This is a genomic window from Paenibacillus farraposensis (assembly GCF_020736845.1).
Lineage (GTDB): Bacteria > Bacillota > Bacilli > Paenibacillales > Paenibacillaceae > Paenibacillus > Paenibacillus farraposensis.
Genome location: NZ_JAFFQR010000112.1, coordinates 567,601 through 625,271 on the forward strand (window position 1 = coordinate 567,601; position 57,671 = coordinate 625,271).

The window sequence follows — 57,671 nt, forward strand, 5'->3', positions numbered from 1 at the left end:
AGCATCATACGAATATGCATCCTGATTTTCGCTAGAAGTAACAATCCGATTCAACTTGTCGTAAGTAAAGGAATCCTCTACACCATTTTGATCGGGAGTTTATTTCGAGATAAAAAGAAACCACATGCAAGAGCTTATGCATGTGGTTAAAATAGGATTTATATTTTCAATACATTGTTTATTCAAATCCAAATATGATCAGTCATCTTCATAGAAATCAATTAGATTGATTGTTTATATAAACTCTTCCCATGTATGATAAATATCAAATAATGCATTAGGGTTACGTTGTCCCTTTAAAATTGCATGCATTTTATTCGATACAATCCTGATCACATCCATATCTTTTTTCCTGAATCCAATAATAACAGGGCGATTAACGCTAACATACGACTTAGGTTTAAAAACAACCCCCCAATCCAACCCACTGTGATTACTTTTTACAACCTCTCCTAGATAAATGGCAATATCCAGTGTAAAAGCTTGGGATTCAGTGTCGAGTTTTTTTTCATATATATAGCCCTTCAACCATTCTTCGGTTTCTGAATGCTCTTCTTCTAATTCCGAAACACTTTTACTTTGAATCTGTACATTCCTTAGATACCATTCCCAAATATCTATTAGCGAACGATCACTATAATCCAGATGTATCTGTGAAAATGCACCAAGTTGCTCTAAACGCGAAGGTATTTGTTGTTTAAACCAATTAAAATGTTCTTTAGCTTCCTTATTACTCATTTCTGAATACTCTTTCATCTCAAAAGGTGGTTGCATTAATTTATAATCCATTTTGTTTGACCTCCTATTTATATACTTTCTCAATTATATATTTAATACCGTTTGCATCGAGCATATCTAACAAAGGTTTAGTTGCTCCTACCTTTCCAGTAATGCCACTTTTGTAAAAATGCCAAACCGCTCCTTCAATGTCTCCCGTCCGAATTAGCTCAGCATCTTTTTGAATCTGTTTCTTTACAAATGAAGTTAAAGATGTGTATCCTACCTTACTTTCATGAGCTATCCCATCCTTCATGACATCGATATATCGTCTTCCAAGTGATGTATTAAAAAATACTTGCGTTTGCTTAGAGCCAAGTGATTTCGCTAAGAATTGTTCACCAGCCTTTCCTCCTTCAAATCCCAATTCAATCGCTGTTTGCTTTGTAAATAAACGTGAGACCCTTGATACAAGCGATTTACCTATAGATGTTCCACCTTTAATAATGAAACCATCTACACCTGCACTAATTATGGTATCCATAATAAACTCAGAAGTATAATCTTCTCTTGCATTTGCATCAGCACGGATTAATTCATTATACGACACTATATCTTTGGAGTTATTCGGATCCACATAATATCTTTCTTCATCTAATCGAGCATTCGCCCATTGAGAGTTACCTTTTGATCCGTGTTCCATAACATGCATAAGATAATTGTAATAATTTTGACTAAATACATGGTCTTGTCCACTTGGATCAGTAAATATTAGTGGGTTATTTGTTACATACGTATACAAATTTAAACTTAATGGTTTTTCTGTTTCTCCTTCATATAGATCCTCATTAATAAATCTTCCACTATCAGGATCATACCATCTGGCGCGCAGGTATTGCAGCTCTGTTGTATCATCCCACAGTTCGCCAGAGTAACGGAATGGATTGTGGACTTTTTCTTCCTTGACCTCTTCATTGCCCCAAATATCATATTGATATTGATTTAATAAAGCTCCAGAGGAATCCCTGATCTCAATGATGTCTCCGTGACCATTATAGACCGGATAGGCTTCTGTTTGATCTGCATATGCTATGGCCTCTAATTTCAGACCGCGAATATAATTGGCTTTTAAAACAGGTTTTTCATTTTCAATCGTAGCTTCTGCTATGATTTGCGCACTGTTTCCATCATAGTAGTATCGGGTATGAATGCCATCCTGTATACGGTCTGTCAGTAATCCATCCCCGTTGTATCGGTACTCTACGAGCTTTCCGCCGATCTTGACCTGCGTCAATCGGTTCTGATCGTCAAAGCTGTTCTCCCTCGGCTTTGTATGCGGAGCTCTCTCCGTTTCCATTGTAAGACGATTCCCTCTGGCATCATACGAATATGCATCCTGATTTTCGCTAGAAGTAACAATCCGATTCAACTTGTCGTACGTAAAGGAATCCTCTACACCATTTTGAGTGCGTTTCGTGATATTCTTGCCAGGATCGTAGCTATATTGAAAGCTATTGATTTCCGCATTGGATCGTGTATGCTTCAATTCAACTAACTGAATCCCGTTATATTGATTTTGCTGGCGATAACCATTGGCAGATATCGTTGAGTCCAGCAATCCATTTTTGGTATAGGTATATTCCGAAACAGGCTTATCTTTTGTGTTGCCTACGGTCTTCAATCTGTTCAAAAGATCATACGTATAATCTACTTGCTCGCCAAATGGTCCTGTCATTTCGGTTCGATTTCCATTCGAATCATACTGATTGGAGAGCTTTAGACCATCCGGGTAAGACAAGGTGTTCAGTTGCTCCGTATACGGATCATACGCATAGGATGTTGTACCCGTTTGATCTGTCATGCTTAGGCGTTTGCCTGCAGCATCGTATACATAGCTGACAGTCTCATCTTTACCTACACGCGACTTTAATCGATTACGGCTATCGTATTCAAAAGAAGTGACGTTCCCGTTGCGATCTATTTTTTTGGATAAGTTGCCATTAGCATCAAAATAGCGCTTTTCGATCTGGTCCTTCGCGTCTTTGGTTTGAATCACTCTACCCAGTTCATCATACGACTTCACCTTGGCCTGACCATCCGGATATGTGATCCGAGTGAGATTACCCAGCATATCGTAAGTGTACTTCGTCGTTTCACTGTTGGGCTCTGTCACAGATGTTTGATCACCCAAGGCATTATACGAAAACTGAGTCTCATTTCCATTCGCATCGGTCTGTTTCAAAATCTGATCGCTTACAGCATCGTACTCTATCTTGGAAGTTATTTTCTCGTTACCGTCCATTGCTGATTTTTCTTTGTTTTGCACCAGACGATTCCATTTATCATAGATTTGAATTTGTTCATTAAGCTCACCGTCTCGTTGAGTTACTTGACGTAGAGCATCATCATACTTAACTACTGCTTCTGAACCGTCCGCATAGGCCGTCGAGGTTGTACGGTTCCAAGCGTCATAGCCATAGCGTGTCAGATGCCCAAGTGCATCTTCACTGGACACTAATCTTCCGTTAGCGTCATAAGCTGATTTGGACTTGATCACATAATCGTTACCTTCATACAGCCCTGACTCGACATTCCAGCCCAAAGCATTGTAACGTGTTTTGGTTCGTATCCCCAGCTCATTCGTAACCGTGACGGTGTTCTCAAGATCATCGTAGGCTAAACGGATACTTTTACCGTCCGGGTAGGTTACAGCCTTTACGCGATCAAGAGCATCATATTGATACCCGGTTTTCTGACCCTTCCCATCCAGCGAGGAAGTGATTAAACCAGTTGACTTATCATAATCTGACTGAATGGTTACTGTAGATTTTTCTCCATCAATATTTGTAACCTCTACACTTTGTTTCGTTGGAAAAGCATGGTCGTAACTGCTGCTATATTCCGTTGTTGTAGTCACAGATTTGTTGCCATTCGCAATCGTCTGAACCGTTGTATTTCCGTAAGCATCGATACCCGAATAATTTACTTTTTGTAGTAATTCTCCCCCGGAATGATCCTTGGAGACGATGACCTGCGTTACTTTCCCTTGTGGGTTACGCGTGTACTCTGTTACTCCAGTGCTTTGGGAATCAATCGGTTCCGTAACGGTTTTAATCCTGTGCTTGTCGTCATACGTATACGCAGTTTGCGAACCTTTTTCATCCACTGAGCTTGTAATATTACCGTAATCATCATATTCAGCAGCCGTTGTCAAAACGTCTCCATTTTGATTATTGCTGGACGAAGTACGGGTTGGAACAGGTACGGTATAGGCTTTGCCTGTCACCTGCTTGCCGTATTGATAAGCTGTGCTCTTTTCAGAATCTCCTGCTTTAACCACAGATTGATCCAGATAATACTGTGGTGGTGTGTCTGCACTAATAAACTTTTTATTATAATTGAATGTTGAACGAACTAATCCATTATCTGTTACGGTAGAGAACGAAGTATCTTTTACATAGCTCTCACCCATATCGGAATTATAATGAATCGTTTCCCGATTATAGTTTTCAGTTTGATTGTTTTCATATGTGATTTGATCTACACGTGAGACCGCTCTATATGCCTCGTTTATCGAATTGGAGCCAATATAGCGTTTTACTGGCTGGTCTTCGTAAGTATACAAAGTAGAGGCACCCGTAGGATGAAATACTTTGGTTAACAAAGCGTATGGATTAGAGATTTGTCTTTCAGGATGAGACGCGCTCAAATTAAACTTGGCAGGTGCCAATGTATAGGAGTATGTGGTTTTTCTGCCTTCGGCATCTGTCACTGAATCCAGTAATTCAACACCTTGCTCTGTATGTTTATGATAAACAACAGTCCGGTTTCCTTTAGACAGAGTAACATCTGTAGCCGTATATTGAATATCAATCGAGTTGCCGATTGCATCTTCTACCTTACTAAGCAGTTTGCGTTTATAAGTAGCATTGAGTTCATAATTGAACTTTATCGTATTATGATATGCATCTTCAATTTGTAGCAACTGACCGTCTTTGGAGAAATATTGTTTTTTCGCTCCATCGACAGAAGTTAATACATAAGCTGAGTTCTCCCCATTAACTGTTACTGAAGTGTCGGGGGTGAAAGTCAGTCCCTTCCAGTCGTAATCTTTAAGTTGATCACCCTCAATTTCATAACTTCCCCCATCTCCCAAGTGCATGTACTGCTTGCCCTCTTTGGTTTCTACATAAGGTAAGTTCCAGGACCACCCCTTACCCAGAGGGTTCAATTGATCTTCTAAGGCAGGATAGGTACGGTTTTGAAAAATAAATGAAGGTTGATAGGCTACAATCTCAGCAAAGACGGTAGCATCCGCATCTGCTGCAATATAATATTTATTCCCATCGTCACTCGGAATTTCAGCCCGAGGGTTGCTGTTAATTAAATCTCTATATTTTTCAGCCTCAGCAATAGTTGTGAACAGCGCTGTCTGTCGGCGAACAGCCGTTTCCAGCCCCTCAGAAACAATCGTTTCAATTTGTGGTGAGCCTTCCATGGTGAAGGCTGTTCTTGTCCTTCCGCCTTTTCCGTTACTTATCCACTCGCTATAACCAATGTCACTTGTAAACCCGGGTTTAGTAACGGTTCCGCTATAATCTTGTCTCCATTCCCGGGTATCATATCCTGGTTTTGAAATAGCTCCGCTATAATATTTAGTTCCTGATACATAACATATAGAATTCGCTCTAGAAATATCATAATTCGGACAAGTTGAAGAATACCAAGTATTGTAAGCATAAAGTGTTCCACTAAATCCATTTGCTGAAGAGTGATACATTGAATTACCACAAGTTGTAATGCTATTACCTGAATAGTATCCTTGAGAGTTGTAAGATCCCATACTAAAAAAACTGCACGAATCAACTGCGCCTATAGACTCAGGCTGAGATTCACTTCCAGAAATAACATAAGGTGAACCACTTCGAGATAGAGTCCCTTTAAATCCATGATGATCATACTTTATGGAACTGACAAAATCATTTCTAGATGTACTTCTTCTATAATCTGTTTCTGTTCTGGATTCCGAGGGTGTAGTATAGGTTATTTTTTGTCCCGCCGCTTGACTGGCAGCTTCATAAGTTGTGTATGTGCCTATAACTTTTGTTTCTGGCTGAAGATTATAGGTGTTAACATCAACATTCCCATCACCATTTGTGTCCTCTTGCACCCATCTTTTTTGCTGATAGGTCACCTTGTACGACTTGGTAACAGGTTTCATCATTGCCTTAAAGTAGACATAATAGTTTTGCACAGCAGCACTGTTGTCAACAATTTCAGCGCCTTTGTCAAAAAATTGAGCCCGATTCGTATCATATTGACGCGTCAAAGAAAAACCAAGTCCATTTCTTCCAGGCAGAGTTAAATCTGTATTTTGCAGTGATAAGCTGCCTGATAAAGTGGATATAGATTCTTTATCATCGCCAACAGAATAAGGAGCTTCATTAAAAGATGATTTATTGTATACTGGCGCTTCTTCTCTAATAGGTGGAAGCTTCGGCACATTCGCCATAAGACTTTGCTTCAGGAAATCCGTCTTATATACATCTTCAGTAACTTTATTCACCGAATCAGGTTCATCTTTTTGATAAACATCATCTGTAACGTTATGGGAAATCAGGTTACCTAATGGAGCATCCGATAGCTTATTGTATACATCGCTTGTTACGGCTTGCGATTTGTTCTCTTCTGAAGGGAATAACGAAGCTACAGCTTGTTCATAGCTTATATGATCCTGTTCAGCCAAATATAGTGCCGTATAAATTTGATTTAATGAGTACCCTTTTCTTAATTGTTCTGACAAAAAAGATGATGTGACTCCAAAGCGGGCAGCCATTTGATCCACCGAGTATTGCGAATTGTCATTCCCCGCACCGAACACATTTGGAGGAACAAAGCCGCTAATTATACCGAAAATAAATGTGATTATCATGATCATTGCTATATGACGTCTAGTTGTTCTAAATCGCAAGTTCTTCTCTCCATTCCCGACTTTAAATTAAGTTACTTACCATTTATTTGGAACTGCTAACTTTTATAATCTGTATCAGGTTACCATTAGAGTCATATTGATATTTGAAAACAACCTGACCATCCTGTTCAATATGCTCAAGCCTTCCATTAGCGTCATATATATATTTATACTTTCGGGATAGGCCACTTTTAATGCTATTGCTAAACTCCGAATAGTTACCAGCCGCATCCTTGGCTTTTACTGCGAACTTATATATTTTCTGAGGTTCTAATTGGTCTACTTGAAAGGTTAATTCCTTGGTATTGCCTATCATTTGACCATCACGATAAACATCGTAGCCAACGACTCCAACATCATCTGTAGATGCTTCCCAGGTTAGAGTAATGCTGTTAGGCGAAGGTCTGGAACCTACTAACTTCTTAGGTTTGGAAGGACTTGTTATATCCTTGGGCAAATCATCGATAGCAGGTATACGATCCAATCGATCATTAAGCTGTTGTTTGTCTGTATCATTGAGATGCACTAGTAAAGTACGTGCCATATTAATCTCAGTTTGTAATTTTGAGTTTTCTGCTTGTTCAACTGCCTGTGTTGCCGCCGCCAATTGCTTCGCATATGCAGCTTTTGCATCAATGATTTTCTGTATGGCTACTACCCTTTCAACAAGCTTGCCTCTGTCTGGATCACGCAGCTTGTTTATCAGTTCTACAGCTGCACTTACATCATTTTGTGATTGGGTTGTCTCTGCTTGTGCTATCGCTGCTGTAGTTTTGGCCAGTTGTTCTAAATACTTGGTATCCAAAACTTTTACAGCAAGTTTCTGCGATACAGACTTACCTAACGGGTCTGTAGCTGTTATCGTTATCGTCGATTCCCCCGCGCTCTGTGGTTGCAAATTCAGTATGGAGGTATTCCCTTTTGAGTCCTTAATCAACTGATATGTGACAACCGATGAATTTGAATTTGTAACGGAATACCGAAGCTGCTGCTGATCAGGATCTGTAAAGTATTCCGATAAATTCTTAACTGAAGCTCCCTCATCCATTTCAATCTTGGTGGCCGGAATGCCCTTAATCGCCACTGGTGTTCTATTAATAAAATTCAGCACCGATTCTGTGACTTGCGAAACATTTCCAGCACGATCTGTTGCCCGTGCCTGTATCCGCGTCCCATACTCATTGACATCAATAGGTGAATTGTACGCCTGCCATCCGTTTTGATTGACACGGTATTCCCTTGACACTGCATCAGAAGGATAGTTAATTGTCACTCTGATATTATTTGCTATTTCATTCGCAGGGCTATGATTGAATACTGGCGGCGCAGGCGGTGTTTTATCAATGTTGTTGATCACCAATGAATTTACAGCGCTTATATTCCCGTAATTATCTGTACAACGAGCAAAAATGGTAGTGTTTTGGGACACTTGAAATGGGCTATTATACGGAGTCCACGTACCGTTCGCACCGATTTTATACTCTTTTTTATAATGGTTAGGCACACCATCCAATTGGATAAGAATATTTTGATTTGTCATCCCTGTAATATTAGGACTAATGTGCGGGCTGGCTGGAGTGGTCAAAACAATTCCCGAATATGTAAAAGTTCCCGAACGTTTAGCTCCATCCCTCTCATCTTTATAAAAGTAACCAACCGTTATAGTATCAGAAGATACTGATGCATAGTAAAATTTAACTGATAATGCAAATCCAAGATTTTTGGTATAGATGACTACATTGTTGCGAATGAAATTAACATTAGAATTATCCACCTGCACATGTACAACCGAGCCATCTGACATGGTTACTGTTTCATGTGTAGATGATGGTTCTGTTCTTGGTGTTTGGCTATCCTCTGGTATCCCGATTGATCCACCCCTGTTTGGCGGTGGATAAAATTTTTTGGGGATTCCACCTGAAAATGCTGCTGACGCTATACCTTGAGTTAACCAAGCTATACTCCATGGAGATAACAAAACAAATAAGCTAAGCATTGTTAAAACGAATGGCTTAACTATTTTTCTTCCCTCCTGTTTTCTTACTTCGTTCAAAAGAAATTTCATTTTTGGAATCATCCCCTTGTAGTAGTGATAATACGAAGTTAAATGTACATCAAATTTAATATATATCCCAAGTTCAGCTTACATTTTCCCGTCTACAAAAGGATATATTGTATTTGTGTTTACATATGATAACAATGTCGTATTAAATTTGTACATAGCGAAAATTGTCGAAATAAGAAAAGTAGAGAATTTTTTTTGAAATTCCATAAAATATGTCTAAAACAATAATTTTCTTTTTAAGCATTATATAAATTTATATTACTGAAATCATTATCCACCCACCTCACCCATTGATTTAAAATAAACAAAATGTTATATTGTCTATAAAATAATCATTAATTGAACCGAGGTGTTTACCAAAATGGATCATTCCGAGTTATTCTGGAATGCAGGAGTCGAAGATTTGAAGCGCGGATATATCCGTCAGGGTGAGCAGGTGGTTTGCTTGCTCGACGGACAACGATACGAGCAAGGCATCATCTATCAGGATCAAGGGGTATTTTATGATGCGGAGCGATACATGCGTCTTCATATTGAGCGGACGTACGGTTCAGTATTTGAATATTTGATCTCCCTGGACAAAAAACTGACCGGGCTGACGGATCATCAGAATCGGCTGCTTCAGCTATTTTATCAAGGCATGGGCGATGCGGAGATCCAAAAGGAAACCGGAATTGGCAGCGCATCAACCATACGCAATCACCGCTTTGGACTCAAGGAAAAAGAACGGCAGGCCAAGGTGTTTCTTACATTAATGGAGCTGCTCAAAGAGAAGGACCGCCACGCTCCCGTTATCGTCGAAGTACCTGTACAGGCACGGATGGTAGATGAACGCTACAACATTACAGAAGACGAAAGGCAAAAGGTGCTCAAAAAGTATTTTCCAAACGGTACAGACGGGCGTCTGAAAACCTTTAAAATACAGGAAAAGCACAAGCTAATTGTGCTGCGTGAAATTGCGGGACGTTTCGTAAAGGGACAAACGTATCATGAGAAGGAGATCAATGCCATTTTACAGGAAGTATATGACGATTATGTCACGGTGCGAAGATATATGATTGAATACGGTCTATTGGATCGCAAGCCGGATGGAAGTGAATATTGGTTAAAAGATTATTAATGAGCAGCGTTAATAAATGAGGAGGATTTTACAATGAACCGAAGAAAAGAACTGGTACAGCAATATATGGAGATAAAAACAGAGGCTGGAATCTATTGCATTCGCAATACGGATAATGGAAAAATGTTTGTCGCTGCCACAGCAAATTTGAAGTCACTTAACGGGCGCCGTTTTGAATTGCAAATGGGTGCATCCAAAAATAGACAGCTGCAACAGGAATGGAATGAGTATGGCGAAGATGCGTTTGAATTTGAAGTGCTGGACATTTTGAAGAAAAAGGATTCCGAGTTCTTCGATGTCAAAGATGCATTGGCAAAGCTGGAGCAGACCTGGCTTGATCGACTCCAGCCTTATGGGGATAAAGGATATTTGTAAAATTGCTTTTGCGCGGCAGCCGTTTGAAGCCTTTGTTATCCGGATTAATGAAGGCTTCTATACGGTGAACCTAGTTCAGCAGCCACCAGCCAATCCCAACTATCACTCCATTCATTACAAATAGGGCAATACATGCTCTCCGCTTGTGGACTTCATTGGTTTGGAAAAATCTGGTCACTGTACTATGGCACATAAACAAAGTAAATAAAAAATTCCAAATAATACGCATACCATACTTTATGTAATATAGAGCAGGGCTTAACTGTACACTGCCCAATATGGGAGAAATATCCGGAATGAACAAAATGGTACACACATAATACATCGTCTCATATGTAAAATAAAACACAGCCAGCCACCAAGCCCACTTCTTGCCAAACAACATCCCGACACCGGCAGTCGTCCCGGCAAAGCCAAGCAAAGCGATGAATCCTTGAAACATCCCCCTGCAAATTCCTACTAACGTAGAAGCTTCATTCAAGGCATTGAGTGTCAGTAACTGTGTCACCAGTAGAAGAGCCCCATTAAAAATCAGTAATATGGCTGCAATACTTACACCTAAAGGCCGTTCAAGAGTCACGTTTGTTACATATTCCTCTACTTCTTTTTTGGTATACAAATCCGACACTTTTTCTACTCTCCTAATACAATGATATTCATCCATTCTCGGGTGCTGAAATAAGAGTATATACTCGCCTCATCTTCATATATCGGCTTGCTGGAAAATATGTTTTAGATGAATAGAGTTTCAATAGAGTAATAGCTTTCCTTATACTACCATTCCAAATCTGGGTCTGACAAATGAACGGACTAAAGCCCTAAATTCCTGTCGTCTCACGATAACTCGTGTGCAATTCCCTGCCTTCGATCAAAATCATCGCTACCTGCCAGTTCCGGCTCGACTCCGTCTCGGCTGATTCGATCCAGTGCTTTACGGATTGCGATGCTACCATGGCGGAATGGACATCGTGCTTTATTGCGAATCCTCCGCCCGTGCATAAGAGGATAAAGGAATATTCAGCTCGCGAATTCCCTGAGCTACCAATCGGGCTATTTGCTCCGCGCCGTACTCCTGAAAATGCGTATCATCCCTCACTCCAACCGGAAATGCAGGATACACGCCTGGCTCCAAATGTAAAAATAACGGGAGCGTTCCCTCCAGGCCAAGTGTATTATAGTATGCTACACTCAACCGGCTAAGATCGACCAGGGCAACGCCTGTCTCAGCTGCCGTTTCCTTCATGGCCTGCACGTATTCCGGGAAGCTAATCCGAAAGGAAGCCTTTGCCGCATCATAATCCCGGCGGGCCACAGGTGTAATCAGCACAGGCGTCGCCCCTCGTTGTATAGCCCCTTGGATGTAGGTTTTCAAGTAAACCTTGTAATCCGCTGGTGAAACATAACGCTCTTGATTGTTGATCGCCGCATCATTGTGACCAAATTGGATAAGCAGATAATCCCCGGGCCGGATATTCCGCAAAATATCATCTAGCCGTCCCTGGACAAGGAAGGTCTTCGTGCTTCGTCCCCCGATCGAACGATTCATAAAAGTGATCTCATCTGTAAAAAACAGTGCGATCATTTGCCCCCAGCCCGCCTGAGGCTTCATTGAGGATCTATAGGTTTGGACCGTAGAATCTCCAGCAAGGTATACCGAAGGGTACTCTCCAGCCGTTCGCTGTTCTTTAGGTGTAATAACCAACGCGTTAATCTTCGGGTCATTTCCCGAGAAGTACAATTCCAGCTGACCGTCGATGAGCGCGAGTTCAAATCCTGTCTCGACAAATTGGCCTGCCGTTTTGACCGTAGGCTGTACCTTAACGATGGACTCGGCTTTTACAGTTATATCTGTGTTTCCGGCTGTGTCTCCGGCAATCAGGGAAAGGGTGTAGTCTGCTGGCGGTAAATTGACGACAAAGGATGAGCCTTGAACACGAACAAAATCCGAGCGAATAGCGTCATTTCCGCCCCGATCCTCTTCGCTTACCTTGGACAAATCCAAAAATCCATAGCCTCGCTCAGGCATATAAGCATCCTGTGCTGTGGCCTGGGTGTACCCGTCAGCTACGCTACCCGGACCAAAGTCAAAACGAAGAGGAGCCGCAAGCTGTTGTTCGGCCAGCGCCTGCTCTGGAACAAGTGTGGCCGCAAACATTAAGCTGAGCCCCGCACACAATCCAATCATCTTACCGAGCAACCTGTGCCGCTTTCCCTTTTGTTTCAAGTGCAACCCTCGCTTTTCTTTTATTTGAGTGATTTGTGGGATTTAAGTGATTTGTCGTCGCCTATTCGTGTAGCGATCCCCACCAGATTTTGACAGCCTTGATCCAGCGACCAGGATACCGCAATACCAACCGTATACCTGATCAGATCAACGGTCAGGAATCCTTTGCCAAGCACCAGTCCGCCCAGCGTCGTCGCGCGAATATGGTTAATCCAGGGAGACTGATACAACTGGCTGAACTCAACGGCGAAGCAAAACAACAAGCCGCCCCACAGAGCTACTGACAACTGACGATCCGGCCACAACAGTCTTAGCCCAAAATAAATCATGCATGCCCACAAGGCATCCCCAAAATGACTGGTAACAAAGTCAGGCAGACGGGAAGAGAACACCCGGCTTCCCAAGCCCAATAGGATAGCGACCAGTACAGCACTCAGATACACCGCGCGGATTCTCCAGCGAAATTTCACCTGTTTTGACCGATATACCTGCCTGTCGATGCTCTTACGAACGCTCATGCTCAATCACCTGCCCTAATGCTGGAAAATTCCCGTTAAACTGCTGGAAGTGCATCAAACATCCCTTCAGGATAGCGCTTGCAAGAATGCTGAACCTTATGCTGATGTCATATTGTATGCGCACCAGCTTGCCTGTATTTTTTTTCATCAAATAATCAATCATCACGAGCCTCCACTTTATCATAGTCTACTGCACACTCATATGCCCCCTCCTCCGTATTCGTTGAAGAGCTAAAACGATCCAGGCAACTGATAATTTCGCGCAGACTCTCAATTCGATAGTCTGGTAAGACGCCCGTTTCCTCCCACGGCATAAAGCCTTCTAGCCAGATTGTATGTAAGCCGGCACTTTGCGCACCCCGAATATCATTGGTCGGATGATCCCCTACATACCAAGCATGACCAGGGTCGGCAATCTCTAGTTCCTTCAGAGCCAGCTCGAATATTCGGGGATGTGGCTTCTTAGTGTGCACGCCGTCTGAGATGATAATGGAATCCACATCATCTCTCAGCAGCACCCGGTCGATTTTCGCTCGCTGCATACGGAGTGATCCATTGGTGATAATGCCCAGCTTCAAACCACGTGATCGCAGTTCGGACAGCACTTCCTTGGACCCATCGATCAATACCGTAAACTTATGGAACTCTCCATACCAAAAGCCTAACATCTCTTGTACGGTCGTATCGGGATTTTTCAGTTCAAATTCTGCATGCAGCTCGCGGTACAGCTCCCTCTTGTCCCGATACCCGTCCTGATCCGCCAGACGCATCCGCTCGATTATAGCTTCCCTCTTCTCCGGGGCTTCTGCCGCAATAAAACGTTCCACAAAGCGCTCTGCATATGCCGCAAACGCCTGTTTGCGATGAATTAGCGTATTGTCCAGGTCGAAAATGATCGCTTCGATAGACATAACTAACCCCCTTTCATCATCCGCACCTTTATAGCATACTCCCCCTTTCTTGGTTTTGGGCTTATTCATTCTCCTGTCCATTTAACTACACCTTTTTTACGGCATCAAAATGGATCTGTTCACTAAGACTTCTCCCCAAATTCAAACATAAAGTCATCCTTATGCATTTCGTTCTAGTGTAATCCAACAGGAAAGGAAATCCAAGGCCTACCCGCAATGGCCGCTGGATAAGGCTTGGATCATATGAAGAAGCTCGTTATCAGATGATATGACTTCTAAACATCATGAAAAACACTGCTCCATATGAAATACGCCATAAGAAGGCTCTTAACAGCTTGCCGATGTCGTCCAATACAACAGCAGAGCAGTGGCTAAAGCTGCTTCGTCAGCAGGAAGGGACCGATGAAAGCAGCCGATATGCTGCCGCTAATGGCCGAGGTATATGTATGGTCGGAACGCGAAAGGCAGATGGTTCAGCTCATGGTTCAAGGCTTTTCGACCAAAGAGCTGGCAAGCGCACTTCATATTTCAGCCTACACCGTACAGGATCATCTGAAGGCCATTTTCTTCAAAACAGGGATAAATAGCCGCCGCGAGCTGGTATGGAAGGTATATTCCAGGTTTAATTAATTACAGCAAAACCTGCACATGCCAAAAAAGGCAGATGACCCCGTCAAGGATCATCTGTCTTGGCCTGTTTCCTTTCGGGACGCACCATCCTTATTGCTTCGATGAAGATTGGGTATCATCGTGTGATACGGGTGAAGGTTTGGCAATCCATTCGTCAGCCTCAGGCTCGATATCCACGCCGTTGTCCAGCTTCGTTTTTTCCATCAAGGAATCTCCGTCCTCGTTTTTCTGGTTGCGGATTTTCGCTTCGTCTTGAACATGGTCGCTCATGTTGATTCCTCCTTTTTAAATTCATCTGATGGTTGTACCTTACTCATAATTACCCATTGCCATCCTGTACAAACCTCTACACGACCAGATGCCCTTTTTTCTCCGCCGGGCTAATGGTCGCCTCAATGCCGGCATTAAACTCCAGAAAATCGCTTTCCACACCGTCACTGAAAATAACTCCATTTACCGGCATCTGTGAAGCAATCCGCAGTGGTTTATCGGCTGCTACCTGACCAAACACGAGATTCGCGGCGGTCGTCCGGCTGGGAAACGGTTCTCTTACCGTAAAATAAAGCGATGATGAACTCCAGGCTGCGTGATGATCCCGGCTCATTCGGTCTGTCGCTGCTTTATGATGGCAGGCAACCTCTGGCCCCCCCCAGTGAATAGAGGGACTTCCCGCTATATAGGCCTGAAAAGAGTCTGGTCTTGTAAATAGGGTATGTAATACAAATAACCCTCCTAACGAATGACCGAATATCGCCTGCCTGCTTCGGTCAATCTGGAAATCGCGCCCATCTCAGGCTTTAGCTCATCTTCAATAAACGTCAAAAAATGCTCGGCTCCCCCGCTTTTAGCAGGTGCTTCACCCTTCGGTTTGACAGGAAGCTCCACAACCGTCCCCGGTAATGTAAGATCGTAATAGCGGGAAGCATGGAAAGGGGCGTCTGTCGGATAGCCAATACCAACAATTACAGCCGGGGCAACGCCCGTTTTGTCAGTGGCCGTCTGCCCTGAACACGCACCGCTTCCACCATCGTTCCGAACACAGAATTAGCATCCAGCACATATCAACCTGGATAACCTGATGCCGGAGGTTAGGGATTCAGAGGGGGTTATTCTCATCATATAACCAGTCTGCACAAGGATTATCGTTCCAGTGATACTCATGCATCTGTGTACATCCAGCGCAGTCAGCATCGGGTGATGTATTCATACGCCGAGAAGCGTGAATATCATATTTTTATAGCTATTCCTTCCGAGGAACCCAAAAATCGAATCAAGCTGTTTTTTTCATGACCGCTATAATCAGCCCAACGGGAATTTCAGCAGGCGTAACCACCGTTTTGGCAATAAAATCAGACAGCAGCACCATTCCCACCATAACGCAAACTGGAATGACATGACGATGATGAAGTCCAACAAGCCTTCTGGCAATATGGGGAGACAATCTTATAGATATTGATTATCAATGATAACTATTATAAATTTTCCCAGTTATGAGCTTTCGCACCTATTGTGATCGTTTCATCTAGGCAGTACTATCATCGCCCTTCCTCTTGATATCATCCACATTCCACTCCTTGTAAAATTGCTCCAGATACATCTCCATCCATTGATGCCTGATCACCGCCATTTCTTTGGCATAAGCCGTATTCATTAAATCCTTGAGCTTCAGCAGCTTTTCATAAAAGTGATATATGGCGCTTTTACCTGCGGCACGGTATTCGTACTGTGAAAAGTCTTTATCCGGATGATGCATGATACTGCCTTTTGAGCCTGCATACATAAAGGTTCTTGCAATACCAATCGCCCCAAGGGCATCCAGCCGATCTGCATCCTGCACCACTTGGCCCTCCAGCGTCTCCATGGGCGGATTTTTGCCGCCATTGTAGGACATTGTAGCAATAATGGCCTTCACATGTGTAACCACATGCGGGTCACTTACATGCAGACACAGCCACTGCTCCACTTTATCCAGCCCCGCTTGTTTGGAATCATTTAACTTTTCGTCCGCCACATCATGCAGCAGGGCAGCCAGCTCACATATAAACAAATCTGCTCCCTCTCGGGCAGCAATTTCAAGAGCCAGCTTTCTCACCCGGTCAATATGAAACCAATCGTGACCACTGTGATCATGCTCCAACTGCTGCTGTACAAAGGACTCTGCCTTTTCAATCATATTTGCCAACATCGCTTGCTGTTGTTCCGTTTGCTTTTCCATAAGTCACCTTTCGATCCCGCTCCTACCTTTCAGGCGGGCTGGTTTCATTTTTTTGATGATTTCCATTTTATTATATTGTGGATGGCATCCAATGTTTGTGATGAGAAAGTGGACGCCATATAGAATAGAACCTCCAGGACCACATCTAATGGCTCTGGAAGCTCCTTTATGTTCTGCTGGTTTTTATTCAGCCTGTATTCGCAGTCTTCTCCAACACCCAGCTCACGGTTCTTTTCCTTGAAACGGCTGTTGTGGGAGGATACATAAGCCGCCTTGTCGGCTGAGGGATCGATGTACAGCTTGGCGCTGTTCAATGCGAGAGTAGCATCCGTGAACGTGCCTGCAATCAGATACAGCTTGCTTCATACTCGACAAGTCACCGGCAGCGAATATTCCCGGTATATTCGTTTCCAGCTATTTACTTACCCGGACATGCTACTCTCCCATATCCAGCCCCAATCGCGAAGCGGGCCAAAGTCGGATTTCAGACCATGATTTACGATCACCGCGTCGACATTCAACACCTGTATTTCATCCGTCTCTACATGACTGATCGTCACCTGCTCTATCGTCTCACCGTTATTGCTATATTGGTGTATTACTTCCGTGGTCAGTCCGATCATACCTTTCTTCTTTCTATCCCCTTAACTCTAACTCGTTATATTAGGTTACACAATAATACAAACCATAGCCTGAACCGGACCCCAACCAGCACAATAGCGGATAAGAGCAGCAGGACGATTGCAGCAGTACGCTGTATTAACAAAAAGGAAGGGAACCTGACATAGCTCAGCTTCCCTCATCCACTAGATAGAGCAGTTGATGGTATCCTTTATCATTGGGCCAAAGCGACGGACTTGACTTGTGCAGACGTATTTCCGTAAATATCCTTGGCCAGCACAAGAATATGCAGCGTATCGGCCTGGAAGGCGCCTGCCAGCTTGTATTTAATGGTCGGAAGCATTGCCGACCAATTGGCTTTATCTTCTTTTACAAGGACACGAATGCCATTGACATAAACCTTGAGCTGCGCAATACCGCTCTGGTCAGTGACTGAACCGCTCAAAGCGAGAGCATCGTCCTTCACCGAAGCATTCAACGTAAGCAACGGGACATCAGTTTCCTTGCGTTTAGAGGGTGGAAGCGTAGTTTTGGGGTTATAGGAGAAGATTTCATCCTCAAGTGCTGGCGTACGCACTGCAATAGGACGATTTCTGGTCGCCTGCTCATAGGAATAAGCGTAACGCAGCAGATCATTATCGCTGTATGCGGCTCCCGCCATCGTCAGATTAACGGGCATGCCGGTGTCCTTCATAGCGCCCATACTTACAGACACACTAGGGATCCCGTACTCGCGTAGAATAAGATTCGTATTGGAGAAATAGTTGCCATTCTCCCAAGCCTCCTCATAGGATGCTTCATTTACATCAGAATCGGCCTTGCCTATATTGCAGTTGGCTGGGAATACAATAAAATCAAGGTTGCTTTGCTTCATCCAATCTTCAAAATCAATCTTTCGTACATTCTCAAGCCCTCGAAGTGCTTCATGAAGCTGTGGGATTTGTTCGTATGGGGTAACGCCTTTCCTTATGGTTTCAATGAATACGTCGTAGTGCCCAAGGTCTCTGCCACGTTTGGCATCTATTGAACCGGGCGGATTCGGGAAGACAGTGGCAGGGTCGATATTAGCCCATGACGGGAAATTCGGATCGCCTACACTTTTGAGGAATTCCTCGGCCGCATAAGGATTAAGCAGGCCGAATTCCTTTTCAGCCCACTTTGCTGGCATCAAACCGCGTTCTTCAGGTGTTTTCGCTGTTTCACGGTCCTTCTCACTGTTTGCCTGCAGGGGAAAGTCTACTTCCACAACCTCAGCTCCGAGAGCAGTCAAATCTTTTACAGCTTTTTCCCATAATGCCTGTATCGAAGGTCTGAATTTGATCGGGGTTCTGGTTTCATGGTCCTTGCCAATATAGATTTTTGGAACGCCAATGCGTTTGCCTTTCAAAGCTTGGGTGTCCCGCAGCTCTAAATAGGATTTTGGACGGACACTGTTAACAGAAGGCAGCTGAACGGCTTTTTGTTCCCGCCAGAAATCGCCCTTGGTAATCTTATCCTCTACAACGATCACATCAAGCAAGCGGAGCATATCCTCGACAGTTCTCGTATGCGGGACAACGACATCCCGTATAGGAAAGAGCGGCCAATTCCCCCGAATAGAGATTAGACCCCGCGATGGTGTATAGGCAATTAAACCATTATTGGAAGCCGGTGACCTTCCAGAGGATACCGTTTCTTCTCCCATACCGAATGCAGCAAGGTTGGCGGCTGTTGAGACACCGGATCCGTTAGAGGAGCCAGAGTACCAGGCTGCGGCCAAATAATCCGGATTATATGGACTTTCTGCACGCCCATAAACACCCCTTTGCATTCCCCCTGCTGCCATTGGCGGCATGTTGGTTTTACCAATCAGCACTCCGCCGGATTTGCGTATCCTCTCTACGGTAAAGGCATCGTCCTTTGCCATCAGGTCTTTAAAAGCCGGAGAACCAGCAGCGACAGTAAGTCCCTTGACCCTGTAGCTGTCTTTAACCGTGTAAGGTATGCCTAGCAGCGGTCCGGCAGTAATACCCTGCGCTCTAAGTTGGTCTGCCTGAGCGGCTTCTTTTAATACGTCAGGATTCAGAACAGGGATGGAATTCAGCCTAATGCCGCTGGAATCATAAGCGTATACCCTGTTAAGGTACATGGCGGTTAGCTCGACACTCGACAGCGCCCCTGAACTCATCGCATCCTGCATCTGTCCAATCGTAGCCTCCTGCAATTGAAATGTGACCAGGGAGGAGGAGGTTCCACTATTGGCTTTAGGCAAAGGCGCGGCGGATGCGAGCGTGCATCCCGTGAGAGTCAGCATTATACCAGCCGCAATCCATTTGCAATAGCTGCTGCCCACATTTCTTATATTCGTTTTTATCGGTTGTGCGCACATGACATCTTCACTCCTTTGATATAGATAGGATTCATGAATTTAATGAGACAGGAATCGAAAAAAATTCCTGTATAACACAAATTTTCGCTATGTGTTATTTTGTATCAGTTAAAAAGACTGAGAAGCAAAATATGCATTCTCAAATCTTAAAAACTCTTACTAAAACAGGATTTTTATGCTATATATTGTATATATTTATGCGAAAATAGTCATCTACTTTATTTTTGAAAGTATATACTGGGACAGCTCTTGGGGGGTACGTAAAATACTTGAACAAAACAAAAAAAGCAGCTACGGGTTTTGCCGAGGAAAGATCCAGACCGGATAGCAAGCTGGTAACCGAAGCCAGCAGGTTATTCGCACTAGGGGTGAGCTCATCTGTGTCAGACTCTCAGTGTACATATGTTTTGGCAGCCCACCTGCCCTCCATCGGCAGCTAAGCTGAATGCAGTGTGAGCGTACGCTGCATGACAACTGGATGATCACCCCCTCCCCAAGCCCTGACTATGGCCAAGGTAAATCCCCGCCGTAGGGCGGGGATATGAACCCTACTCCGGACAGGAGTATGTAAAGGGATAATTTGTTACTCTTAGCAAAGAATAAACGAACATATTTAGAAATTTGAATAAAGGGGAATGGTTCATGATCCGTATTCATCATTTGGTTCACGAGAGGTTTTTGTTCTTGTTTAAATTTTTGCGTTCGCCTGCCTATGTGGGGAGTGTTACACCAAGCTCCAGATTTCTGGCTAAAAGCATGATGGAGTCCATTCTCTGGAGTGAAGTTCATGCCGTGGCCGAGCTGGGGGCTGGGACGGGAGCAATCACTCAATACATCCCGTCTGCCGCAAGTGCTCAGACAAAAGTGCTGCTGTTTGAGAAGGATCAGACCATGCGGCAGGAATTAATAAGAAAATTTCCGAACTATCAGTCCTATTCAGACTCACGTGAGCTTCAGCTTGCCATAAAAAATGCCGGAATTGAACAGCTTGACTGCATCATAAGCGGGCTGCCATTTTTTAATTTTCCACAAGCGATGCGAAATCAGATTATCGAGCAAATTCATCTCTCGCTCAGGGATGGAGGAATGTTCGTGGCCTTTCAATATTCCACACAAATGAAGCAGCAGTTAGGTGAATGGTTTGAAATGGAAGAGATCAAGTTCGTGCCCCTGAATATTCCCCCCGCATTCGTTTATGTATGCCGGAAGAAAGCATGAGCAGGGGGACACAGGTATGGACGTTGATTTTTTAATTTCCATTATCCAGCAGTACGGCTATGCAGCACTATTTTTTTCACTATGGCTCGTCATCATAGGACTGCCCATTCCAGACGAGTCGTTGTGATGACTGGTGGGGCAGTAACAAGCATGAAAATCCTTCATCCCCTTCCTGCCTTTTTACTTGTATATCTTGGAGTTATATCGGGTTTGTCCTCAGGTAATGTATTGGGGAGAATGATAGGTGTACCCGTATTGGACCGCTTACGTCGAAAGGAAAAAAATGGACAAGTACATTGCGTTCTCGGAACATTTAGTACATAAGTATGGAAATTTCACGATTTGTATCGGTTATTTGCTGCCCATAGTCCGTCACATTATCCCTTATATGATCGAAATTAATAAAATCAGTTTCAAACGCTATGCACTGTTCTCTTATTGAACGGGTTTGATCTGGACACTTATCTTCTTTCTGCTCGGACGTTTCTTCGGCAAGCATATTCAAACTGCGGTGGAATTTATACAACGTTATGGCTTTCAGATCACATTGCTTCTCATCGTGCTCACCGTTATATTTTTCATAATGAAATATGTATGGGGGAAGAAAACCGCAGAGGAGTGAAGTTAGATTAAAAGTTACCTTAGTGCCACTACGCAGACGGATGGTGCTTCCCATCGCCACCGCCCCGCTTGTACAGCACCATTCCGTCTACTTCGTTTTCTATGTACATTTTTTCAGTTCAACTTATATAGACTTTATTCCTCACATGATAGAGCTATAGAGTCAGATCATAATGGTCACTTACCTAATTGTAGTTTGTATTGAACTCGTTATTCTTTCTTAACTCTGTTACTAACCTCTAAATTATACTCATTAAAATCTCTGGAGTCTTTAAAATAAGCCTTAAAATCCTAGGCTATGGTTTGATTCTTACTGAGTAATAAAGTTAAGGTCGAATCCCAGCCCCCAAATAAATTGAATCTCAAGTCTATGTACAAGGCGTGTGAATTGCTCCCCGGTCATCCATAACTTCGTATTTCTATCTCCGCATTCTTCAGAAACCAAATTCTGTTCAACGTATTTCAAAAGATCGTTCGGTATCCAATTCAGTTCTAACCTGGTAAGTAACCAATTATATTCCGTTTGGATAATTATTTATGGATTCGAAAACCAGCTTTAGATCCGTATAAAAGGGAATTTGGCGTGAATTAGTATAGCTTTCATGCCTGTTCCCCCCTTACACATCTTTTATCCTTATCCACAAAACTAATTAACCCTAAGTTATTCTTGGGAAATAGAGTCAACTTTCTTATCTCCTGCTTCTTTTTCTTCAAACTCCTCAATATGCTGTTCAAGTACATATTATAATCTGTTTAGCAATTGATCGTTTGTTCTTATCAGCTATATATTTGATCTTCTCAAAGTTTTCTGGTTTTAATCGTAAAGTGAATGCTTTTTTATTCGTTATCATTGTCTAAATCTCCTCACAATAGTGATGTCATTATTATAGCATTTTCGCATGGAACATGTAGCCGGGTCGATGCTGGCTAGTTCTCCAGAATACAAAGACTTAATGAAAGACTGTAATCAACTCTTTTCTAATTTACATGACACAAAAACGGAGTAGGCGGAATGGTGCTATACAAGCGAAGCGGGTAAATTTTAATATTCACGTATGATAAAATAATCATATATTTGTTTTGTAAAGCATCATATCAGCAATAGATTATGCGAATGTAAAAAATCGTATTTATAGAGCAGAAGAAAAACGCCTATCAGCGTACGCTGGAAATTTATCATTCTATAATCATAAAAAAGGCACCGACTCTTGTGTTTCAAGGTCGATGCCTATCCCCTCTTAAATCGCGGCCATTTCCTTGCCAATCGGCATGGTATAGTACAGCGGCTTTTGCTGTTCGTTTTGCTGATAGACTACTAGCAGCAGCGTTCGCCCTTCAGCAGTCAATGGGCTGCCGCCACTCAGGATATGTTCCAGATTGAACGGCAAAATATCCAGCACAGCGTGCTTTTGCAGCTCCTTTTCGCCCAGCTTCAAGGAAGCGAAAGCCGGGGCAATCTCGCGATAGGGCTGCGGCTGCTGGTTGCTCGCAGCGGATTGGACATCCGCAGCAGGAGAAGGCGAAGCCTGTACAGCATGCTGTACCGAATCCTCGATTACCGCCTTTGCCACAACGTCTGCATCCACAGGCGACAACAGCGCATCCGGGTGCTGGAGCACCATTTTCATATAGCTGGACCAGTCGTCCTTGTCCAAGGTATGCTCCCACCAGATTTTACGCGGCTTGTATTTATGGTTCAGGAAGTAATCAAGCTTCATCAGCCCGAGCACGATCTCCATTCGCTTCGTTCCACGCGATTCCAGAAAGGACTGGAGACGCGTGAACAAGTCTTCGAGCTGGTGTCCGATTTTTTGCCAGCCTTGCCCTTCCCAGTAGTCTCCAAACGCTTGAAAGAAATCAAACGCAGATAAGAATTCACGTGTGATTAAATAGCTCATCGTATGATCCATGCGATGGGAATTCCAGTATTTTTCCAGCACATCCTCCAGGCGTTTGAGCCGAACGATATCGGCAAAGGAAAGAACATCATTGCTCAGCATTTCATAAGGCGCAACATCCATATACGTATAGTTGTATTTGTCAGCATCCATGCGCAGTCCTGTACCCCGCAGCATTTTGAGGAACCCGAGTTGCAGCTCCTCCGGACCGAGCGCAAAAACGTCATTAAACGTTTTACGGAATGTATTGTAATCTTCCAAAGGAAGCCCGGCGATCAAATCCAGATGCTGGTCTATTTTGCCGCTTTGTTTGATCTTCGTAACAGTGCGGGACAGCTTGGCAAAGTTCTGACGCCGCTTAACCAGTTCATTGGTCGGATCGTTCGTCGACTGGACGCCAATTTCAAACCGAAATATGCCCGGCGGCGCATGCTCCGCCAAATAATCCAGTACCTCGGGACGCATAATATCCGCCGTAATCTCAAACTGGAAGACACAGCCGCGATGGTTTTCAATTAGAAACTTAAACATTTCCAGCGCGTAGTCCCGTTTAATATTAAATGTACGGTCCACAAACTTGATCAGCTTGGCCCCATTGTCGATCAGATAGAGAATATCCGACTTCGTACGTTCAATATCGTAATAACGTACCCCGACCTCGATGCTGGACAAACAAAACTGACAGCTGAACGGACAGCCCCGGCTTGTTTCAAAATAGACCACCCGTTTCCCTAACTCCGGTATATCCTCCGCAAAACGGTGCGGAGACGGCAGTTCGTTCAAATCCGACTTTGGACGGCCCGGCATCAGGATAACCTCTTCTTCCTTGCGGTAAGCCAGTCCATATACAAAATGGAACTTGCGCTCCCCCTCCAGCTGTTGCAGCAGCTGATGGAACGTTTCCTCACCCTCGCCAACAACGATGAAGTCCACATTCGTCAAGCGCTTCATCCAGTGTTCCGTATCGTAAGATACCTCCGGACCACCAAGAACGATTTTGACCTCAGGCATAATCTTTTTCAGCACATCAATGACTTTGATCGTCTCTTCAATGTTCCAGATATAGCAGGAGAAACCGATGACATCGGCCCCCCGCTGAAACAAATCAGAAACGATGTTCATCACCGGGTCCTTGATCGTGTACTCCGCCAGTTCGATATCAAAGTCTTTTTCGCTGTAGGCTTTGAGACAGCGGATGGCCAGCGAGGTATGAATATATTTGGCATTTAACGTTGATAAAATGACTTTCATAGGTCACAACCTTCTATAGTTTGGGATGGGCGCTTCTATCCCCAGTAGCTATTCAATAGTACAGCTATTCAAAATCCTCATACACATCGTCTGGATAAATCTCATCCTCGTTCACCGTTCCTCCGATGCTCTCCTGGTTTTGAAAAAAGTCAAGAAACAGCTTGCCGTACTTGCGGAACTTCACTTCACCAACACCCTTGATCCGCAGCATATCCGCCTCGGATTGCGGGTTCGCCACGCTCATCTCACGCAGCGTCGCATCATTGAAAATGATATAAGACGGCACATGCTCCTTAGCGGCCAGATCACGACGGATCAGGCGCAGCTGCTCAAACACAGTCTCGTTGACTGCCGCTGGATACGCATCGCGCCCCTGCCGTCCACGTGAGCCTGCCCCACCTGCAAAAGCGGTTGCATGCCGCACCACACGCTGTATAACTTCGTGCTGGCCTTTCAGCACTTCAGCCGCAAGCTGCTGCAGACGTACAACCGGATATTGACCCTCAGACAGTATGAGATAGCCTTCCGATACGAGAACATTGATGATTTCAGCAATTTCTTTTTCCGTCCGGTTGCCCATCACCCCATAGGTTGGAAGGCTGTCAAAGCCATACTGCAGCACCTTTTTGTTGCGCGAGCCTTTTAGCACCGAGGCTACCATTGAAACCCCAAAACGCTCCCGCATGCGATGAATACAGGAAAAAATCTTTTGCGCATCAATGGTCATATCGACCAGTTCCCGCTCATCCGTGCATGAACTGCATATGCCGCACGCTTCATGCTCATCCGCCTCGCCAAAATACTCTAGCTGTGCTGTACGCAAGCAGCGGGTTGTGTAGCAGTAGTCAACCATTTGCTGGAGCTTGCGATAGTCATTGCGCTTGCGGTCTTCATCCTGCGGATTTTGCTCAATCAGGAACTTCTGGGTGACAATATCTTGCGGCCCAAACAGCAAAATGCATTGACTTGGATCGCCATCACGTCCTGCGCGTCCCGCCTCCTGGACATAGGCTTCCATATTTTTAGGCATGTTGTAGTGAATGACGTAGCGCACGTTCGACTTATCAATCCCCATACCGAAGGCGTTGGTCGCCACAATGACACGGATATCGTCGTACAGGAAGCCTTCCTGGCTATCTGCGCGTTCCTGGTCTGTCATCCCGGCATGATAGCGTCCAGCTGCCATGCCCGCATCTCGCAGCCGTTGGTACAGATCGTCCACGTCTTTACGAGTCGCCGCGTAAATAATGCCTGATTGACCCTCGTGCTCACGGGTATAATTCAGCAAAAAACTGCGCTTGTCTTCCCCGCGCAGCACGCTGAACGCCAGATTCGGCCGTCCAAGGCCTGTGACGAATGTTTGCGGTGAGCGCAGACGAAGCAGCCGCACGATGTCATCCATGACCTGCGGTGTTGCTGTAGCCGTGAACGCAGCTACAATCGGGCGTTCATACAGCCCGTCTACGAACGGAGCCACCGCCAGGTAGCTGGTGCGAAAATCATGGCCCCACTGGGATACACAGTGAGCCTCATCCACCGCAACGCAGGAAATCGGCAGTTGGGTCATCTCATCCCGGAACCAGTCCAGCTCCAGCCGCTCCGGTGCGACATACAGCAGCTTCAAATCACCATTCCGTGCGGCGCGAATACGCTCATTCACCTCACGTCCGCTCAGCGTACTGTTAATATACGCAGCCGCTATGCCCATTGTCGTCAGCGCATCCACCTGATCCTTCATTAGCGAGATGAGCGGTGATACAACAATCGTTAAACCCTCATGCAATAACGCGGGAATTTGGTAGCATATGGATTTTCCGCCGCCAGTCGGCATAATCCCTAACGTATCGTTGCCTTCCAGCATACTGGCGACGATTTTCTTTTGCCCCTCCCGGAAATCGGGATAGCCATAAAACTTTTGCAGTAAATCCTGCGCCCGTTCCAACGTTGGTGCTTGTACACTCATAAATTTAAACCCCTCATAATTTCCAGCGCCTCGGGCGCATATCAGCTTTTCTATCGTTATCTTTAGTTTACCGGGGTTCAGGGTAATGTTCAACCGCCGGAAGACCTTCATGCAGATTTCCTCTTCCCGTGGCATTCGCTGTTTTCTCATGATATAGTGAACACGGTACCGCAGTTTTACATCATGAGATACGGTATCAAGAAGGAGAAAGAAAGCCCATGAACAATCGCAAACCCCAACGAAGAAATCAGACAAAATCAACGTTGAACACAGGCGGCTCCAAGCGCAACCACAAATCTGCCGGAAAACCCGGCCCAAATCGAACGGAAGCACGAAGCAAAAGAAACGCTTTGGATAAAGCTCCTGCCAAAACATACATCGTACAAAAGCCTGCCGAGCTGCTGAGCTTTCTGATAGAGCATATTAGTGGCATGGGCCGTAATTCCATTAAATCAGCACTCGCCCGAGGACAGGTATCTGTGGATGGTATCGCACGCACAGTGCACAACTTCCCGCTGGAACAAAATCAGATCGTCACACTTTCCAAGGAAAAAATCGCTCCCGAGGCACCACTGACCGGCCTGCGTATTTTACATGAGGATGATGCCATTATTGTCATCCATAAAGATGCCGGGCTTCTGTCCGTCGCCTCTGCCCAGGAGAAAGAACTGACAGCCTACCGTCAGCTTACGGCCCATGTGAGGCGAGAACATCCGTACAATCGTATTTTTGTGCTGCATCGTTTGGATCGGGATACGTCAGGAGTCATGATGTTTGCCAAAAGCGAAGCTATACAGCAGCAGATGCAGCAAGCGTGGAAAGAGGTTGTGTATGAACGGACATACATTGCGCTCGTAGAAGGACAGATTAAAAAGCCGGAGGGCACCATTTCTTCATGGCTGAAAGAGAGCAAGACGCTGAAAATGTATTCCAGCCCGTATCCGAATGACGGGCAACATGCGGTTACGCATTACAAGCTGCTCCAGTCGAATCGCCATTTTTCCCTGCTGGAAGTACGCTTGGAAACCGGACGCAAGAACCAGATTCGTGTGCATATGGAGGATATCGGTCACCCGATTGCAGGAGATAAAAAATACGGCTCCAAATCGAAATCGATCGGTCGCCTTGGTCTGCACGCACGGGTATTGTCATTTATTCATCCCGTCACCGGAGTATTACTGCGTTTTGAATCAGACATTCCCGCAGCCTTTTTGAATCCGTTTCGGATATAACCTGTACCAGAAGCATAGAGATTATATGGAAATATAAAAGGAAAACTTGGGGCTGCATGGAACAGCCTCAAGTTTTTGTCGTTTAAGCGGTATGTTTCCGAACAGCGTCAGCCATTTTCATCAGCTCATCCCATATCTTAACGGGTGTATTGCATACTGAACAACGAAGCCAACCGTTCAAATAGGGCAAATGGGCCAAAAGCCTGTCCTCTTCGATCTTCCGGGCATATTCATGCAGCCATTGTAAATTGGAATCACTTTGTTCCAATGAACCCGGGTAAACCGGATGAGGAATCAGATGGTTTGAAGTTACAGGATCTTTATCATAAACGATCAGGGCATCACTCTGTTCATCAGGCCAGATATAAAGCGGGGTACCACAATGCGGACAATCCAGCGTATATTCCTCGCCTGTATCAAAAGTTTGGAGCATATAAGCTATGCAGCGATAGCCTTTAAAGGCAGCAGCAGCAGCCAGAATATAGCGCTTGCCTATGTTGCCCTCGTGCTTTTTTGCATAAAGCACCATTTCTTCAGTCAATTCGGAAAGCCGGTCAATGGCATGCCTGTACTGCTCATAAATGTATTCAGCCAAACCAGAATCCACTTTTACCTGGTCCCTTGCAAATTCCAATGGAATTTTGGTGTGCAAGGGATTGGTATTTTTCGCTTCAAATATTCCGCAAATGTTATATATATCCGCACGAATACCTATATCAGAACTGTTGAACGCAATGTCGACAAGGTAAGGCACGGCCGCAAACGTACAAGTATACAGCGTGTTTTGGTGATACAGCTCCTCCCAATACAAGGTGTCAGCTATTTCGCCATCATATCCGGCTTGGAGCTGCTTCAACATTTCTGGAACGTATCGAGAAGAACCGTAGGGACCTTGGAGCAAAGTCCAGGCCGGATCGGACAAAGCCAGCATCTTGATACTCCTTTCCACCATTTTTCTTACAGTAACATAGGAGAGGGGTGTGTACTCCCATTTGTAATTAAAATTCATTTTAACTTCATAATTCTTAGATTATTACGTTTATTTTATTATACGCACATGATTTACTGAAGTTGCTTTTATTGTTTTATGCAATATACAAAATCACTATTCTGAGGCCTATCATCATATTCGGTTGCGTATTCAGTATTATGAAGATGATAATCCCAATCATCTGTTTTAATACGAGTCCATTTTCAGTTCTGTTTCAAACCTCAAAGCCTTTTTTATTCATATGCATAGCCACATTATAGATCCTGTTACTTTAAAACAGCTAAACGAGAATTAAAGTATATATAACATTTAATTTCCATACATGTTAGAACAAGCTCGGCAAAACATACGGCTGCCAAATTGTGGGCTGCATCAGTATATGTTAAGGTACGTTGGGAATATTATGTATGAATACTGCGACCATAAGGGGAAATTGCCTATGACCATTACACCGGAACAGCGGATTACCCTGCACGGATTTAACAACCTGACCAAATCATTAAGCTTCAATATGTACGATATCTGCTACACCAAAACCAGAAAAGAACGCGAGGCGTATATTGAATATATTGATGAACAATACAATTCGGATCGGCTGACAGCTATTTTAAACCATGTATCCGACATTATCGGCGCTCATGTGCTCAACGTGGCTCAACAGGACTATGTTCCTCAAGGAGCGAGTGTGACAGTGCTTATATCGGAAGGTCCTATTGTCGAGGTACCCACTGAATCCTACGCTGAATCGCCAGGTCCCCTGCCTGACTCGGTCGTGATACAGCTGGATAAAAGCCATATCACTGCCCACACTTACCCGGAATATCATCCAGACGAGGGGATCAGTACGTTCCGGGCAGATATTGATGTATCTACCTGCGGGGAAATCTCCCCGCTAAAGGCACTCCATTATTTGCTCCATTCCTTCGACACGGATATTATGACGATTGATTATCGGGTGCGCGGCTTTACGCGTGATTCAAATGGTCACAAGCTGTTTATTGACCATGATATCTCCTCCATTCAAAACTATATTCCTGATGAAGTACGCAGTCAGTATGACATGATAGACGTGAATGTATATCAGGAAAATATTTTTCATACCAAATGCAAGCTTAAGCAATTCGATCTGGACAACTACCTGTTCGGCTATACAAAGGAAGGTCTAAGCGTGAACGAGCAGCAGAATATATCAGCACGCCTCAAAACCGAAATGGATGAAATTTATTATGGTAAAAATATAACGTAATCAGCAGTATTGTAAAAAAAAGGAATGATTGCCCAAGCTAGAATACAGTGGCTTTCGTCCTTTTTTTACTGCGAAATTATAGATATCGCACAGTTTTATCTGTACAAGTGGGGAAATGTTCACTATGATAGGGGAAGAAACTACTAATTTGAAATATCATTCTTTTAAGTGCGGTTAATTGTAAGCGCAATCAATTGATTTTTTGTTATTCAAAAAAAGGAGGAATTTGCATGCAAGGCGGTATTGGCGGTAAAAATTTTATTTTACGACTGGAAATTTCCACCGAGCACATCCAATTTGGTCAATTGATTACGCTGGTAAACGAACATGGCGGAGATGTAATTGCAATTGACGTCATTCGTACCTCTGAGAACGTCACGGTGAGGGATATTACGGTTACCATTGCCGATCCCGCAGAAATTGACCGAATGATTACCCGGATCAAAAAAACGCAAGGCGTCAAAGTATTATCTATCTCTGATCGTACCTTTCTGCTGCACCTTGGAGGTAAAATTGAAATGCAGCCCAAGGTCCCGATTCAGAATCGCGATGATCTGTCGCGGGTATATACCCCTGATGTGGCCCGTGTGTGCATGGCCATTCATGAGGAACCGGACAAAGCCTTCCGCTTGACGATCAAGCGCAACACGGTTGCCGTCGTCTCTGACGGAAGCGCCGTTCTCGGTCTGGGTAATATCGGCCCCTATGCAGCCATGCCGGTTATGGAAGGCAAAGCCATGCTATTCAAGCAGCTTGGTTCCGTTGATGCCTTTCCGATTTGCCTGGATACGCAGGACACCGAGGAAATCATCAAGGCCGTTAAACAAATGGCCCCGGCTTTTGGCGGCATCAATCTGGAAGATATTTCGTCACCGCGCTGCTTTGAGATTGAACAGCGGCTGCGTAATGAGCTGGACATTCCTGTTTTTCATGATGATCAGCACGGCACAGCTGTCGTTCTGTACGCAGGCCTGATCAATGCACTTAAGGTCGTCGGCAAATCACTGCCCGATATCAAAATTGTCGTGTGCGGTATCGGTGCGGCCGGGGTGGCCTGCACCAAGATTTTGCTATCTGCTGGAGCTGTCAACATCATTGGTGTAGACCGTCACGGAGCGATTACAGCTGATGAGACCTACGAGCATTCGATGTGGAATTGGTATGCGCAGCATACCAACCCTGAACGGCTGTCTGGCACGCTGTTCGAGGTTCTGAAGGACGCTGACGTGTTCATCGGGCTGTCGGCAGGTGGAGTGCTGCAGCGAGAAGACGTGAAGCGGATGAACAAGACTCCTATACTCTTTACCATGGCTAACCCGGTTCCCGAGATTGCGCCGGAGGAGGTCGAGGATATTGCAGGTGTCATCGCCACAGGACGCTCGGATTACCCGAATCAGATTAACAATGTACTTTGTTTCCCTGGTATTTTTCGGGCAGCACTCGACTGCCGTGCCCGTGAGATTAATGAGGAGATGAAGCTGGCGGCCGCAGAAGCGATCGCAAGCACCATCCGTCCCGAGGAATTAAACAAACTGTATATCATCCCGGGCGTATTTAACGAAACTGCGGTTCAGCGGGTACGGGAAATGGTCATTAAAGCCGCCATTGCGAGCGGTGTTGCCAGAAGAGTGCCCCGAGATTTCAGATAAAAGCAAAGGATTGCTCCCCTTAATACGGGTGCAATCCTTTTTTTTAGTTTAAGGTTATTTGGAATATCACGACAGGCGTTATGATCTCCATTTAGAGAACAATTGGCTAGCTCGCTGTGCAAATTCCTCCAGGCTGAAGCTGGAGTTATCCAGCTAACGATGTATTGATCCCTCGCATGCACATTTCGCAGCTATGAACCATACATTGAAAAGATCTCTTTTTTAGCCGTTTGCTTTACTGCTGTACTAAATTAACATTAGGTACCTTGTTCTGTCTGGCCCTAAAATGCTTTACTCCATAGATTACAGGTAGAAGGTCACATTTTTCAAAAATATTCGTTATTACCGGTTTACATTTCGTGTAAAATCACGTACCTTTTTAAGGATGAAAGCTTTACGGATGTACTTGGAAAAAGGAGGCATACAAAGATGATTCCCGGTTCTAGCTTAGCCTACGGATCAGCTACACCTTTAATTGAGGCACTTATCGAATTTGAACAGGAGCTTGAAGCGAACCGGCATTCTTTGGGTTATGATTTGGGATTGATGATGGAGCATGGCCGCGCGCCACGTTATATGGCTACACCACCGGATGTCATTCCTTTTGCCCATGCAGGCGTGGATGGAATACACTATGGCTTTTTAACCGATTTTGGCCTTGAAAAGGATCTTTCGCAGGCTCCCATTGTGTGCGTATCCCCCGTTGATTGGACAGGCGTGTGGGTGGTTGCCCGACATTTGCAGGATTTTTTAAGCGTGGTTTACACAGAGAACAGTTCACTACAGCGTTACTACGCTAATGGAAAGGATTATACTGGACATACAGGCCAGCGAACGCCTCAAACTGCCGATGAACGTACTCTATATGTACGCGAATGCTTTCGGGAGCGCTTCGGTGTCCAGCCGATTCAGGATATGAGTGCCTACATCGATCGTTTGCGAACGGAACGGAAGCAAAATGAAGCGGCTCCCACCTTGAATGGCCTAGGCGTTCGGAGATTTTCCACGGCAAAGCATCACTCTTTGGATAAAAGTCTCCTGTTGAGCGTGGCAGAGCCCTTCCATTGGGAGCAGCAGGGTGAAGCTGTGCGTGAGCTGTTCCGCAGTGGATCGCGTGAAGCCAGACTGGCCTTTGTTCGGGATGCCCAGACACGGCATCTGTTCACGCACTCCGCCCTTCGTGCTTTTGTAGCAGGCCAGCTTAAATCGATGGATCTGCCGGATGCCGCAGCATATTTGGAAGAGTCCTATTATACGGTCATTCCGGACACGATGGAATCTTAACCGAATCCTCGAATTTCGCCAACACCACCGCCTCTAAAAAGGCGGCTTTTTGTGCTACAATAAATGAAAATCATAGGGTCAAACGGCCCGTACGAATGAAAGAGAGCGAGCATGAATAATCATCCCTATCCTACTTCCGAGATCATCGAGGTCTGTCTGTTGGCCGGCAAACTGATGATGCAAAATGGAGCCGAAACCTATCGCGTCGAGGATACGATGTCCCGTATTGCCTCGGCCTATGGTATATCCGAGTCCCACAGCTATGTAACCCCGACCGGGATTTTTTTTGCTATTAACAACTCGGAGCCCGCCAAGCTAATCCGCATTGTAGAGCGGACCACTGATCTGCACAAGGTGACCGAGGTGAATTCCATTTCACGTAAAATCAGCACAGGCAGCTTGTCTCCCCGCGCAGCGGTAAAGGAGCTTTCGGAGATTGAATCTGGTCCTCTCCGCTATTCCAACCGTGTGCAGCTGGTGGCCGCAGCTTTGGCAAGCGGCTGCTTTATGGTGATGTTTGGCGGTGTCTGGCGTGATTTCCTCGCAGCCTTGTTGTGCGGCGGTGTTGGCTTCGCATCCATGCAATATTTTCACAGGCTCGTCAGAGTCAAGTTTTTCTCAGAGTTTTCCGCCTCCTTCCTCATCGGCTTGCTGGCTGCACTGCTAACGATGGCGGGTTGGGGGCAGATGATGGACAAAATCATTATCGGCTCCGTCATGCCGCTGGTGCCAGGCTTGTTAATTACAAACGCCATCCGTGATTTAATGGCCGGGCATCTTGTGTCAGGACTTTCCAAAGGGGCTGATGCTTGCCTGACGTCTTTTGCCATCGGAGCCGGTGTTGCGGTTGTGATTACGTATATATAATTCGGAGGAGATTCAGGCTTATGCTTGCACAATTATTCACAAGCTTTATTGCTACCGCCGCTTTCGGCATTCTTTTTCGCGCCCCCCGGCGCTCGCTGCTGCAATGCGGCTTTGTCGGGATGGTGGGCTGGCTTGTCTATTATGCGACCACAGACAGTATGGGACCTGTGACCGCCAGCCTTTTGGCTACAGCCCTGATCGGCATTGTCAGTCAAGGCTTTGCGAGGCTGTACAAAACACCCGTGATCATTTTCAGCGTGGCAGGCATGATTCCGCTCGTTCCAGGAGGCATGGCCTATAATGCCATGCGCCAGTTTGTACAGCATAATTATCCCCAAGCACTGGAACTGGCCATTAGCACGCTGATGATCGCAGGGGCAATTGCTGTCGGCTTGGTGCTGTCTGAGGTACTTAATCAGATTTTTCGCAGCGTACGTTTTAAACCTAGGCGTTAAAAGCAAAAAACAGGCTGCTTCCAACACCACAGACCTTGCCGTGGGAGACCTGGAGACAGCCTTTTTATTTTGGACTACCTTTGCACGTTCGTTTATTGTTCTGGTTGTCCCTCAACATCATCCACTCGTTTACCCAATATAGCCAAATCCCGCTCTATGCTGTCCAATACAGCAACACGCGGATAAAAGCCCCACTGCTCAAAGCCAAACTTCCGCAGCAATGCAATACTCGGTTCATTGTGACCAAACACAAATCCCAGCAGCGTAGTAACATCAAGCCTCGGGCATTCATTTAGTATATGCTGAACCAGACGACTTCCGGTTCCAGTTCCGCGGGAAGCTTCATGAACATAAATGCTGATTTCTGCCGTACCGTTATAAGCTGGGCGCCCGTAAAAGGACTGGAGGCCGCCCCACCCGGCAATTGCCCCCTTTTGCTTCAAAACCCACAGAGGCCGATGGTTTTCCTGATGATCCTCAAACCATGAAATACGGCTTTCCACGGTCACTGGTTCCAAGTCTGCCGTAGCCATTCGTCCTGGAATCGTAGAATTATAAATGTCCACAATGTCGGGAAGATCCTCCCTGCGCGCAAATTCAATGGAAAAAGATTGGTCCTTATTCATCGTGATATCCGCCTCCTGTCGTAGTGTTTCATTCATTGTACTAGACAAGCACCGGAACAGCCATATCGAGTTGTTTTTGCGGATTAGACACGAAGGGTTTTATAATAAAATTTGAAGGCAGTTTAATATGAATATTGGAACTCAAATCCCGATTCCGGAAGTACCGGACTGGCCTTGGAGAGCCTCGGTAAGCTGACCGGATTAGGTGCCGAGAAGGTGCTCTGCTACCATGGTGTTTTTATGACCAACATGTACAGGCTCGCCTCCAAGCATTAAGCCAGGAACGAAGATAAGAGATTCAGAGCTATAATGAAAAACATAGAAAGGAGTGAATCTGAATGAATGATAAAATAACCCGGCTGTATGATGAATTGAAGTCACAATCTTGGGACGGCCTGCTCGTGACTGATCCCAAGCATATTTACTACCTCACAGGCTTTGCCAGTGAGCCGCATGAACGCTTTCTGGGCCTAGTGCTGCTGCGGGATCAAGAGCCTGAATTGATCGTACCTGCCCTGGATGCAGAGGCCGCCCAAGCAGCTTCTTCCGTAACCCGCATATCCACCCACACCGATACAGACAATCCGTATGATCTGCTGCGTCAACGCACAGGCAGCGGAGTGAAAACCTTTGCATTGGAAAAGGAGCACGTCTCCATCCTCCGCTACGAACAACTACATACTGCCATCAGCGCGGCTCAATATATGGATCTGGGTCCTGTGCTTCAAGCCATGCGTGTGAGAAAATCCCCCGAGGAAGTACAGCGTCTAAAGCATGCTGCTCGTTTGGTGGAGGATGCTCTTCGTCACGGCCTAACCCATGTACGCGAAGGCGTAACGGAAGTCGAGCTGGTAGCCGAAATCGAATACCAGATGAAAAAAATCGGAGCAGACGGTCCGTCCTTTGATACAACAGTGCTGTCTGGCCCTAAAACAGCGCTCCCTCATGGTGTTCCAGGCACCCGCAAGCTGGAGTACGGCGATCTGCTTATGTTTGATATGGGCGTATATTCCAATGGCTATGCTTCAGATATTACGCGTACCTTTGCTTTCGGAAAGCTATCGGACGAGCTGGAAACCATTTATAATACGGTTCTCCGCTCGAATGAAGCCGGCATTGCTGCCATTCGTCCGGGAGTATCCTGTGCATCTGTAGACCAGGCTTCACGGGCTGTTGTTGAAGCCGCCGGATACGGTCCCGCCTTTAACCATCGCGTTGGGCACGGCCTTGGCATGAGTGTTCATGAATATCCATCTGTACATGGAGGCAATAACGACCTGCTTCATGAGGGCTTCGTGTTCACGATAGAACCGGGCATCTATGTGCCAGGTCTTGGCGGTGTGCGGATTGAAGATGACGTTTTGGTCACCGCTGATGGTGTAGATGTATTAACCTCTTTTCCAAAGGAACTGACAGTGCTGGGATAAGTTTGATTTCTTTTTTCTAGAGCTCATGCTTAAAATGCATGGGCTTTCTTACTCTTTTGATCCTGGTACTCAATGAAAATACACTTTATTTTCCTCTTCGTACCCCAAGAGCAGTTGTGATTTGTGTATAACTTTGCTATAATTCAGATAGCTAATTTTGCTTTTTTTCGGATATAGTAAAGAATCCGCTTTGAATACTTTGAAATATCGTAGCCTGATATTTGAAGTGCATCTTGAATGTCTGCAACATCCAAGACTTGTTTGTGCTCTTTACTCATCTCTACAATTAAGTTAATTTCATTTCTGTATTTGGACTGAGCTTCGGGTTGAGTATTCTCAGCTTCCTGTGTTTGCTTGTTTATTTTGTTCCTGATGCGTGCTAATATTCTGCTGATTGTCATAGGGTATACGTGGAGTATTTGGGATATTTGCGAGTTATTAGCTCCTTTCATAATTAAGCGCATGACTGTTTTTTCGTGTTCTGTGAACAGAGGGTTGCTTAACAACTTTTGAACATAAATCCTGTTAATCACATGCTCATCGAGGTTACTTTGCGAGTTGTCCGTAGCTTCAAAACTGTCTATGGAATCAAAATGCTCCATTGTATCACTGAATTGAGCTACTTCTCTGTAACGCTCTATAGGAACTTGAAGGAACTTCGCCATTTTTTGCTCACACGGTCTATAGCCTAGTGTATCTTCAATTTCTGCCATCCTTCGGATCATATCAATAGCTCCCCGACTAAGTCTTACCTCTTGCGAGTTACTATATAATAATTGATTGACCTCCCATAAAATAGGCCTTACTACATACGTAGTAAATTTAATACCCCGATGAATATCAAAATCCTTGAGTGCCGTTAGTAATCCTATACATGCATGCTGGAATAAGTCGTCCTCAGTAACCTTGAATTTCATTTTTAACTCTTCTATACTTCCTTTATACCGCATAATAATTGAAAACATAAATTTTCGATTTTCTTGCAAAAACTCCCCAAGAAGGTCCTTGTTCTCTTTACACGCACAGATCAGCTTCATATTATGCATATCCTTCACGGCAGACTTTCTTAATTGTATATACGTATCACTGAGCAATCTGTTCACCCCATACTTTCTGGCGATACCAGTATTATGAATTTCCTTCTACATTGATCACGTTCACATTTCAATAGTTGGTCTACCTTTTTTAGAATTTATTCAGTTGAATAGCTAATAAGATACGTATGGCCGGAATCATCCAGGTATAAAAAATTTTTTGAACGCGCTTGTTTCGTTGACATCGAATCCAATGCATACCCATGCTGAACAAGGACCTGCTGCTCCATTTCCTGAACCAATGACATATATTCATTCATTTGTAACTCAAGCAATTGATTACGGGCTGCAAGTTGTCTATTTTGGGAAATCAGATGATGATTTTGCCTTTTAAGCCTCTGATTCTCTTTAACAACACTCTGAATCTTGCTAATCATTTGTATAAATTCTAAGGAATCAGCCTCTTCTCCATCTTGCTGATACATGTTGTTGTTCATATGTTTCATATCATTTCCTCCATTCGTTGATTTAGCTACATTTTAAAATGCATATCGTGTAACAATTAACTTTGTCTACTGCGTTTTTTCAGGATCAGTGTAGTGGTAATTCGTAAAGTCCTTGAGATGTATTTCCACCCGAGTCAGATTACAATCAAATTCATCTGCTAGCGCTTGTTCCAACTGCTTAAATTTTAGCAGGGTGTCCTTGCTCACCGGCGGCTTATATGCATCTTCGCCTGCGTCGTATCTTGTCCACCATCTTCTTAGAGATTCCAGTGTTATGGTCTGATTAATATAATCCCCACAGTGCCTACCAAAGAACAAGGGATTGATCACATTCTAAAACCTCCATAGACACTATTTTTTAATCCGGTCAGATCAAGAAATAAGATCATAGCTCTGGTCTGTTGTACCGATTAGACGAAGAACAACCCCCGGGTCTGTCAAAAAATAATAGGATGTTTCTATTCTTTTGCATTCAGCACTTTCCGTGTAAAATTCAAAGCGAAATTCTCGCCCTCCCTTTACAGGATGAGCTACTTGAAAATAGAGGCCTTCACTATAATCTTTACAATAAACGTGGTTAACAATTAAATTTTCATCAACCACTAAGGACCAGTAATCAGTAGGGGTAATTATGTCCGCCTTTATTGAAATAGCAAAAAACTCCAGATCATTGGATATTCTAAAGGTGTCAGTTACGATCCTTTTACTTTTTAAAGCCCTCAAGCCATCGATATCAATTCTTCGGCTTGCTATGCAGGGTTTTGTTTTGGTAGGATGGAAAGGTGGGTCTAATCTTCCGCCAACGATATAGCGACTCAGCATGTAAACTACCCTCTTTTCTAACAATTTTCATTAAATTTTCAGAATCGTTCACTTGCAATGCCTCAGTCGGATATGTATACTAAGTAATGTATAGTAAGGGGCAGTGCGTAGTGCATTTCTATTCTTTTTTGGATTTGACTTTTTCTGATAGTGGTAAATCAGATTATTTAGTTTTCAAGCTCAGTTTTATAAAGTTCTCTTAGTTTTTTTACAGCTCGACATGCATGGGATTTATGAATATCAAGATAATGGGCGATTTCTGTAGGTTTCATATCCATTCCTTCTTCAGTGAATAACATGAAATTTAAGATTCGTTGCTCCTGTTTCGTGAATCTGTTACGGTTGCTTAGGTAGTCTACTTTTACTTCTGTTAATTTAAATCCGTAATCATTCACTTGAACCGAATAATAATTAGCCATTGAATCTTCTTCACCTGTGCCATCGCAGAAGTTAACGGTTGTACTACATTGTGTAATTCTGCGTTTTTTTTTACGATAATAATCAACTACAGAACGTTTGATAACGGTATGTGAAAAAGTAAATATATCCTTTTGGATTTTTCCTTTTTGGATTGCTGTCAGAATTTGAACGATAGAATCCTGTTTCACATCCTCTCGGTCCTCCTCGTTAACACCACGCAGTATAAAGTTAAAAATATGATTCAAGGCATCTGGATTAAATGAATTAACATTTGTCGTTATCATTGCGGCTCTCCTATTTTATATTTTATTTTAGTTCAATAGGTTTAATACCCTCTTTCCCCTCTAAAATGTGTATTAGTGTTCCTTTCTGAAATTTCAGCATTCGGCAATTATTTTCCACTTTTTTCTTTATTTTACCCTTTTCTCTTTTAAAACGTTATGCATTTGAATCAGTTCCAATTACCTAATTAATATATAATTTTTAGGATTCTACTCTAATAGTCGTGGTATCTATTAAAAGAGTTGCAATCAATTATTACTTTTTCAAAAACACGAACTTATGTTCCCATTTTAATAGGTATATATAACCTTGTCAATTCCCACCATTAGTTGATTTTACTCTCAATAGGTTATATTGTTCTGTTTTTTTGTGTATATAGCTTTTTTAATAAGTATTTTGAACCAATAATTGAGGTTACTATATTTAATGTCCGGCTCACATACCTGTATGTGTCCATCTTCTTCCTTCAATATTAATATAAGTAAAAATAGATAAAATTTAACCCCTGCTACGTATAGCAGGGGTACATTTACATCATAAAGCAGTATCCGTATTCAGTAACTACATCTATACTGGACAAAAGGTCGTCATAAATCTGAACCTGTATAGCTCCGGGTAGCAATGATTTTTGCCATACGGAAATATGGCCTGTAAAGATAGACATTTTCCAAATGTCCATAGAGCCGTGAAGGCCACTTTGTCCATACTGTCTGACCACCACTGAGCCAGTGATAAAGGATTTCTCCCACACACTCATATCACTTTGCAAGCTTCGTTGTGCTGTCCTTCTAACAGTTAGATAGCCAGTGATATGACTATGCTCCCGAATTCCCAAATCGGATGGAAGTTCTGTTTGGTCTGAATGCCGAATGGTAACATGACTATATTGCTCATATGCTGCGTCCCGTCTAATGTCCACCTCAGAATTCAGATCATGATGTTCCATCACACGAACCGATAGCTCGGTATCCCAATCCTGCTGAGCGAAAAGACGCACCGAGATTCGAAACCATCGATCAGATTCACGACTTTTCCGTGCACTGATCCTGCCTTTAAGTTCAGATTTCTCCCAAGTTCTTACGTTAAGCCCACTTAAGATATTGTCCAAATGACGACGTCTAGTTCGCAGATGAGAAGGCTGATCCGTGTGGCCATCCACTCTTACCTTTATGTTAGAGCCTAAATTGCCGGATCTTACCCCTACCGCAATTTCCAGATCAGAAATGAGCTTAACTCGCACTGTAATCCGTGACTGCATATCCATTCGTTGATGGTACGGGATGGATATCGAGCCCCATAAATTTCCTGAAAGTACGGTGAGGCTTGAAGACACATCTTTTTTGGGCCAAATGGCTATACTTGACCTCAAAGAAGCTTTCTGCGGTATTGTGATCGCTGAAGGCAGCCCGGAATGTGCTCTTGTTCTTATAGATAAATCGGACATGAGCTGACGACTAAACACAATTTGAAGCCTGCCGTAAAAATCAGGATTGTGGATATTCATATCCGCAGGCATATTTTGCCTATGAAGTATATGCCCCTCCACCATCAGATCCGTCTCGCGAGATCTACGGACTGAAATAGAGCTTTTCTTTACTACTCCCTGGAAGACGGTTATGCTCCCCAATATATTAGGGATACTCAGCTCCATTCCAGAAGAGATATCCTGATGCTCTGTCCTTCTTACCCGGATCGACCCAAGCGTTTCCTTACGGTTGACAAGAATCTTTGCCGGAAGTTCGGGAAACGGAGCTGCCCAGCGGGCAACGCTCAGCCTGGAAGCCATGTTCTCCCTGTAAAAGACATACATATTCGAAGGTATTATTTTCCTACTCACCCATAGAGCGCTGTCTATTGAATGCTCACGTGCAACAGCAACAACAAGCTGAGCTCCTAAAGAATGATTATCCTTGCGGCGTACGGACACTTTGCAGTGTAGGTTAGGTACCGTCACTGTAATATCAGCCAGGATCTCCCTTTGGTTATGGACAAACAGGCTTCCCTTCCAAACCGTTGCTCCATAGGACTGTTTAATGCGTAACGAGCCTTTAAGCTGCGACCCCTTGCTTACACGAGTGGTAAGGGCACCCTCTATACTGTTCCTTCCCAAACTATAGATACGAGTATCATAGTAGCTAATCACTAATATAGGACGATACGACTTTTGCTCCTTGGTAAAAAAACGAATACTTCCATGTTCGAATTCGTCCAGAGCTTTAAAGATATATCCATAATTCGGCCTTTTTCCTTCATACCATGCACGAATGGAATCTGTCACATCAAAAGAAATGTACCCAGAATCTCCACCTACATCTTGAACGATATTTATACCGTTATAAGATGAATCCGGGTTACTAAAACCAAACGGAAACGGTTGGTTTTGCCATGTAACTCCGTATTCTGACCATTCTTTGAATGCTTCAATAAGCTGTATCCCCTTCAGGGGGACGTTGCGACCATCGAAGTACACTTTGAGCTCGGCAGATTTAATCGTCGTATTTTTCTTGGGAATTGAAGCAGTATCCAGATCAAAACCAACATAAGCTCTGTATCTCTCCTGTGCCGTGGCAGAATATCCGACATACATTTGTTCCTCAACCCCATAGTTTAGTCTGGGCTGAGACTCACGAACAAAAGCATCTTTATTAGCATAAATACGCGTTGTGTAAGTAGGAGGCTCAATAACTTCATATCTGCCTTTCATCCAGGTATAGGGTGTAACTCCTATGAATGAAGTCATGTCTGAAACTTCTCGAACCGTCATTGCAGATGGAAGATCATCATAACTACGGGAAGTTATCCGATATCTGCCGGTAGACTGGATCCAGGATGAAATAGATAAGAGTGAGGGTAGATTCTCCGTTTTCTTAATTTTCAGACTAGAATATACATCTGTAACATAGCGTTTATGAATATGGTAGTGTCCCATGATTCGGGTATGGCTGCCGATCTGAATGCTACAGTGTAGTTTGGATATATTGGGTACCGTTAGGAGGGACGTTAAATCTCCAGCCCCAATTGGCTCTATTCCATATTTCACGCCCAGATGAGTATGGGTTCGTATGGACAGTGATGAATTAACTTGATCAATAGACTTAATTTGCAGGTTGGAGCTGAGATTAGCAGGCTCAATTCTCCGTACCTGATACCTTCCGCTGCCGTTTGCTTGAGTGTTGATTTTCAAGCTACTGACAAGATCATTCGGCTGTTTGACCTCTATGACTGCTTTGAGATCTTGCTCCTGAGCAGCATGAACCTTATATTGGGCAGTTAATTTAGTATTCACTTGCACCGAGATCCTGGAAGGTAATCCCTGCTGCATAACAATCAGGCTAGATCGCAAATCATCCGGTATGAGCCGCTTCACATCGTATCTGGCTATGGCAGTAGCTGTTGAACTAACACTCAGCACAGCAGCAAGATTTTTGGACACCTTAACTGCCATCCTGCCTTGGACATCACTGTGATCCGCAGGCAGAATACCGTAGCAAGCCTTTACTGCCGTTTTCCCTGATGCATTCACACTCAGGACGGCTGCAAGGTTATCCGCTGCCTTTACTTCAATAGCACTTTGTATATCATCCTGACCCACGGGATGGACCGCATAGTGCGCTGTTACGGAAACATGAGTATTGATATGCATATTGCTGACTACATCAATAGGCCTTTTTACTGTTATATGTGAAGACATGTCAGCCATGTCGGCAGGAATCATCGTCTGCTTCCCTTGAACTCGTCCACTAATTCCCACTTGCAGGGATGCTGTGAGATTCTGCCCTTCTGGTACGCTCGCATGAATGCGCATGTCAGAATGACTTATCCCCAAAAGGTAACCAGCCATATAGTTTTCAACGATTTCATCCATAGTCAGCGCAACATTATACAATCGTACAACGGGAATATACCCACGAAAACCTCGGCTATCCTCTGTACTTTGCTTGCCAATAAAAAGCCCATTGGGCCGTCGGCTATGTTCAGCGACTTCAGCCCGTACAAGTCCCTGAGGAGCCCCATTCAGAAAAGTAGCTAGATTACCTGTAATTTCGTCAAATGCGCCGACAATATGGTACCATTGATTTCTGGGTAATCTCCCTAAGTTGGTATACGCTTTTCTCGTGCTGGTTGCAATCTGAAGCTCCAATTCCCCTGTAGGATTAAACTTAACCGAGATGCCTTGGGTATCGTTCCCCTTAGTATTGTCCAGTTGTTCCCCGGAGGACAAAACAACATTACCCCCGATATAATATATCCACACTTCAAAGGTAACACTGGTGATCGGCTTAGAGGTATCCGCGCCTATACATTGGATATATTGACTCGTCCCGTTCAAAAATAGTGCATAGGGCTGGGTGAGGGTGTTTCTGCCTACCCAACCATCATTTTCCTTAAATTGGAAGCCGTTCAGTATGCCGTGATTTCCTTTACCACTCAAATCATGCCATTGCGAAGTGGGTTTTGAGTTGGAGCCAACCTCCAAACCTTGATCTGCAAGGGAAGCGTGAAGGGAAAGGATTAATCCTCTCTTACTAAACATCAACATCACGCCCTATTCCATTGTATTGGAACATCATTATATGGGGCTTGCTTTCGCCCTTAGATCAAACGTTCCACCCGTCTTCACTGCAATATCCGACTTGATTCTGACATAGAACTTTTCCGCGCTGCCCCTAGCTAAGGTGCCATTAAAGGCTAATTCCTGAGCAGGTAAAAACGGAGTATCCGACATACTTAAATCAATCTCCATCCCTTTATCTACCGTCGTACTATCCACCCATGCTTTGAGTTGATTCACCGGGAAATCAGCATTATTTTGCAGCCACACTGGTTTGGGGGAAGAGGTTTGGCTTGCGATTAATGTGCCGAACTCCAGGTAACGCAGCCGCTCCCCTGCATTATCTGTATAGTATTTACCAAATTCATTACGGAAGCCGAGCAATGGCAGATCAAGAGGCAGAAGCTTCCTTAATGCGGGATAACCGTCATTGTATTTAGGGTCCATCATCCATATATCGTCAAAATTCCAGGCCGGATTGGAGTAGGTTCCCCTGTATTTCATTTCACGGGTGGTCAAACCTGATCCCCCTATACCAGAAGCAGTCTTATACAATTCCTTATCAAAGTAATTATCTGAAAAGGCGCCACTCCCCGCATAAATAAATCCATTCCAAGCGGATGAAGCAAATGCCTTGCCCAACGCGAGGCATCGTCTTATCGTAAGAGTAGCCGTATTTCCACCAAATCCGCCCACCGTTACTCCAGTTAGCTCCGCATCTGTCCAGCAATCCTCCAATATAGAAGAACCATTACTGTAACCTAAAAATCCCCCCAGGTAATCCCCAGTACTCTCACCTTTACCAGAAGCACAGCATCTACGTATAATCCCATTCCCAGTTAAATAACCTGCAAACACTCCAGTGTAGCTTACTCCTACAACCGTTGTATTTACACTGCAATCCTCTACGATTCCATCCGTAGCTACTTGTCCTACCAATCCTGCTCCATAATTTCCTTTGCTTGTAACTTTGCAATAAGAAAATGTATCGACATGGCAATTGCTAATGGTAGCTTTGGAAAGCTGGCCCGCTAGTGCCGACGTATAATGGCTACCTGTAAGATTACAATCAATGATATCCAGATTTTTGATCCAGCCTCCCATCATGTAGCCAAACAGACTTACAAATTGATCATTGGGACGATAGATGAATAGGTTAGCAACGCAGCGACCTCCACCATCAACATATCCTCTGAAATACGCTTCTTTACCCGTCAGATTAAAGCCAATGGGATAAAATCCGCTATTTGTTTGGAATTGTGTCATTTTGATATCATCTTCGAATTTGAAATAAAATCCATCGCGAAACCAGCGCATTTGAGATAGATCAAACTCGGTCAGAATAAGGAAAGGATCCTCCTTGGTACCTGTCCCGCTGTGGTATCGAATAAATTGACGATGTTCAGGATAACCTCCATTGTAATCCTGGCTCATATACCAATAGTTAGCGAAATCCCAATTTTCAAATGTGGATGCAGTCTTTAATTCCAGCGTGGATTTGCCAACACCCGCTGCACTGGTTGGAATTCCCGAGGCTTCTATATCCCAGTAACAATATTTAATTGAAGAAGCAATATTGGTATTGCCTATAAAACCTCCAATACTGCTTCTTTCACGAGCTATTGTAATATCCTCGACCTTACCTGTAGAGTAACAATACGCCATCGAGAAGCTGCCGTTGTAATAATTTACATTTCCAATTAGTCCTCCTGCCATATTGCCTGCGGATCGAACGTTACACTTATAATTATATGAGTAACTGATTGTTGAATTGCTTGAATTTTGATATAAATAGCCAACTAATCCCCCGACATATCCCATTTGGCCTTCAACCACACCTGAAATAACATTACAATTATAGATATTAACATAATAATCTCCGTAACCTATTAGTGTACCGGTATAAGTCTTTTTATTGGTAATATTAGGATTAATTAACCTTAAATTACGTATCGCTGCTGCCCGGGCATATCCAAACAAACCAACATAATTTCTGTCCTGGTTCATGTATAAACTTTTAATAGAATACCCATTACCATCATACACACCTGTAAAAACATAATTACCATCACCTATCGGTGTAAATCCAGTCCCACTCTGAAAGCTGCCCATGACAATATCTCTATCCTGCATATACCAAGCTCCGGGTTTCTTCCGTACATCATCCAAATCCTGTTCGGTAGAAACAATATAAGGATCTGCCTGCGTTCCACCACCACCGGAAAAATGGTCCACATAAATATAGGTCTGACCCTCTACCTTTTCGAAATAGGGTCTTACGCCGCCCGTCTCTTCCTTCGTCTTCACGTAGGTCAGCTCGGCAATCCCATCTTCATCCGCATCGCTGACGACATATACATCCGAATAATCGTCATAGGGTAAAATAATCGTTCCGCTCAGCTTGGAGGCTCCGTGCACATAAGCAAATTCACGGCCAAACGGGATCTGCTCACGGGTTTCCGCATCCAATACATGCTGAACCCGGTCTCTGCCCACGATGTCAATTCCCGTCGGATCGGCGGTATCCAAAATGATCGTGGATGCTATTTTATGTTCATAAAAGGAATCAGCCAATTGCTTGTATTCCTGATATAACTGCTCTTCCTCAGGTGTAAATGTATAATTCTCGTCCAGATTTTTTTCCTGAAGCTCTTCAAATTCTTCTTGGATACTCTCCCAGCCGTTTGGAGTAAGAATTTCTACAGGATATGGATATATACTAAATATTGACTTTTTATTGATTTTATCTACTTCAATCGTATAATTACGAATTACTGAACCAGCCAATTCAATTCACCTCCGATATCGTGTTTTAATGGAGCACTGAATTCCTGTGTAACCAAGCCGTTTACCTTGACCTGTAATTTGCCATTCAGTTCCGTATTGGATACTAGTCTCAATGCCATATGAACGGGTGCGTTGAATGGAATCTTACAGATCGCTTTGACATGAAATTCAACCTGGTCAATCAAGAGCGCCGCCTTATATCCAAAATTAAATTGGGTAATCGTACTGCTCATTACCCCTTTTTCTCCTGCCGCAGCAGGGCTGTAGTTGGGTAATCCGGATGCCTCCGCATCCTTATATGCAATAATGTCTCTGTAGGATTGAAACACATTACCTGTCAGGTGATAGTCTTTGTCCGGCGTGGAATATACCAGTTCCACCATCCTGCCAGCTAATTTGAAAATACCGTCACTTTCAAAGAAGAAGGTTTGACCATGGCCTACCATACCAAAGCGGATCAATTTTTCTCTTTGAATGGCGTAAAAGCTGTTTTCTGCCTGCGTGACAAAATCATACTCAGAAAGGTGAGTACCGTCCGTGTACTCACCTAGCCAAATAAAATCCTGTGACACAGGAGAATATCCGTTACATTGTGCAAACATAGATATTCTTCCTCCCATTGTATTGGATATCAGTTGTTAGACGTATTGATAGGCCACACGCGTTAGAAAGTTGACATTACCTGCCGTGGCTGTAGCCGGAACACTTGCTTGTAGTGTCACCTGTGTGTAGTTGCCTTTGGAATTTCCTACGGAGCCATCGTTGATAACGCCCAGAATTTCCTTGTTTCCCGGCGAAAAGGTTCCCTTGGAATTGACCGTATTCCCGCCAGCTTGAATGACTTTCGTTGCTGTCCCGCCAATTGAAGTAAAGCTGGATTCCGCCATACTATCTACACGTACCTGAATCCATGTATTCAGGACCAACTCACCACTATCTCCTCCCGAGCTATCCTTGGTTGTAATAGTACAATTGGTCATGGTTGAAAAATCGTTATTTGCATTCCCACGATTGTTCCAAATAAGTACACCCAAAGATGGGGAAGAAGATCCCGCGTCTATCGTCCCGATCTCCCATTTTGACAGTGTTGTTACGTTGTCTGTTTTAAGCCATGATACAGCTGGTGCTGGCATGTTTTTTCCTCCTTCATTTTAGAAAAGATCAAATAAAACCTTTCGCCACTTTTTTCATGGCATACTCAATATAAGTATTTTGAGTCGAAAACTAACATTATGCGGACATAAAACCTACAAAATTCTTTAGAGGGGGACACAAGCACACCCCTTAGATGCTGAGAATGAACATGCACTCGTTCAGCACTTCCAAGGGGTGCTGCTATAACTGATATAAAGAGCTATTTTTCGAGAAAATAGGATTGAAATTGCTTATTGTTTATTCAGCCTTTTGGTATTGAATGAACAGAACATCCGGTACATTTTCGACAACCTTCAACGTATCCGGCGTAAAGTTAAAGCCTGTAATCAATCCGCCTTCATCCTTGATATAGGTAAAGTTAATACCTGGTGTTTGGAGCTGCCCGTTGATGGCCAGACGTACCGTTTTGTCTTTGGCTTTTCCCTTTTTTAGCGTGTATTCCGACTCGCCTCCGGCTGCTTCAAATACTTCTTCTTCAGCCGCCGCTTCGATCGTGCCTACTTTTACACTTAATGCTTTGAACGCAGCATCTGCCGCCTTCTCCAAATCAAGAATACGACCTTCTGCATTACCATAATCTCCTGCTTTGAAATAGCCGCTTGCGGAATCCGCATCCCGATCACTGATCCCATTCATCAGTTCCTCAGAAGATTTCAAGCGCTTCGCTACATTGCTGAGAGCAGCTTGTAAAGTCACTCCGCTATAGTTGGAATCTGTTGCAACCCCGATTAGTTGTGCGCCTGCAGCAGAAGCCAACCGATCCTGGATCGCCTGATCTGCGTCCTTGCGATCTTGTACCTCTCGGCTAAGCTGGTCCTGAATTGAAACTTCCAGATTCGGGTTACCATCATTATCCAGTCTGCCTGTCGAGCCATACACATCCTTCATCAACTGAACCAGATTCATATAGGCTTTGGCATCGGTGGCCCCTTCCACGAATCCGCTACCGCCCCGAATGATTGTATCCGGAGGAATGACAGACAAATTCGTGCGAATCACAAAACGATAATCAATCTTGTCCGCTTTTGCAGCAAATGTGTACGGCTGCTCTTTGCCTCCTTCTACACTATAAAATCTCAGAAGGTAGCTGCCTTTACTTTCTTCAAGACGACCGTATACCACGTCAGAGTCGCTGTCTCCGATTGGGCTATCTGTACCTGTGACGCGAAGCTGCACCTTCTCGGTCAGCAGGACACCTTCCACTTTGTCTCCGGTCGAGACAGCTCTTGTGCCGATATCGCCCGATACATCCAGTTGCGTGCTGCCGGCAACCGCTTTTCCATTCACCTGTACAAAAACATCAATCTTGGTGTCTTCTAAAATTTCACGGTGATTATGAAACTGGAGGTCAATGTACTTCTCTGCAATTTTATTCGCTTCATCGAAATGTTGATTCCGCAACAGTTTGTTGTTCAACTGCTCACCACGGAATCTCGCAATACCTCTCGTACCTGCCATAACTCATCTCTCCTTATTAGGATTTTACAAATCCACTTTTATGTTTTGTTACAAATGCAATATAAGTTCGATTTATGCCTTCTTATCCGATATTGCAGTAATACTTTGTTGTAAATAATTATTTTCCACCTTATATAGTAACGACGATTTCCAGCGTCAAGCCTTTTAATCCTTCACCTGCTACAAGAGTGTTAATGCGAAAATGATCGTTCTTGTGAATCACAGGATCAGAAAGAATGTAAGGTAAATTGCTCGTATTGCTGGATTTTTCACCTGCCTGGATGGTCAGGTTGCGACTGAGAATATTAGCCCAGCTCGGTAACGTTTCATAGTCGAGCTGGGAGCATTTTTCAATGGAAAACTCACTTTTACTTGTCCCGTATATTCCGCAAGAGGCGTATATTTCCTTGATCTTCCCTTCAAACGGGAATCGCATTTCATATTTACAGGGCCCTAGCGGAACCCGTTCCAGCACAAATACCATCGTTTTGGCCTCTGCCCGCTCCTGAATATAATCCAGCCTGTCATCCAACTGGTGAAACTGAACATCACGCTCCGTATATTTACGGGCCGAGACGATCTCTTCCTCCAGCCTTTTGAACCTGAGATCATCAATACCGCTTCCGCCCCCCCGACGATACTCAGGCTTCCAGGTACGGATGTATATTTCATCACCGATCACGAGCGGAATGTGCTGTCCTGCCAGTGGATGCTCCTGCGGATAAATGCCCAAATCAAGACGAATCGTGTTTTCGTCTACTTCCTCATATCCGCCCTGAGCTAGCAAATGCTGTCCATTCAAATATACATCCAGCATCCTTGTACCCAATATATAAGGATGTGTCAGACGGATGTACAGGTCTTTATACTTGTCCAGGTAGGCCTGATCCACAATAATCTCCTGCTCGTCCCAATAGATGATTTCATTTCCATATCTGCGCAATATCATCTTCGTACCTGCCAAAATCCAACACCTCCTTATATATGAGTAATATCCAAAATAAAATGAAGAGGCTTGATGCCAAAGTGCTCATTTTTGCGCTCTACCTTCATCCAGAATTTCATCCTGCCTTCGGGTGGCAGAGTCCCCATAGGGAGCTGCTGCATATAATCCCCTTGCGGATGATCCGTTCCATCATCATGGCTCAAGTCTGCCCACTCATAACCAAATTCCTCCAGATATTTCAGTATCCCCATTGTAATTTGCTCAGCCTGCTTATTTTTCGAAGGGTTATATAGCTCCAATTGCACCTGAATGGTATTGTCATACATCGTGCCTAAGTAGGTTTCCTCGCTTAAGCTAAGCTCTTTATCTTTCCATAGCACACGAAGATCAGTACCATACAGATACAGATCACCACCGTACATATCCATAGCGCCAAGGCTGGATAAAAGAACTCCATTTTCATCATAGACTCTCAGCATTCCGCGAAAGGGCACCGTCGGAAGCTCCAACTGCACCCCTGTCCACGTGGGCTCTACCTTGGAGGAAGCAATGGTATATCCATCGGGATCGCATAAAAATACGGAATAGCCTTCCGGCAAATTTCCCAGTGTTATTTTGTTGCTTTTGCATAGAACAAGCCTGTCTAGACCAAGTTGCTCGTATTCATCACGTTGTGGATTTTTTAAGAGGATACCTATTTTTTCAGCCACCAGATCAGCCGAGTCAAATAGCTCCCACCCCAATCCGCGATTGGCATAAAAGGTCCACTGGTTCCCCTTCTTCTCTGCCCGCCATCGGCTATACTCCCGAGTTGTCGTGTCCCTACTCTCCAGAAATTCCAGCCGATGGTAGCCATCCTGCCAGATGACAATCCCGCCCTCGTCGCCGTATGCAATAGGAACATAGTCAGCAGTCACTTCTAACAGCAGGGTAGGCTCATCCTTAGGTGCATCAAACAAAAGCATGGTTTCCTGTTCTGTGTGGGACATGATTAACTGCTGCAAGCCTGTATTCAAGGTACAAGCCGTTGTCGGAGATATTTGGTAGCGGGAGTGGATTTCTCCACTTTGAAATGTGTCATCAAAAATCAATCCACTCCATTTCTTGTAAATCCCCATGAGATTTCTATCACCTACCTTGTCTTCTTCCAGTTCCAGATGTTCCAAGAAGCGATCTTGCCCATAATCATCCATATTTTTCTTTTAGGCATGACCGGCATCGATTGATTCGTAGCTTCGGATGGGGCCTCAATCACCGTCTTCAAGATTGTATGACGCTTGGCCGACCCTGGAGCTTCGATTCGAACAGCAGCTGTTTTTTTCAACCGAATACCATCTTCTGCATCTGTAATCTGTGTCTTTATTACCTTTCTCTTTCTGGCAGCTTGTTGGTGCTCAGCCTCAATCCGGGTAGACATGGCCTTCTTCTTGCGAGCACCTTCAGATATAGCATGTAGCTCGGTTTCTTCTATTTTAAAAACAAGCTCTGCAGCTGTATGAGCGGGTATCACTGCTGGCAGCGTTTTTTTGATGGCTTGGCCTTGCTCCAGCTCCGGCATATCCACCATTTTGCTGATATCTCCTGGCTGAGCAGTTTCAAGACCATCTCTGACACCGATGTATTCCGTCTCCTCACCATTGGCACGTTCCTGATGAATCCAAACTGCTTCAAGCACATTTTCAACCTGGTTACCTGTTCCATTCGTCTGCTCAACCACAGTCTCATACGTTCTCATAATGCTGTCCGACCGATCGATCTGATCAATATTCGTCTCCTGAACGGATTCCATAGGGACTGCTTGATCTCCGTCAAGGAGAATAGCATCGGAAACCTGATTATGCTCCTGATTGTCAGCGTAAGTGCCGCTATTGATAACGCCCTCCTGAATATCCGGATAGACAAGCGCGTGCTCTGATGAAGCAACGTCAGCTTCTTTGGTCTGTTCTAAAAGCTCACCAGTTGTGACCTCAGACCGCTCGGCTTCCAATTCGCCAATATACTGTGCGCTTTCCAGTGGTCCTGATTCCGCTGCATTCAAGTTCCCAGTGCTCATGGCAGCTCTTTCCAAATGGATATATTCACCATCCGGAAGGGACCCAGAAAGAATTCCCTGCTCCATGGACTCTGTAACACCTGTAATGCTGGAGAAGGTTCTGCCTGTTTCGATATCCTGTGTTATGGCATTCGTACTATTCGGGTTCATAAGCGCCTTATCCAACGCCTGGATTTCAGCTTCGGCAGACGTGTGTCTTTCTGCATCTCCCATCGCATGATATGCACCTTCGCAGGAAGAGAAAGAGTTACCCGATTCGGAGCTGATAAGCAGCCCCTCTTCATTGGGAGACTTGCTACCTTGCTCAGCGCTTGTTTGCAGCGTCCCTTCGGTATGCTCGGTATAGGCTTGATCCGAACGAGTCTGGACAGCTCCTAGCGAACCACTGGCCAATGACGTTTCCAACTGATGAATGACACTATCTGTAATTTGATGAATCGAAGTCTGGGTTGTCCCTTCCTTCACAGCCTTTACCACAATATATTTAATGCCTGCTTCAATCAGCTCCATCGCCTGCTCACCATACATAATCCGGAGCATTCGAGCCATCTTGCTGATTTCAGGAGATTCAGCGATGATTTCTCTCAAAACTTCGGCTGCAAGTAACTCTTCATACTGCCCTTCGAGTTCCAATCCATTTAAACGTGCAGAACCAAGGTCGTTCAGCTCTCCTTCTTGGCTGGCCAATACCCGCTCTCCACGCTGAGAATCGCCTATCGTTGCGTCATGCTCAGGGATACCAGAACTTAGATGCTCATTGTCAGCATCTGCGGAGGAATGGATAAAGGCTGTAATGCTTTGCTCCTCTGGCATAACTTTAGAATTGTCGTAGGTTGAAGCTACTCTATATTGATCTGGACCAGCAGGGCAGGCTTGTTCCTTATTGTAGCTAGCCACACTCATGGATTCGTTCAAACTGTTCCGGCTTGAGGATGCGAGGCCGCTTGTAAACGTTTCAGTCTGTGCACCTATCATCCTGCCAGAGAATTCCATGCTTCCTACTATTGAATGGCCTTGAATCCCCTCCAGTGAGCCGCTGTTTGAAGTCTCCTGCATTCGATGAATTACACTTTCAATCGAGCTTGGCGCAGCTGGTACATCAACGTGCTGCAAGCCCTCTGACAGGATATTTTCCATTCCCGCTTCGGCCATTTTGGCCGCGTACTCGCCATATACAGACCGGATTCCTTCAGATAACGTGCCCATCTCGGGCGACCCGGTGACCGATCCCATCATTGGGTCTGCTGTAATGGACGACGTGTTCTCCGGTTGTATAGAAAATATGCCATGCTCCGCCTTCAGCATGTCTTGGGGCTCCGCAGCATCTGAAAGATATATACGATTACCTGTCCCGGTCTCATGAATCATCATGAACTTGTCCTGTTTCAACTCTGTTGCGCGCATTCGTTCATGCCCAGCACCAGTGCCAGAACCCATCGATGCAGCAGTGCTGCGTTCGTTGGCGGAATCCTTAAATGGGCGCTGTTCGACAAGCATCTGCCAATCTATGAAGGCACCCTCACTTTTGTCGGACTTTGCTGCACGTGCTTCCACGGGAGCATGATCATTTTTGGCACTGGCCTCTGTCTCCAGCACATCATTAGGCGTAGTCCCTACTACCTGCTCACGCTTTCCGGCTTTTGTTAAATCGTTGATTTCGTCCAAATCCAAAATCTGTCCCTTCGCACCAGGCCGTGATGTCTCGATCAGGGCATCCCGAATATCGGTTTGATGGGGCAACGCCTCACCTGCCGGCTGAGAAATAGATTCCATCGCCAACCCCTTAGCCGCGACTGGCAGTTCTACCACCGCTGCGCGATCCTGAAATATCTGTTGAATCACCGTCTGTTGTTCAGCGGTCTCTCCCTGTATCACTGTTTCTCCGTGAATTGCAGACTCAGAAGAAGGCGATCCGTTACCCTGGCGCTGCTCGGATACAGAACCTGCATCAAGAAGCCCCTCATAGGCAGGCAAAACATTTGCGATTTCATAGGCACCATTTGAAGTCTCTGCCTGTAGCCTCATCTGGGAAACAGCATCTTTCTCCTGCACCGCATTAACAATGAAATCAGCCTGAATGGACTTCTGCCGATCTCCCTGCTGTATAGAATCTGCATGTCCCATGGAATGGATCTTACCGCCCATTTTCCAACGAGCCTCTGACGCTGTGAAACGTGAAGGTTGCTGCGCCTTCTGTCTGATTTCTCCCCTAAAATGCCTGTGAATATCGGATAAGTAAGATACAATCGTCGAGTGAACGGCTTCCACGGTTTGACCCTCGAATTCACCAGCAATCGCTGCCTCTTTCCAATTTCCCCCGAATAAACTTGTAGCGGAATAAGGAGCTTTGGATGCATTTTTTAACGTATCCTGTCTCAGCGTTCGGTACGTACTATTCACAGGAGCAGACAGATGGTAACGCGTATCCCGCTGTGTATCCAAGATCATATCTGTACCAAATGCCAGTTCATAGCCCTTTTTAGAAAAAAGGGCGGTGATACTGATCAGGTAAGATTTTTTACCGTCCAGCATGTCACCGCCGACCTCCTTTAACCCTGCAGGTTAACTGTTCTTAACAAGCGTTTCCTTCAGAATACCCAAGCCGATCGGAGCGAATGGACTAATGGTAGCCAACGTGAATGGACTCACAGGTGTATCCGCCAAGGTGTAACGGTAAATCTGCTTGTACTCATATGTGGCCAAAACCTCTTCATCCGCTTTCGGTGCTTTGCCATCCAGGAATGTGATTTGCTTGGTTTCCAAATCCAATGTGTAATCCGTACCGAATTTGACCTCAACACAATTGACTTTGATTACCAGATTAAATGGTGTGCCATCATCTTTTAAGGAAGGCTGATGAGATAAATGGAACACCTTGTTTTTTCCATCACCTGTGCCCAGCATTTCATGATCTGTCGTCTCTACGACCTCCAGCTCATCGAGCTGAGAGATATTTTTCGGATGAACAGCGTAGCACTCGTCCAGCTTACCGACAAAACCGTCATTGGGATGAACCACATACATAGGAGAAATATGGTATTTACCGCTGTAGACCGAAGGATTGAACCGGGACTCACCCGCGTCCACCTGCTTGTCATGTGTAATGAAGGCGAGATAATGCTGCTGGTAATACGTTCCGCCAATGGACTGTTGAAGCTGTACCGAACTGTTACCGTTCGAAGTATTCGGCCCATAGTCTACGTATGTGGCACCCAGCTTCATATCCCTTCCCCATTTCACTTCGTCCTTTTCCCGGCAGCCAGAGATCAGAACGTGATTTTTCCTTGGCGATTTGCCAAGCGTGGTCATTTTGCCAATGTAAAGGGGTGCAAAATATGTGTTCTCAGGACCGGAGGTAGGATCGGGACGAAGGAACATGACAATACGGTCTTTGTTGAAGTTCCCCCAATAATATATGCTGGAGTCTCGCTGCCAGCCCCGTGTATAATTATCCAGTGAAGTAAAGGACAAGGCTGTTGGCAACGAAGGATAAATATAGTAGATACAGGAATATACAGCGTCCATTAAGCTCGCTCCGGAATCCGGGTCAAAGTTCCGGGTGGTCACATCCCCGAAATTAATCATATCTGTGCCCGTACCAGCCAGTACTCTGACATAAGATACGTGAAGCTCACTGCCAGCGTCCGGTGCTTTAACTGTCGTCGGGATTTTAATCGTATTTGTTGCGTAGTCAACCGTAAAATCGGTAGGAGAAACCTCGACCTGATTAATATACAGCCGGACGCTTCCTGCCTTGATGGTCGTGTCCGAAGGGATTTTAAATTCTCGGCGAGTTCCATCTCCGTCAGGAAGAATGGATTCCGGATCGCCTACCCTGATTCCGTTATTGACAGCTTCTACAATTTTTTCCGAGCGCACATCATCGAAGGTAAAGAAAAATAATCGCTTGGGCAGACTCGGAGCATTCGCAGCAGGCGCATAGGATACGGTAAATTGATCGCTTGCCAGTGCTGCTTTATTGAGCTTAAATACGCCACTGTAAGGTTCAAAGGTATATTCCGTTTTTTGAACGAATACACCATTCTTATATAACATCTCAGAATCCGGCTCTACAGGACGCACAACGACCTGCAATTGCGTGTCACTGCCTTGTACCCGCTTAGCCTCTCCAATCACGGAGTTTTGTGAGATGAAGTCCATCTCCCCCGGCTGTTTGACCGTTCCGCCGTAACCAAAAGCCATACCGAAGTTGCGTATCTGACCGTCACTGCCCGTGGATCTGAACAATCGAACGTCAGCGAATTTAGTCGCCGTATTTCTAGGGTTCCCGGTTACTGCCCGGTATTTAATAAACGTGTTCCAGCCATGAGCATTGAATTGTTTCTCCAATTCCTGCGGAAACAGTTGAAAAGTAGCATCTCCATCAAACCACGACACAATCAATCACCTCTAATATTAGATTAGCCAAGCTACACTATAGGGTAGTTGGTTATACTTTTATCTATTTCATATTAAAACAAGCCGATTCTCACTTGACTGAATTCCGCTTCTATTCGGTTACTACACCGGGCGTTTAACTAAATATTTACCATGATGTCTTCTCTGTAAGCTTTCCTCCCCCGGATTCATTCACCTCACCACAATGTATAGTGTCCGGTGGCTAAGGAGTTGGGGCTGGTTTTATTTCATTTCCTTCATCATCTACTGTGTTCACATACAAGCCAATGCCCGCAGGCCTGAATTGAGTACCCGGTTTTTTGGTCAATGGGGAAATTCCCTCTATCAGGAAGTAGCGGTATACATCAAATTCATCAGAACAGTTGGCCCGTTTGACTCTCAATTTGTTGGCATTAAAGGAAAAGGCGGCCAAAGAGATCGTATCTTTTAATGTACCGCGCACTCCCTCTTCGGGGTGAATAACATATACTTTGGAAGTATGCACCTTCCCGCTGTAACGAGAAGGATTGAAAGTGTATTTGTACAAAGGATTTTCAGCATTATTCCAGGCTCGCGGATAATCCTTCTTGCCGTCAACAGAGGTTCTGGCCGGCGGCATGAGATTAGGCGGCGAATTCCAGGAAAGATAATGGGCTTGATATCTCGCACCCTGCTTGGCGCGATTAACCATGATATTATCCAGACCATTAGCCGGAAAGTTAGGATATGATTTTAACAATGGCATAATATGGGGCTGTCTGGTTGTGGTATCATCAAAGTCATACGTAGCGACTC

42 protein-coding genes and 5 pseudogenes (1 of these 47 running past the window's edge) are annotated in these 57,671 nt (G+C 44.6%); 13 read left to right on the forward strand and 34 right to left on the reverse strand.

The window, feature by feature from the left end:
* Nucleotides 1–234 precede the first annotated feature (234 nt).
* From JO375_RS21235 to JO375_RS21245, 3 genes are all read right to left on the reverse strand, one after another.
* Entirely contained in the window at nucleotides 235–789 is a 555-nt protein-coding gene (locus JO375_RS21235) for a hypothetical protein (RefSeq protein ID WP_229526326.1), read from the reverse strand.
* A 13-nt stretch (nucleotides 790–802) separates the two neighbouring features.
* Nucleotides 803–6,649, reverse strand: coding sequence for an RHS repeat-associated core domain-containing protein (locus JO375_RS21240; protein WP_322098776.1), 5,847 nt, complete (start codon nucleotides 6,647–6,649; stop codon nucleotides 803–805).
* An 82-nt stretch (nucleotides 6,650–6,731) separates the two neighbouring features.
* Nucleotides 6,732–8,753, reverse strand: coding sequence for a fibronectin type III domain-containing protein (locus JO375_RS21245; protein WP_229526328.1), 2,022 nt, complete (start codon nucleotides 8,751–8,753; stop codon nucleotides 6,732–6,734).
* Between the two features lie 361 nt (nucleotides 8,754–9,114).
* Here JO375_RS21245 and JO375_RS21250 point away from each other — a divergent pair, with 361 nt between their 5' ends.
* Together JO375_RS21250 and JO375_RS21255 are read left to right on the forward strand one after the other, a co-directional pair.
* The gene (locus JO375_RS21250; protein ID WP_229526329.1) at nucleotides 9,115–9,873 is read left to right on the forward strand and encodes a DUF2087 domain-containing protein; all 759 of its coding nucleotides are present in this window, start codon (nucleotides 9,115–9,117) and stop codon (nucleotides 9,871–9,873) included.
* Between the two features lie 33 nt (nucleotides 9,874–9,906).
* Complete coding sequence (locus tag JO375_RS21255) at nucleotides 9,907–10,248, forward strand: GIY-YIG nuclease family protein (protein ID WP_229526330.1); 342 nt, start codon at nucleotides 9,907–9,909, stop codon at nucleotides 10,246–10,248.
* Nucleotides 10,249–10,318: 70 nt separating this feature from the next.
* On the opposite strand, the gene JO375_RS21260 is transcribed toward JO375_RS21255, so the two are convergent.
* The 6 genes from JO375_RS21260 to JO375_RS21280 form a co-directional block, all read right to left on the reverse strand.
* On the reverse strand, nucleotides 10,319–10,876 hold the full coding sequence (locus JO375_RS21260; RefSeq protein WP_229526331.1) for a hypothetical protein: 558 nt from the start codon (nucleotides 10,874–10,876) through the stop codon (nucleotides 10,319–10,321).
* A 190-nt stretch (nucleotides 10,877–11,066) separates the two neighbouring features.
* Nucleotides 11,067–11,201, reverse strand: coding sequence for a hypothetical protein (locus tag JO375_RS24655; RefSeq protein WP_267497799.1), 135 nt, complete (start codon nucleotides 11,199–11,201; stop codon nucleotides 11,067–11,069).
* A 20-nt stretch (nucleotides 11,202–11,221) separates the two neighbouring features.
* The gene (locus JO375_RS21265; protein ID WP_229526332.1) at nucleotides 11,222–12,433 is read right to left on the reverse strand and encodes a rhamnogalacturonan acetylesterase; all 1,212 of its coding nucleotides are present in this window, start codon (nucleotides 12,431–12,433) and stop codon (nucleotides 11,222–11,224) included.
* A gap of 59 nt (nucleotides 12,434–12,492) precedes the next feature.
* Complete coding sequence (locus tag JO375_RS21270; RefSeq protein WP_229526333.1) at nucleotides 12,493–12,990, reverse strand: ribosomal maturation YjgA family protein; 498 nt, start codon at nucleotides 12,988–12,990, stop codon at nucleotides 12,493–12,495.
* Nucleotides 12,977–13,153 carry a hypothetical protein gene (locus JO375_RS21275; RefSeq protein ID WP_229526334.1) on the reverse strand — a complete coding sequence of 59 codons (177 nt, stop codon included), beginning with the start codon at nucleotides 13,151–13,153 and terminating at the stop codon, nucleotides 12,977–12,979. The genes JO375_RS21270 and JO375_RS21275 overlap by 14 nt, the downstream gene beginning before the upstream one ends.
* Nucleotides 13,146–13,901, reverse strand: a complete 756-nt coding sequence (locus tag JO375_RS21280) for an HAD family hydrolase (RefSeq protein ID WP_322098777.1) — start codon at nucleotides 13,899–13,901, stop codon at nucleotides 13,146–13,148. The genes JO375_RS21275 and JO375_RS21280 overlap by 8 nt, the downstream gene beginning before the upstream one ends.
* Nucleotides 13,902–14,300: 399 nt before the next feature.
* On the opposite strand from JO375_RS21280, the pseudogene JO375_RS21285 reads away from it, so the two are divergent.
* Nucleotides 14,301–14,531, forward strand: a pseudogene (locus JO375_RS21285) (response regulator transcription factor); the annotation flags it as partial.
* Between the two features lie 90 nt (nucleotides 14,532–14,621).
* On the opposite strand, the gene JO375_RS21290 reads toward JO375_RS21285, so the two are convergent.
* From JO375_RS21290 to JO375_RS21315, 6 genes and pseudogenes are all read right to left on the reverse strand, one after another.
* On the reverse strand, nucleotides 14,622–14,801 hold the full coding sequence (locus tag JO375_RS21290; RefSeq protein ID WP_229526337.1) for a hypothetical protein: 180 nt from the start codon (nucleotides 14,799–14,801) through the stop codon (nucleotides 14,622–14,624).
* A 76-nt stretch (nucleotides 14,802–14,877) separates the two neighbouring features.
* A pseudogene (locus JO375_RS21295) lies at nucleotides 14,878–15,619 on the reverse strand (alpha/beta hydrolase); the annotation flags it as partial.
* 182 nt (nucleotides 15,620–15,801) lie between these two features.
* Nucleotides 15,802–15,972: pseudogene (locus JO375_RS21300) on the reverse strand (iron chelate uptake ABC transporter family permease subunit); the annotation flags it as partial.
* Nucleotides 15,973–16,053: 81 nt separating this feature from the next.
* A complete protein-coding gene (locus JO375_RS21305; protein ID WP_229526339.1) occupies nucleotides 16,054–16,746 on the reverse strand; it encodes an HD domain-containing protein in 693 nt (230 codons plus the stop codon).
* 206 nt (nucleotides 16,747–16,952) lie between these two features.
* A pseudogene (locus tag JO375_RS21310) lies at nucleotides 16,953–17,336 on the reverse strand (NAD(P)/FAD-dependent oxidoreductase); the annotation flags it as partial.
* Between the two features lie 245 nt (nucleotides 17,337–17,581).
* A complete protein-coding gene (locus JO375_RS21315; protein WP_229526340.1) occupies nucleotides 17,582–19,735 on the reverse strand; it encodes an amidase in 2,154 nt (717 codons plus the stop codon).
* 269 nt (nucleotides 19,736–20,004) lie between these two features.
* Here JO375_RS21315 and JO375_RS21320 point away from each other — a divergent pair, with 269 nt between their 5' ends.
* From JO375_RS21320 to JO375_RS21330, 3 genes and pseudogenes are all read left to right on the forward strand, one after another.
* Nucleotides 20,005–20,175 carry a hypothetical protein gene (locus JO375_RS21320; protein WP_229526341.1) on the forward strand — a complete coding sequence of 57 codons (171 nt, stop codon included), beginning with the start codon at nucleotides 20,005–20,007 and terminating at the stop codon, nucleotides 20,173–20,175.
* A gap of 202 nt (nucleotides 20,176–20,377) precedes the next feature.
* Nucleotides 20,378–20,953, forward strand: coding sequence for a class I SAM-dependent methyltransferase (locus JO375_RS21325; protein WP_229526342.1), 576 nt, complete (start codon nucleotides 20,378–20,380; stop codon nucleotides 20,951–20,953).
* Nucleotides 20,954–20,969: 16 nt separating this feature from the next.
* A pseudogene (locus JO375_RS21330) lies at nucleotides 20,970–21,575 on the forward strand (DedA family protein).
* A 1,237-nt stretch (nucleotides 21,576–22,812) separates the two neighbouring features.
* Here the strand turns inward: JO375_RS21330 and JO375_RS21335 are convergent.
* Together JO375_RS21335 and recQ are read right to left on the reverse strand one after the other, a co-directional pair.
* Complete coding sequence (locus JO375_RS21335) at nucleotides 22,813–24,723, reverse strand: B12-binding domain-containing radical SAM protein (RefSeq protein WP_229526343.1); 1,911 nt, start codon at nucleotides 24,721–24,723, stop codon at nucleotides 22,813–22,815.
* 64 nt (nucleotides 24,724–24,787) lie between these two features.
* Nucleotides 24,788–26,686: a DNA helicase RecQ gene (gene recQ / locus JO375_RS21340; RefSeq protein ID WP_229526895.1), complete on the reverse strand. Its 1,899-nt coding sequence runs from the start codon at nucleotides 26,684–26,686 to the stop codon at nucleotides 24,788–24,790.
* Between the two features lie 218 nt (nucleotides 26,687–26,904).
* Between recQ and JO375_RS21345 the strand changes: the two genes are divergently transcribed.
* The gene (locus JO375_RS21345) at nucleotides 26,905–27,918 is read left to right on the forward strand and encodes an RluA family pseudouridine synthase (RefSeq protein ID WP_229526344.1); all 1,014 of its coding nucleotides are present in this window, start codon (nucleotides 26,905–26,907) and stop codon (nucleotides 27,916–27,918) included.
* An 82-nt stretch (nucleotides 27,919–28,000) separates the two neighbouring features.
* On the opposite strand, the gene JO375_RS21350 is transcribed toward JO375_RS21345, so the two are convergent.
* Complete coding sequence (locus JO375_RS21350) at nucleotides 28,001–28,849, reverse strand: hypothetical protein (RefSeq protein WP_322098778.1); 849 nt, start codon at nucleotides 28,847–28,849, stop codon at nucleotides 28,001–28,003.
* Between the two features lie 499 nt (nucleotides 28,850–29,348).
* Here JO375_RS21350 and speD point away from each other — a divergent pair, with 499 nt between their 5' ends.
* The 5 genes from speD to JO375_RS21375 all read left to right on the forward strand — a co-directional run bounded on the left by speD (nucleotide 29,349) and on the right by JO375_RS21375 (nucleotide 34,410).
* On the forward strand, nucleotides 29,349–30,155 hold the full coding sequence (speD, locus tag JO375_RS21355; protein ID WP_229526346.1) for an adenosylmethionine decarboxylase: 807 nt from the start codon (nucleotides 29,349–29,351) through the stop codon (nucleotides 30,153–30,155).
* Between the two features lie 230 nt (nucleotides 30,156–30,385).
* Entirely contained in the window at nucleotides 30,386–31,804 is a 1,419-nt protein-coding gene (locus tag JO375_RS21360) for an NAD-dependent malic enzyme (RefSeq protein ID WP_229526347.1), read from the forward strand.
* Between the two features lie 429 nt (nucleotides 31,805–32,233).
* Nucleotides 32,234–33,088 (forward strand): hypothetical protein, encoded by an 855-nt coding sequence (locus JO375_RS21365; protein ID WP_229526348.1) that lies wholly within the window; start codon nucleotides 32,234–32,236, stop codon nucleotides 33,086–33,088.
* Between the two features lie 111 nt (nucleotides 33,089–33,199).
* Nucleotides 33,200–33,955, forward strand: a complete 756-nt coding sequence (locus tag JO375_RS21370) for a threonine/serine exporter family protein (protein ID WP_229526349.1) — start codon at nucleotides 33,200–33,202, stop codon at nucleotides 33,953–33,955.
* Between the two features lie 20 nt (nucleotides 33,956–33,975).
* Nucleotides 33,976–34,410, forward strand: coding sequence for a threonine/serine exporter family protein (locus JO375_RS21375; RefSeq protein ID WP_229526350.1), 435 nt, complete (start codon nucleotides 33,976–33,978; stop codon nucleotides 34,408–34,410).
* Nucleotides 34,411–34,502: 92 nt separating this feature from the next.
* On the opposite strand, the gene JO375_RS21380 is transcribed toward JO375_RS21375, so the two are convergent.
* Nucleotides 34,503–35,036 (reverse strand): GNAT family N-acetyltransferase, encoded by a 534-nt coding sequence (locus tag JO375_RS21380; RefSeq protein ID WP_229526351.1) that lies wholly within the window; start codon nucleotides 35,034–35,036, stop codon nucleotides 34,503–34,505.
* A 338-nt stretch (nucleotides 35,037–35,374) separates the two neighbouring features.
* Between JO375_RS21380 and JO375_RS21385 the strand changes: the two genes are divergently transcribed.
* Nucleotides 35,375–36,463, forward strand: coding sequence for a M24 family metallopeptidase (locus JO375_RS21385; RefSeq protein WP_229526352.1), 1,089 nt, complete (start codon nucleotides 35,375–35,377; stop codon nucleotides 36,461–36,463).
* Between the two features lie 143 nt (nucleotides 36,464–36,606).
* Here JO375_RS21385 and JO375_RS21390 read toward each other — a convergent pair whose 3' ends face one another.
* The 15 genes from JO375_RS21390 to JO375_RS21460 all read right to left on the reverse strand — a co-directional run.
* Nucleotides 36,607–37,500 (reverse strand): sigma-70 family RNA polymerase sigma factor, encoded by an 894-nt coding sequence (locus tag JO375_RS21390; RefSeq protein WP_229526353.1) that lies wholly within the window; start codon nucleotides 37,498–37,500, stop codon nucleotides 36,607–36,609.
* A gap of 155 nt (nucleotides 37,501–37,655) precedes the next feature.
* A complete protein-coding gene (locus tag JO375_RS21395; RefSeq protein ID WP_229526354.1) occupies nucleotides 37,656–38,003 on the reverse strand; it encodes a hypothetical protein in 348 nt (115 codons plus the stop codon).
* Between the two features lie 66 nt (nucleotides 38,004–38,069).
* Nucleotides 38,070–38,333, reverse strand: coding sequence for a hypothetical protein (locus JO375_RS21400; RefSeq protein ID WP_229526355.1), 264 nt, complete (start codon nucleotides 38,331–38,333; stop codon nucleotides 38,070–38,072).
* Nucleotides 38,334–38,375: 42 nt separating this feature from the next.
* Nucleotides 38,376–38,825: a hypothetical protein gene (locus JO375_RS21405; RefSeq protein ID WP_229526356.1), complete on the reverse strand. Its 450-nt coding sequence runs from the start codon at nucleotides 38,823–38,825 to the stop codon at nucleotides 38,376–38,378.
* 167 nt (nucleotides 38,826–38,992) lie between these two features.
* On the reverse strand, nucleotides 38,993–39,529 hold the full coding sequence (locus JO375_RS21410; protein ID WP_229526357.1) for a sigma-70 family RNA polymerase sigma factor: 537 nt from the start codon (nucleotides 39,527–39,529) through the stop codon (nucleotides 38,993–38,995).
* A gap of 527 nt (nucleotides 39,530–40,056) precedes the next feature.
* Nucleotides 40,057–44,061 carry a DNRLRE domain-containing protein gene (locus JO375_RS21415; protein WP_229526358.1) on the reverse strand — a complete coding sequence of 1,335 codons (4,005 nt, stop codon included), beginning with the start codon at nucleotides 44,059–44,061 and terminating at the stop codon, nucleotides 40,057–40,059.
* A gap of 36 nt (nucleotides 44,062–44,097) precedes the next feature.
* The gene (locus JO375_RS21420; RefSeq protein WP_229526359.1) at nucleotides 44,098–46,866 is read right to left on the reverse strand and encodes a filamentous hemagglutinin; all 2,769 of its coding nucleotides are present in this window, start codon (nucleotides 46,864–46,866) and stop codon (nucleotides 44,098–44,100) included.
* Complete coding sequence (locus JO375_RS21425) at nucleotides 46,851–47,468, reverse strand: hypothetical protein (protein WP_229526360.1); 618 nt, start codon at nucleotides 47,466–47,468, stop codon at nucleotides 46,851–46,853. The genes JO375_RS21420 and JO375_RS21425 overlap by 16 nt, the downstream gene beginning before the upstream one ends.
* 36 nt (nucleotides 47,469–47,504) lie before the next feature.
* Nucleotides 47,505–47,999 (reverse strand): hypothetical protein, encoded by a 495-nt coding sequence (locus JO375_RS21430; protein WP_229526361.1) that lies wholly within the window; start codon nucleotides 47,997–47,999, stop codon nucleotides 47,505–47,507.
* Nucleotides 48,000–48,258: 259 nt separating this feature from the next.
* Nucleotides 48,259–49,479, reverse strand: coding sequence for a hypothetical protein (locus JO375_RS21435; protein ID WP_229526362.1), 1,221 nt, complete (start codon nucleotides 49,477–49,479; stop codon nucleotides 48,259–48,261).
* Between the two features lie 130 nt (nucleotides 49,480–49,609).
* Complete coding sequence (locus tag JO375_RS21440) at nucleotides 49,610–50,443, reverse strand: hypothetical protein (protein ID WP_229526363.1); 834 nt, start codon at nucleotides 50,441–50,443, stop codon at nucleotides 49,610–49,612.
* A 14-nt stretch (nucleotides 50,444–50,457) separates the two neighbouring features.
* Nucleotides 50,458–51,543, reverse strand: a complete 1,086-nt coding sequence (locus tag JO375_RS21445) for a cell adhesion protein (RefSeq protein WP_229526896.1) — start codon at nucleotides 51,541–51,543, stop codon at nucleotides 50,458–50,460.
* A 14-nt stretch (nucleotides 51,544–51,557) separates the two neighbouring features.
* The gene (locus JO375_RS21450) at nucleotides 51,558–55,010 is read right to left on the reverse strand and encodes a hypothetical protein (protein ID WP_229526364.1); all 3,453 of its coding nucleotides are present in this window, start codon (nucleotides 55,008–55,010) and stop codon (nucleotides 51,558–51,560) included.
* 30 nt (nucleotides 55,011–55,040) lie between these two features.
* Nucleotides 55,041–56,876: a hypothetical protein gene (locus JO375_RS21455; protein WP_229526365.1), complete on the reverse strand. Its 1,836-nt coding sequence runs from the start codon at nucleotides 56,874–56,876 to the stop codon at nucleotides 55,041–55,043.
* A gap of 223 nt (nucleotides 56,877–57,099) precedes the next feature.
* Nucleotides 57,100–57,671, reverse strand: partial view of a hypothetical protein gene (locus tag JO375_RS21460; protein ID WP_229526366.1) — the 3' end only. It continues 856 nt past the right edge of the window; 572 of the gene's 1,428 nt are visible here — the last part of the coding sequence; the start codon falls outside the window, past its right edge; its stop codon occupies nucleotides 57,100–57,102.

Coding starts and splice junctions, on each gene's coding strand:
- JO375_RS21405 (WP_229526356.1), bottom strand. CDS start 38,825: ATGCTGAGTCGCTATATCGTTGGCGGAAGATTAGACCCACCTTTCCAT.
- JO375_RS21430 (WP_229526361.1), bottom strand. CDS start 47,999: ATGCCAGCACCAGCTGTATCATGGCTTAAAACAGACAACGTAACAACA.
- JO375_RS21375 (WP_229526350.1), top strand. CDS start 33,976: ATGCTTGCACAATTATTCACAAGCTTTATTGCTACCGCCGCTTTCGGC.
- JO375_RS21235 (WP_229526326.1), bottom strand. CDS start 789: ATGGATTATAAATTAATGCAACCACCTTTTGAGATGAAAGAGTATTCA.
- JO375_RS21305 (WP_229526339.1), bottom strand. CDS start 16,746: ATGGAAAAGCAAACGGAACAACAGCAAGCGATGTTGGCAAATATGATT.
- JO375_RS21315 (WP_229526340.1), bottom strand. CDS start 19,735: ATGTGCGCACAACCGATAAAAACGAATATAAGAAATGTGGGCAGCAGC.
- JO375_RS21250 (WP_229526329.1), top strand. CDS start 9,115: ATGGATCATTCCGAGTTATTCTGGAATGCAGGAGTCGAAGATTTGAAG.
- JO375_RS21450 (WP_229526364.1), bottom strand. CDS start 55,010: ATGCTGGACGGTAAAAAATCTTACCTGATCAGTATCACCGCCCTTTTT.
- JO375_RS21290 (WP_229526337.1), bottom strand. CDS start 14,801: ATGAGCGACCATGTTCAAGACGAAGCGAAAATCCGCAACCAGAAAAAC.
- JO375_RS21345 (WP_229526344.1), top strand. CDS start 26,905: ATGAACAATCGCAAACCCCAACGAAGAAATCAGACAAAATCAACGTTG.
- JO375_RS21360 (WP_229526347.1), top strand. CDS start 30,386: ATGCAAGGCGGTATTGGCGGTAAAAATTTTATTTTACGACTGGAAATT.
- JO375_RS21335 (WP_229526343.1), bottom strand. CDS start 24,723: ATGAAAGTCATTTTATCAACGTTAAATGCCAAATATATTCATACCTCG.
- JO375_RS21365 (WP_229526348.1), top strand. CDS start 32,234: ATGATTCCCGGTTCTAGCTTAGCCTACGGATCAGCTACACCTTTAATT.
- JO375_RS21270 (WP_229526333.1), bottom strand. CDS start 12,990: ATGAGCGTTCGTAAGAGCATCGACAGGCAGGTATATCGGTCAAAACAG.
- JO375_RS21425 (WP_229526360.1), bottom strand. CDS start 47,468: ATGTTTGCACAATGTAACGGATATTCTCCTGTGTCACAGGATTTTATT.
- JO375_RS21265 (WP_229526332.1), bottom strand. CDS start 12,433: ATGATTGGATTGTGTGCGGGGCTCAGCTTAATGTTTGCGGCCACACTT.
- JO375_RS21415 (WP_229526358.1), bottom strand. CDS start 44,061: ATGTTTAGTAAGAGAGGATTAATCCTTTCCCTTCACGCTTCCCTTGCA.
- JO375_RS21380 (WP_229526351.1), bottom strand. CDS start 35,036: ATGAATAAGGACCAATCTTTTTCCATTGAATTTGCGCGCAGGGAGGAT.
- JO375_RS21280 (WP_322098777.1), bottom strand. CDS start 13,901: ATGTCTATCGAAGCGATCATTTTCGACCTGGACAATACGCTAATTCAT.
- JO375_RS21435 (WP_229526362.1), bottom strand. CDS start 49,479: ATGGCAGGTACGAGAGGTATTGCGAGATTCCGTGGTGAGCAGTTGAAC.
- JO375_RS21370 (WP_229526349.1), top strand. CDS start 33,200: ATGAATAATCATCCCTATCCTACTTCCGAGATCATCGAGGTCTGTCTG.
- JO375_RS21350 (WP_322098778.1), bottom strand. CDS start 28,849: ATGCTGGCTTTGTCCGATCCGGCCTGGACTTTGCTCCAAGGTCCCTAC.
- JO375_RS21445 (WP_229526896.1), bottom strand. CDS start 51,543: ATGGGGATTTACAAGAAATGGAGTGGATTGATTTTTGATGACACATTT.
- speD (WP_229526346.1), top strand. CDS start 29,349: ATGACCATTACACCGGAACAGCGGATTACCCTGCACGGATTTAACAAC.
- JO375_RS21325 (WP_229526342.1), top strand. CDS start 20,378: ATGATCCGTATTCATCATTTGGTTCACGAGAGGTTTTTGTTCTTGTTT.
- JO375_RS21390 (WP_229526353.1), bottom strand. CDS start 37,500: ATGAAGCTGATCTGTGCGTGTAAAGAGAACAAGGACCTTCTTGGGGAG.
- recQ (WP_229526895.1), bottom strand. CDS start 26,686: ATGAGTGTACAAGCACCAACGTTGGAACGGGCGCAGGATTTACTGCAA.
- JO375_RS21275 (WP_229526334.1), bottom strand. CDS start 13,153: ATGATTGATTATTTGATGAAAAAAAATACAGGCAAGCTGGTGCGCATA.
- JO375_RS21410 (WP_229526357.1), bottom strand. CDS start 39,529: ATGATAACGACAAATGTTAATTCATTTAATCCAGATGCCTTGAATCAT.
- JO375_RS21255 (WP_229526330.1), top strand. CDS start 9,907: ATGAACCGAAGAAAAGAACTGGTACAGCAATATATGGAGATAAAAACA.
- JO375_RS21245 (WP_229526328.1), bottom strand. CDS start 8,753: ATGAAATTTCTTTTGAACGAAGTAAGAAAACAGGAGGGAAGAAAAATA.
- JO375_RS21240 (WP_322098776.1), bottom strand. CDS start 6,649: ATGATAATCACATTTATTTTCGGTATAATTAGCGGCTTTGTTCCTCCA.
- JO375_RS21385 (WP_229526352.1), top strand. CDS start 35,375: ATGAATGATAAAATAACCCGGCTGTATGATGAATTGAAGTCACAATCT.
- JO375_RS24655 (WP_267497799.1), bottom strand. CDS start 11,201: ATGGTAGCATCGCAATCCGTAAAGCACTGGATCGAATCAGCCGAGACG.
- JO375_RS21395 (WP_229526354.1), bottom strand. CDS start 38,003: ATGAAACATATGAACAACAACATGTATCAGCAAGATGGAGAAGAGGCT.